The sequence below is a fragment of the Arthrobacter sp. Soil761 genome, from assembly GCF_001428325.1.
GTDB lineage: Bacteria > Actinomycetota > Actinomycetes > Actinomycetales > Micrococcaceae > Arthrobacter.
Map to the genome: position 1 here is coordinate 338,570 of NZ_LMSF01000001.1, position 56,861 is coordinate 395,430.

A 56,861-nucleotide genomic window follows, 5' to 3' on the forward strand; every position below is an offset into this window, starting at 1 on the left:
GCACGCACGAAGCGCCCCACGGCCTGGGCGAAGAACAGCGGCGTGGACGTCGAGGTGGCGTATACGCCGACCGACAGCCGGGGCACGTCAACGCCTTCGGAGACCATGCGCACGGCCACCATCCAGCGCTTTTCGCCGGCGGAGAATTCCTCGATCTTGCTGGAGGCCTTGGCGTCGTCGGACAGGATGACGGTGGGCGACTCGCCGGTGATCTTCTTCAGCTGGCCGGCGTAGGCCCGGGCGTCCTCGTGGTCGGTGGCGATGACCAGGCCGCCGGCGTCCGGGACGGTGCGCCGGACTTCGCTGAGCCTTTTGTCCGCGCCGGCCAGGACCGCTGGGATCCACTCCCCCGCGGGATTGAGCGCGGTCCGCCAGGCGTGGCTGGTGATGTCCTTGGTCACCGCTGCCTCGCCGAGGGACGCCGCCATTTCCTCGCCCGCGCTGGTGCGCCAGCGCATCTGGCCGGAGTAGGCCATGAACATCACGGGCCGGACCACGTGGTCCCGGAGCGCGTTGCCGTAGCCGTAGGTGTAGTCGGCCTTGGAGCGCCGGATCCCGTCCCGGTCCTCGGCGTACTCCACGAACGGGATGGGCGAGGTGTCGGAGCGGAACGGCGTACCGGTCAGCGACAGGCGGCGCACGGCGGGATCGAATGCCTCGCGCAGGCCGTCGCCCCAGGACAGGGCTTCGCCGCCGTGGTGGATCTCGTCCAGGATCACCAGGGTCCGGGCAGCTTCAGTCTTGGCCCGGTGCAGCAGCGGTTTGCTGGCCACCTGGGCATAGGTGACGGCGACGCCGATGAAGCCGCGGCCGTGCTGGCCGTCGGAGTTCTTGAAGTTGGGGTCGATGGCGATCCCCACCTTGGCGGCAGCATCCGCCCACTGGCGCTTCAGGTGGTCCGTGGGCGCAACGATGGTCACCCGGTTAACGGCGCCGGAATCGATGAGCGTGGAGGCGATGCGCAGCGCGAAGGTGGTTTTACCGGCGCCCGGGGTTGCCACCGCAAGGAAGTCGCGGGGACTGTTCTTCAGGTAAAGGTCAAGGGCTTCCTGCTGCCAGGCACGGAGTTTCGGGGCGGTTCCCCAGGCTGCGCGTTCCGGATACGCCGGAGGCAGGGTGGGACCGCCAAAGAGCGTCTCCGTCACTACTTGTTGCTGCCCGAGTCCCCTCCGGGACCCTTGCCGCCGTCATTGCCCGGCCGGAGGCCCTCGTAGACCTCCTTGCACATGGGGCAGACCGGGAACTTCTGCGGATCCCGTCCCGGCGTCCAGACCTTGCCGCACAGGGCGATGACGGGCTCCCCGGTCAGCGCGGACTCCATGATCTTTTCCTTCCGCACATAGTGCGAAAAGCGCTCCCGGTCCCCGGGTTCCACTTCCTGGCGCAGTTCCTCGCGCTCAATGGTGGCCGTGGACGATCCAGCCCCGGAAAGCTCGCGCATCGGGTCGTTGTCGAGAGGGTCCGTCATGCTAGTCATGGCATCCATCTTAGCCGCTCCCCCGGCCCGGCGTTCGACGGCGGCACGCCCGCGCGGAGGCCCCGCACCGGCCGCCGTCGTACTTTTTCATCGCCGGCGGCAACGCGCGTAAGGCGGCTAGAGTCCCTGCCACGAAGGCTTGTTTTCATAGGTGTGGCGGTAGAAATCTGCCAGTTTGAGGCCGGAAGCGGCGGCCTCGTCCAGCAGGACGGTGGCGTGTGGATGGAACTGCAGGACGGATGCGGGGCAAATGGCAGCCACAGGTCCCTCCACGAAGTCGCGGACGGCCCGGGCCTTTTGCGCCCCCGTGGCCACCAGGATCACATGTTTGGCCTCCATGATGGTGCCCAGTCCCTGGGTGATGACATGGTGCGGTACCTCCGCAAGGTTGTTGAAGAACCTGGCGTTGTCGCGGCGGGTCTGTTCGATCAGGCTCTTGATCCTGGTCCGGGAGGCAAAGGAGGAGCCCGGTTCGTTAAAACCGATATGTCCGTCGGTGCCCACGCCCAGCAGCTGCAGGTCCACGCCGCCCGCCGCGGTGATGGCTTGCTCGTAAGCGTCGCAGGCGGCGGGGATGTCGGATGCAGTTCCATCGGGGCCGTGGACGTTCCCGGGCGCAATGTTCACGCGGCTGGTGAATTCCCGCCGGACCACCTCGCGGTAGGACTCGGGGTGGCCCGCGGGCAGGCCCACGTATTCATCCAGGGCAAAGCCGGAGGCGCGGCTGAAGTCCAGGCCCTGTCCATGCCGGGCCGCCAGTTCGTCATAGACAGGCAAGGGAGAGGACCCCGTGGCCAGGCCAAGGACTGCGCCGGGCTTGCGCCTGATCAGTTTCTCTATGGCGTCCGCCGCGAGTTTGGCGATCTGCCGGCTGCCGCCAAGGATCACGATTTCCATGTTGTTCCTTTCCGGGAACTGTCAGCGGTTGACGGTAACCTGCGCCAGGAGCTCCGGCCCCCGCGCCTCGAGCCACTTGCCGCCCAGCCGCATACCGGCCAGGAAAAGGACCATGCCCAAAACGGTCCCCACGGCGAGGGTGAGCCAGCCGAACAGGACGTTGCCGGTGACAGCCTGTGCCACCAGCAGCGCTGCCTCGGGCAGGACCAGGACCATCAGGACCAGCATTCCAACGAACTGAACGGCAAGGGTTTGGCCCACGTTGCCCGGTGGCTTCTTGAACGGACTGTCGCCCGGAAGCGGCACGGTCACCGTGTAGCGGGCCGACACCACCGAGGACAGCCCCAGGCCGGTGAAGAGGATCCCCAGGCTGAACCCCAGCTGGCCGGGCAGCGCGGCCCAGTTGCGGGTGAATGCCGCGTAGCCCACCGAGAACACCAGCACCACGGGCAGGGCGAAGGTCAGGCAGGCCAGGGCCCGGCCCAGCCGGTCAGCCACCCCGCGGACCCCGGTGGCCAGGTGCAGCGCAAACGCCGTGTTGTCGTACGAGACGTCCGCGGAGATGGACCAGGCCAGGATGAAGGCCGACACCGGGGCAAGGAAGGCAAGGCTGCCATAGCTGCCGGTCTGGGCCCCCTGGACACCCAGCACCACCGGAAGCAGCGGGATCACCACCAACGATCCCGAATACCGCGGGTCCCGGATCCAGTAGGTGAGCGACCTGGCCATCACCGCGCCCGCCGGGGTGGCCGGCAGCACGCCGAACAGGCCCAGCCGGCCGCCCTTGCGCTTCCCGGCACCGGCGTACGGCGGGGTGACCAGCGCCCGCTCGAGCAGGAGCTTCCAGCACCAGGCCAGGGCGCCGAGGACCGCCACCGAAACCAGCAGTTTCACCGCCGCCTGCCCGGGCCGGCCTGATGCGATGTCGCCACCGAGGGACCACGGTGCCCCGAGCGGCGTCCAGGACAACGTCCCGGCGAACCCGGGCAGGAATCCGGTGGAAGCGGAGATGCCACGGCCAACCCCTGCCACGATGGGGCCCAGCAGGACAAGCGGCACCATGAAGGCGATGGCGCTGATGTCCTTGAAGCGCCGCGAGGCAGCCAGGCTTGCCGTGGCGGTGGTGACCACCTTGGCCAGCACCACGCAGGTCATGACACCCAGGCATGCGCCAAGGAGGGCGGCAAGCGCGGGGAGCACGCCGCGGGACCAGGTCACCACCGTGGACAGGGCCACGAGCGTGGTGGCCAACCCCGGGATGCCGATCAGTCCGCCAAGGGCGAGGCCGGTGAGCATCTGCTTCATGGGAATGGCAAAGGTGGTGAAGGGCGCCGGATCGAGCGTCATGTCCGTGGCGGATGCCACCACCGGAATGATGCCCCAGCCAAGCACGGCGGCGGAGCCGCCAAGGACGATTGTGGTGTGCGCGGCGGCGGGGCCGGCGTTGCGCAGGAGGACAAGGGCGATGATCAGTGTTGCCACAACCCCCAGCGCGTAGAGCCCCGCAATGGCCATGCCCACCAGCTGCCAGGGGCTGCGGCGCAGTCCGTTGCGCAGCAGCGTGAGCTTGAGCCTCAGAAGGTGCGCAACCATTCCAGCCCTTCCGTGTGGCTGTGGCCTCCGACCAACTGCACGAAACGGTCCTCCAGCGAGGCGCCGGCCCGCACCTCGTCCACGGTTCCTGCGGCCAGCAGCCTGCCCCGGGCCACCACGGCGACGTGGTCGCACATGCGCTGGACCAGGTCCATCACATGGCTGGAGACGATGACCGTTCCACCGGAGGCGACGTACCGGTCCAGGATGGACCGGATGTTCGCCGCCGACACCGGGTCAACGGCTTCGAAGGGCTCGTCCAGGACCAGCAGCCTCGGGGCGTGGATCAAGGCCGAGGCCAGGGCGATCTTCTTTGTCATGCCGGCGGAATAGTCCACCACCAGCGTCCCGGCGTCCTGGGCCAGGTCCATTGCCGCCAGCAGCTCCCCTACCCGGGCGGCCACCACGGCTTTGTCCATGCCGCGCAGCAGCCCGGCGTACGTGATCAGCTGCTCCCCGGTGAGCCGGTCGAAGAGCCGGACGCCGTCGGGCAGGATCCCCATCAGCCGCTTGGCTTCCAGCGGGTGCCGCCACACATCCACCCCGTGCACCACCGCCGTGCCGAAATCGGGACGCAGGAGGCCGGTGGCCATGGACAGCGTGGTGGTCTTGCCCGCACCGTTGGGCCCCACGATCCCGAAAAACGAACCCGCCGGGACCTCCAGGCTGATGCCGTCCACCGCGATCTTCCCGCCGAACCTTTTGGCCAGCCCGCGGATGGACAGGGCCGCCACGGGCCCCGTATTCGGCGCCGGGGACGGTATCGGAGCAGTCATGCTGCCAGCCTAGTCCGCGGACCGGGGCTTCGGGGGTGCGAAACTAGCCCCATGGGTATTGCGTTGGGCCTGCTGGTGATCGTTGCTGTGGTGTGCGCCGGCAGCGCCGTGGGCCGCAGGTTCAATATCCCGGTTCCGCTGCTGCTGGTCCTGGCCGGGGTGGCGGGATCGTTCCTGCCATTCATTCCGCCCGTCGAGCTGAACCCCGAACTGGTGTTGGTCGGCCTGCTGCCGCCGCTGCTGTACGCGGCCGCGTTCCGCACGTCGCTGTTCGACTTCAAGAGCAACCGCCGCTCCATCGGATTGCTGTCCGTTGGCTACGTCATCTTCGGCACCGTGGGAGTCGGGTTGGTGGTGTGGTGGCTGTTCCCGGAAATCCCGCTGGCCGCAGCCATTGCGCTTGGCGCGGTGGTGGCGCCGCCTGACGCGGTGGCGGCTACGGCCATTGCACGGAAGGTGGGGATGCCCCGCCGGATCGTGAACATCCTGGAAGGCGAGTCACTGGTCAACGACGCCACGGCACTGGTGTGCCTGCGTGCTGCGGTGGCGGCCATCGCGGGCTCCGTCTCCGCCCTGGATGTGGCGGGTGGATTTGTGGTGGCGGCCGGCGGCGGCCTGGCGGTGGGACTGGCCGCAGCGTACCTCCTCACCGAAGTCAGGAAGCGGATCAGCAACGTTGCCATCAACACCTCAACATCTCTGATGGCACCCTTCGTTGCGTTCCTCCCCGCCGAGGCGATCCACGCGTCCGGGGTGCTCGCCGTCGTCGTAACCGGCCTGGTGATGGGCACCAAGGCGCCGTCCATGCCCAACGGCGCCGCGCGGCAAAGCGCCCGGAGCAACTGGGACACCGTCCAGTTCCTGCTGGAGAACGCCGTGTTCCTCCTGATCGGCCTGCAGGTGCGGAGCATCATCGACAGCGTCCAGGACGATTCGCTGGGTGCCGGCCGGGTGTGGCTTGGCTGTGCCGTGATCCTGCTGGCGGTGCTGGTGCTGCGGCCCGTCTGGGTTTTTCCGGCCACGTACCTGCCCCGGCTGATCCCTTCCGTGCAGCGGAAAGACCCCGCGCCGCCCTGGCAGTTCCCGGCCATTGTGTCCTGGGCAGGCATGCGCGGCGTGGTTACCCTTGCCGCCGTCCTGACGCTGCCGGACGACCTGGAGCACCGCAACGTACTGGTCCTGGCGGCCATGGTGGTGGTGGCAGGCACCCTGGTGCTGCAGGGATTCACGCTGCCGGCCCTGGTCCGGGTCCTGGGGCTGCCGGGACCGGACAGGCGCGAGGACGCGCTGAACCAGGCCGCGCTGATGCAGCTGGCCACCGCGGCGGGAATGGAGCGGCTGGAGCAGCTGCGGCGCGAGAACGACCCGCCCGAGGTCATGGATATGCTCCGGCGCCGGACCCAGGAGCGGGGACTCGCGGCCTGGGAGCGCCTGGGCAGGCCGGCCGCGGAGTCGGCCACCCCCAGCCAGCGTTACGCCCAATTGCGGATGGCCATGCTGGAGGCTGAGCGGGACAAGGTGCTGGAGCTTCGGCGTGGCGGGGACTTCGCGCATGAAGTCCTCAGTGAGGTCCTGGAACGGCTGGATGTGGAGGAGTCCATGCTTGATGCCTCCCTCAACGAACCCGACGCCGCCACAGAGGGCGGCGGCGAAGGACTTGCCCAGCCGGGCGGCGTGTGCGACCACCTGACCGCCGCCATGCCGTCGCCGGTTCCGGCGAACCCCACCTGTGCCGGGTGCGAACGGGAAGGGACCACACCGGTACACCTGCGAATGTGCCTGGCCTGCGGAAACATTGGCTGCTGCGATTCCTCGGCGGGACGGCACGCCAGCCGCCATTTCAAGGAAGCCGGCCACCCGGTCATGCGCAGCATTGAACCCGGTGAGGACTGGCGCTGGTGCTACGTGGATGACCTGCTCGGCTGAAGCAGGCCGGGTACTTAGTTCGGGGGCACTTTCCGGAGCCTGATCGGACCCCTGGCCGTACCCGGATCAACGACGGAACCGCCTTGGGTGATGTGGACCTGCCCTGCGTCCACCAGGCGGCGTGCGGCGGCCCGGGCGGGTTCCATGAGCCGGCGCCAGTCATCTCCGCCCACGGCCCTGGCAGCATCAGAGGGGCAGATGGTGGCCGTGTCCGCACGGGATGCCAACAGTTCCAGGATCTTCGCTTCCAGCTGCCGGTCAACCTTGGTTTGCGGCCCCGTTCCGCCAGGATGCGCCATGCCGGACGCCACGGTCAGAAGGCACGCCGCGGGATGGCCCGCTCGTACTGGGGCGGCCAGGCAATGTCGTAACCCAGTTCGAAGGCGGCCCGCAGCCACCAGTGGGGGTCGCGCAGCGCCGCGCGCGCAGTGAAGACGCCGTCGGCCTGGCCGGTGGCAACGGCGTGCTCCGCCTGCCCGGGCGTGGTCACCAGCCCCACCGTGCCGGTGGCGACTCCTGCCTCCTCGCGGATGGCTGCGGAGAATCCGGTTTGATAGCCCAGGCCCGGCTTGATCTGCTGGTGCGCCACGGCCCCGCCGCTGGAGACATCCACCAGGTCCACGCCGCGGGCGGCCGCCTCGCGGGCCAGCCGCACCGACGCCGCCTGGTCCACGCCGCCCGGCGCCCAGTCTGTGGCAGAGATCCGGAGCAGCAGGGGCATGGAATCGGGAATGACAGCGCGGACGGCGTCCACCACGGCCAGCATGAGCCGGTTCCGACCGGTTTCGTCCCCGCCCCAGTCGTCGTCACGCTGGTTGATCAGCGGGCTCTGGAACTGGTGCAGGAGGTAGCCGTGCGCCCCGTGGATCTCCATCGTGTCAAAGCCGGCGTCCACCGCACGCACGGCGGCAGCGGCAAAATCGGCAATGACGCCGTGGATCTGTTCCACGGTCATGGCGGCAGGCGCCGCATAGCCCTCGAATGCGGTGGTGGACGGGCCCACGGTGTCCCAGCCGCCGTCGGACGCCGGAACGCTCCCGTGCTTGCCCGAAAACGGCCAGTACGTTGACGCCTTGCGGCCGGCGTGGGCCAGCTGCACGCCGATCCTGGTGCCGGCGGTACCGTGCCGGTGGACAAAGGAGATAATCCGCTGCCAGGCCGCCGCCTGGTCGTCGTTGTAGAGGCCGGCGTCGCGGGGACTGATCCGGCCGGCGGCGTTTACTGCCGCGGCCTCCGTGAGGATCATCGCGGCGCCGCCCGTGGCAAACCCGCCAAGGTGCACCAGGTGCCAGTCGTTCGGAACGCCCGGGGCGTCGTCGGGATCGCAGCTGTACTGGCACATGGGCGATACCCAGCCACGGTGCTGCAGCTCCATGGACCGCAGCGTCAGCGGCTGGAACAGGGCCGGCACTAGAACAGCACCCGGGCAAGCGCCTGCCGCGACTTTGCTACCCGCTCATCACCCGCGCCCACGATGTCGAACAGCTCCAGCAGCCGTACCCGTGCGGTCTCCCGCTCCGGGCCGAAGTTCCTGCCGATGAACGCCACCAGCCGGTTCAGTGCATCCTCGACGTGGCCGCCGGCCACGTCGAGGTCCGCCACGCCGAGCTGTGCCGCCAGGTTGTCCGGCTCATCCGCGGCCTGCGCACGCAGCGCCTCGCTGTCCTGGGCCGACAACGACTGCAGCCGGTCCATCAGTTCCACCTGCGCCAGGCCGGCCTTGGCCTCATGGTCGGCCGGCATCTCCTTGAGCGCCTGGCGGTAGGCCGCAGCTGCGGCGGCGTAGTCGCCGGCCTCAATGGCGTCAAAGGCGGCCTGGTGCAGCGGCGGCAGCGGCGCGGGCTCCTGTTCCCCGCCCGCTTCCCCGCCAAGGCTTCCGGTGACCCCGTTCGCTGCAGCCACCTTGAGGAGTTCGTCGAAGAGGCTGCGCACCTGCTCTTCTTCCGCGCTGCCCTGGAAGAGCGGCACCGGCTGCCCCTTCAAGACGGCGACCGCGGTGGGAACGGCCTGCACCTGGAAGGCCTGGGCCAGCTGCGGGAAGGCCTCGATGTCTGCTGCGCCAAGGACCAGGCGTCCACCGTACGAGGCAACCACGCGCTCAAGGGTCTCGAGCATCCTGCCGGATTCGGGCGAGTACGGGGCCCACAGGGCGAACACCACGGGGACCTGGGCGGACAGTTCCACCAGCTGCTGGAAGTTTGCCTCGGTGACGTTGATCTTGAGTTCGGGGCCGCCGGCGGGTGCGTCCGGCTGGTCGCCCCGGGGCGCTGTTGCAGGGCCGGACGGGGCGGCAGGCCCGGACGGGGCGGCCGGGCGCTTCAGCGAGGAAAGGTCGACGGCGCCGCGCAGGTTAACCGGGTTGGCAGCGGCAGGAGGGACTGGGCGGGAAGCTGGCGAACTCATGTTTCCCACTCTAGCCACTCCGGCCGCTGCCGGTGGTAATACAGCCAGGCCCTACTTGAAGGTGGCTCCGACCAGGCCGCGGGTTGCGGCGACGAGCTTCATCGGGTCCGTGGATCCTGCCGGCGGCACATAGACCGCCATGGATTCCGCGAAGCTCAGCACCATGCCGGTGGTGGTTTCCTTGCCGCCGGCCAGGGCTGCCGCATCGTCGCCGATGCTCAGCTTGTCACCGGCCGCCTTGGGGGTGCCCTCGAAGCCAAAGTTGATCCGGCCCAGGACCAGGGCCCCGCCGTCCGAGGTGCGGAACACCACGGTGCTTTCGGGGACCACCTTGTGAGTGAAGGAGAAGTTGCCGTTTTCGCCTGCCTTCGCCACCTCAGCCTGGTAGGACAGGGTATCGGCGATATACGGCGAGGACTGGCCCTCGACCAGCTTGTCCTTGAACGGCGAGTCCGCCGACGTGAGCCTGTCGGCCAGGCCGGACATTGCTTCCTCGCCGCTGTAGAGCAGCCCGCTCTTGTCCGCTGCGGAAAGCGTCTCGGTACCGCCGCGGCTGATGTTCGGGAAGGTGGTGCCCGGCTGCAGCGGCGTGGTTTCCATGAGCTTGTAGTTTTCCCGCGGCGACTGCTGGACCAGGGTCAGGATCTGCGGAACGACGTTGCCTTCGCCCTGGGTCACGGCCAGCACCGAGCGGGGCCAGTCACGATCGCTGGTAACGACGGTGGTCAGCAGCTTGGTGGAACGTACGGGCATGCGCGGCTCGTAAGTGCCCACCTGGGAGCGGATCTTGTAGTTCTGGGTACGGACTTCCAGTTCCGGTCCACCCACGCGGTCCGCCAACTTGGCCGCATCCTTGGCGGCGTCGCCGGCGTCGGTGGCGCTGGAGACCTGCTCCAGGATCCGGCGGAACTGGGCGTCCAGCAGGACCGGCGATCCCGCGGCTTGCTTCGCCGTGGATGAGGCGCTGCCGGACGGCAGCGGGCTTGGACTGGCGGCCTGGGCAGCAGTGGCGGATCCGGCCAGCAGGGCGGCAACCACGCCGGCCGCCACCATGGTGGCCTTGGAAGAGGAGGACGACGACGGGGCCTGGCCCTGCGTTTCGGCGTTCCGTGCACGGGCGCGGCGGGCGTAGCCGCTGTCACCGCCCTCGCCGTCCTTCCGGCGGGCTGAAAGCAGTCCCAGGACAATTCCGCCCACGATCAGCAGGCTGCCCAGGACCATCAGCGGGACCGCCCAGGGGGTGGACGTGTCGTTGGGGAAGGTCATGGAGACAGAAGCCGGGGCGGCCTTGGTGCCGTCGGAAGCGAGGAGCAGGCTCCAGTCACCGTCGGCGGGCGGGGTCCAGGTGTATTCAAGCTCGCCGCTGGCATTCTCATTGGAAACCCAGAGGTCGGAACCGGCCGGGTTGGGGGCGGTCCCTTCGCCGTCGGCGTGCTCAACCACGAGTGACTTTTCGTCTTCGGTGACGCCGGTGATGGTGTTGTGGGCCGTCTGGCCCACCCAGGCGCTCACGTCATCGGGCCGTCCCGTGGCCAGCATGAAGTTGCCGTCGCCCTGGACGGTGATCTTGACGGTTCCGTCATGCAGGGTGCGCAGCTTCTGGTCGATGACCGTCAACGGCGCGCCGGCGGCATCCGCCGGCACGGACGCTGTGAACGTCTCGGATGGAGCCCAGATGGTTCTCTGGCCGATGCCGGCCAAAAGTGTCAGGAGGCCGAGCAGCACAAGTGCGGCTGCAGTCTTTAAACGCAAGGGAAACACCTATCATCAGCGGGGGTTTGCCTTCAATAGTAACCTTTTTGTTACCAGGAGCCCCTTTTTGCCCGTTCCGGCCCCTCTTCCGAAGACCTCCGGGCGGTGGCTTCGGCTCCCGGTGACAAGCCTGCTGATAGTGTTTGCGATGATCATCACATTGGCCCGCGCACACGGAGCCACGCACGGAACAGGCCCCCAAAACCAGTGACTGACAAGACGGACCCATCCTCGGCGGCAACTGGAAATCCCGGGGATTCCAGGGGCCCTGTCCCTGCGACGGTGCCTCCCCTGGGAATGGCAGCGGCAGCCCACCGCAGGGGCACGGCAGCGGCTGCACTCGGCCAGGTGGTCCGCAGGCTCCGCCAGCCCTTGCCCGGAGCACAGCCCAGGCTTCGGTTCGAAATGCCCCCGGAATACACCGGGCAGGTTCCCCAGACGGACCACGGCGGTGACGAGGAACCCCAGTTCGGCCACCCCGGGCCGCGCATGTCCCCCCAGCATCCCCTGTACATGGGCTTCATGGGGACAGTGGGCGTGGGACTGGCGCTGCTGGTCTACTGGATCGGTTCCCACACCACGCAGCTGCTGCTGTGGATCGTGGCGGCGCTGTTCATCGCCCTGGGACTTGAACCCGTGGTGGGCTGGCTCGAAAACAGGAAGATCCCCCGGCCCGCCGGCATCCTTGTCTCCGTGGCTGTCCTCATGGGCGCCGTCGTCGGGTTTTTCGCCACTCTTATCCCCACCATTGTTGAACAGGTGTCGGAGATCGTGCGGCAGGCGCCGGACTGGGTGCGCAGCTTCATGGACTCGGACTTCTTCCGCAGCCTCGATGACCAGTTCGGCGTGCGGGACCGCATCACCGAGGAACTGGACAAGTTCGTCAATGACCCGGCGGCCATGGGCGGCATTTTCGGCGGCGTGGTGGGATTCGGATCCACCGTGGCCAACGGGCTCTTCGGCACCCTCATTGTCCTGGTGCTGAGCCTGTACTTCCTGGCAGCGCTGCCGGCGATGAAGAAGTGGGGCTACAGGCTGGCCCCCCGCTCCCGCCGCAAACGGGTGGCCGCCCTCTCCGAGGAGATCACCCGGTCAGTGGGAAACTACGTCATCGGCCAGGCATGCGTGGCCCTCCTCAACGCCACTTTCGCCTTCGTGGTGATGTCCATCGTGGGCATCCCCTTTGCCCTGCTGCTGGCGTTCGTGGTGGTCCTGCTCGCTTTCATCCCGCTGGTGGGCGGCATGATCGCAGGCATTGTGGTGATCCTTGTATCCCTCACCCAGGGCTGGCAGGCGGCCGCCATCTACGCCATCTGCTATTTCGCGTACCTGCAGTTCGAGGCCTACTTCATCTCGCCGCGCATCATGCAGAAGGCAGTTGCCGTGCCCGGTGCCGTGGCGGTGATCTCCGTGATTGCCGGCGGAAGCCTGCTGGGCGTGCTCGGTGCGCTGATCGCCATCCCCACTGCCGCAGCGGTCCTGCTGCTGCTCCGGGAAATCTATATCGTCCGGCAGGACCAGCACTGACCCGCTGGCCCCCGCACGTCGTTCCCTGCGGGGCCGCTTAGGCGCCGGCCGTCGCCGCCGGCCCTTCCCATTCCTGCGGCAGCGGTGCTGCGGCGGCATCTGGACTGACAAGCGCCACGATGTCGTTCAGGACCCGTGCGGCGTACTTCTCCCCCACCCACAGATGCTTGGCCCCGGCCACGCCCACTACGCGGGCCTGCGGCACCAGGCTGAACCTTGCGGTTGCCTCGGCAGGCTGGAGGAAGTCGTCGTGCTCCGGCACCAGGACGGTGAGGGGCTTGCCGGATTCGGCCCACAGCTGCAGGTGCTTGTCCGTGGCGCGGTGCAGCGGAGGCGACAGCAGCACCGCCCCCTCGATCTGTGGGGCCACCGGCTCCACGGCGCCGTACATCAGCGCAAGTTCGGTCCCGAACGACCAGCCCACCAGCCAGCGGTTGGGCAGGCCCCGCTCAACGGCGAAGCGCACGGCTGCCTCGACGTCGTGCCGCTCCCCTATCCCTTCCTCGAACGCGCCGCTGCTGGCACCCCGGGGGGAGGCCGTACCCCGGGTATTGAAGCGCAGCACCGCGATGCCCGCCAGCGCCGGCAGCCGGTAGGAGGCCTTGCGGTACACATGGGAATCCATGAAGCCACCGTGCGTCGGCAGCGGGTGGAGCGTGATCAGCGTTGCCTTGACGGGGCCGGATTCCGGCAGTGCCAGCTCGCCCACCAGCGTGTGGCCGTCCTCCGTCTGCAGCTCGATGTTCTCTCGACGGGCGGGCAGGACGGTGGAGGCACGGATGGGGACAGGGCCCCCGGCCTGGGTGAAGTGGTACGACGCCGGATCAAAAGTCATGACTGCCAGCTTAGCGACAGCGGGCGGCGTCAGCGGTACCGGTAGCTGCGCGTCATCCAGCAGTTGGTGTGCCAGTGCCGCCGCTCGGCCAGCCCGGCGGCGGCACCAAAGAGGTGGTCGTCCTTCCAGACCACCAGGTGTGCGACGCCGGGCAGCACGGCGGTGGAGCATTCCGGGCAGATGTAGGTCTTCTCAGCATTCCTGGCGGTCATGGTCCGTACCATCCACTCGCCGTCCGGGGCGCTCTCGCGGCGGGCGATACCGGCCCGTGCCCGTTCCAGGTCCAGTTCGGGAATGTCCCCGCTCCTCTTTCCTCCTGCGCCCCTGCCGGAAGCGGAACCCTTGCCGGAAACAGGACGGCGGGGACGGTTGGAACGCGGCATGTATCCATTCTGCCCCAGGCCGCCCACTCCCCTGTCCCGCTCCTTGCCGCCGCTTCCGATGCACCCGGCGCCCCGCCGTCGGACATGGCCTGCGGAGCCCACGCGATAGTCTGTACGGCGTGCGACTTGTCATAGCCCATTGCTCCGTTGATTACGTTGGCCGGCTCAAAGCCCATCTCCCCCTCGCCACCCGGCTCCTGCTGGTCAAGGCGGACGGCTCCGTGCTGGTCCATTCCGACGGCGGTTCCTACAAGCCGCTGAACTGGATGAGCCCGCCTGCCACGCTGCGGGTTTCTTCCCCCGACGAAGTGGACCTCGAACTTGGCGTGGTGGAGCAGTGGACGGTGCAGTCGGCCAAGACCGATGACCGGCTCATCATCAATATCCACGAAAAGATCAGCGAGTCCTCCCACGACCTGGGCGTGGATCCAGGACTGATCAAGGACGGGGTGGAGGCGGACCTGCAGCGGCTGCTCGCCGAGCAGATCGAGACGCTTGGACAGGGCTACTCCCTCATCAGGCGCGAGTACTTCACCGCCATTGGGCCCGTGGACATCCTGGCGCGCGACGCGGACGGCGCCACCGTGGCCATTGAGCTCAAGCGCCGGGGCGACATTGACGGCGTGGAGCAACTGACCCGGTACCTGGAGCTGCTCAACCGCGACCCTTTGCTGGCACCGGTCCGGGGAATCTTTGCGGCCCAGCAGATCAAGCCGCAGGCCAAGGTGCTGGCAAACGACCGCGGGATCGACTGCATAACGCTGGACTACGACGCCATGCGCGGAGTGGACGACAGCGAATCCCGCCTCTTCTAGTTTTTGCCTTTGTTGCTTTAGGCACTTAATTGCCCGGCATTCGGTGCAGGCTTCAGCGACATCTCTTTTTTACCTAAATTTTGTCCTTTTTGTCCTCCGGCCCGTTGACCTGCGGGAACGGGCATGAAATTCTTATCTCAGTCTTTGTGTAGGTGTTTTTCATGCTCGCAAGACATGTTGCGAGCGCGAAGCTCCTGCAGCGCCGGACCTCCCATCGGGGAAAGGCAATCAGGATTCTTCTCGCGGAGTGACCAAGGTCGGCACGAGGTGTGCCGGTCTTAAAAAGTTCCACAATGAGGAGAAATAAATGGCACAGGGAACCGTCAAGTGGTTCAACGCTGAAAAGGGCTTCGGCTTCATCACCCCGGATGACTCCGATGGCGATGTCTTCGTTCACTACTCCGAAATCCAGACCGGCGGCTTCAAGACCCTCGACGAGAACCAGCGCGTTCAGTTCGAAATCGGCCAGGGCGCCAAGGGTCCCCAGGCTACCGGCGTAACGCTGGTCTAGTACCGCCCGGCCGCTTCCCGCGGCTGTCAGCGAATCAAATGGTCCCCGGCAGGATTGCCGGGGACCATTTTTTATGCCGGCGTTGCTGCCGCCTCAGGTCACCAGTTTGCGCACCAGCCGGGCGCCCTGCGCCAGGGAAAGACCGGGGAGGTAGGCGCGGGTCAAGGCCCTGCCGATGGCGGGCAGGTGCAACGGATCCTGGTAGTACAGGTAAAGCGCCCGGTACTCCGGCTTGAACCGGGACTTGAAGGCCGCCAGGGAGCGGAAGCCGTAGACCGGCTCAAGCGCGTGGCCCACCAGGTCCAGGATCCTGACCAGGTTCTGCGCGCCCTCATCGGGGGCGCCCTCCTGTTGCCCTGCGTCCTCGCCCCCGCCGGGGCCCCCGGCGCCTGTTCCCTCAGCGCCCGTTCCCCCGGCGCCTGTTCCCTCCGCGCCTGTTCCTGTTCCCCGCTCCGGCTGGGCATCGGGACGGCTGGCCAGCGGCGAACCCGACAGGGAGATCACGTCCACGGAATCCCGCAACTCCAGTACGGCGGAGGCAATCAGGAATTCCATCACCCCCGGAAATCCTTCACTGCCGCGGCGCATGACATCCAGGGTCCTGCTTACCAGCCGCCCGCCGTCGTACACGGGCAGCCAGCTGGTCACGCCGTGGACCACGCCGTGGCCGTCCACGGCCAGGCAGCACAGGACCTCCTCGTCGTCGAGCTCGTCCACTCCCCCCAGCGTGAAGCCCATTTCCGGAACGGACTTGCCGGCCGCCCATTCCTCGGACACTTCGTTCAGCCTTAGCCGGAGCGTTGCGGGCAGCGAATGGTAGGAGCCCCAGACGGCATGGACGCCCAGCTTCGCGGCGCGGTTCAGGGCGGTCCTGACGTTCTGCCATTCCTTGCCTTTGAACTCAAGCTCGTTCAGCGCCAGCCGGGTCTCCTGGGCCACGGCCACGCGGGAGAAGCCGCGTTCCCTCAGTACCGGCCACATGGTGTCGTCGCAGGAATACAGCGCCGGTATCAGGGCCTGGCTGCGGCAGTAGTCCAGGAAGCCTTCGGTGACCCGCTGCTCGGCCTTGCGGTCACCGAATGCACCGCCCAGGGTCAGGGCCACGGTCCCATGCTGCTGGAAGGCCATGCCGCCTGCGCCGTCCGGGCTGAACCAGTACGTGTTGGGCTCCCACAGTGCCATCCAGGACAAGGGTCCGCCGCCCTGGTGGAGCAGTTCCCGGGCGCGGCTGCGGTCCTGCCGTCCGAAGTGGAGGCCGTGGTGCCGGCCCACCAGCACCCACAACACCGCCGCCAGGGCCACGAGCCAGAACACCGGTCCCGAGTAGGCGAACAGCAGTGCTTCGGCGCTGTCGCGTTCCGGGAAGACCCGGCGGAAATTCTGCGGAATGGGCACCGGGACGTACTGCCGGGCCAACTCGGCGAAAAGGCCCAGCAAGCCGCCGTCACGGGACAGTCCGCCGGACCAGAACCAGGCCACGGTATATGAGCTGGCCAGCACCAGCCAGGTTCCGCAGACCACCGCGGCGAGCGTCCGCCGGGCGCCCGGACGCGTCTGCACGCGGAACTGCCGCCGGTTCAGCCACAGGACCACTGCCAGCAGCAGCGGAACCACCACGAGCGGCAGCACATGTGCGAAGGCCGAGGACAGCGGCGTTGCATGCGTGCCCTGCAGGCGTGAGGGAACAAGGGCGAACAGTGCCAGGTAGACCGCGGCGAGGGCGGTGACAGCCAACTGGATGGCCAGCGCGATGTTCAGGGCCAGCCGGCGGCCCCGGCGCATGCCGTCCGCGCAGATCAGCAGCAGGAGGACCGGCACCACGGCCAGCGCCAGGCCGAACGGGCCGGCAAACCCTGCCCTGCCCGTTTCCAGGCAAGTGGCGTCAACGGTGGCGCCGCAGTTGAAGATCAGTTGGTTCAGCGTGGGCATCGGGCTCAGGACGACGTCCCGGAGCAAAGCCAGCGGGCCGGTTGGCGCACGCGTGATTCCGGTCAGGATGGGACCCACCGCGAACACGGCAACGGTCAGGGCCAGGAGGTTCCTGGTTTCCCGGCCCGTTGACCGGTGACGGTGAAGCCGCCCCTGGTCCCCCTGGATCCACCAGCCTGCAAGGAGGCCAAGAAGGGCGCCGATGAGGCCAATGACGGTTTCGGCGTGCCCCACGTACAGGACCAGCAGCAGGGAAATGGACAGCACCACGGTGCGGAGCCGGCGCTGCCACAGCAGCGTGATCCGGGCACTGGCCGCAAGCCCGGCAACAAGCACCGGGGCATACGGACCGATGAGCCTGTCATCCACCATCCGGTCCAGCCAGCCGTCGCCCACATACACGGCCAGCTGGGTTACCAGGAGGAACACCGTGACGGCCGCGAATTGCCCGCCAAAGAACAGTCCGACGGCGGCCCGCCGGCCAAGCTTGCGCTCCGCCAGGCCCAGCAGCAGCACGATCATCAGCGACGCGGCGAGGTAGGCGAGCGGGTTGGTGGCGAAGAAGGCGCTGGTGAACAGCGTCCACCACTGCCCGCTGCGCAGGCCGGGGCCGCTGACCGAGGCCAGGCCCAGGAGCTGCTCAGGCGGCCCGTCAAGGAAGCTTCCGGTCAGGGCAGCGGCCGCAAGGAAGGCAACCAGCACGCCCAGGGTGAAGGGCATGGATTTCAGCGTGAGCAGCGCCTGCTGGACTGCCGGACGTCCGACGGCGGCCCACATCAGGGCGGCCGTGCGTTCCGGTTTCCTGGTGCTCACCACTGCAGCCCCCACTGGCTGCCAAGGAACTGCAGCGCATCCGCGAACCGCTTGGAGGACGTATCCCAGGAGTGGCCCGTGTGCTCCACCTCGTGTGCCTGCACGGTGAAGCCGGCGGCCTCTGCCGCAGCCGCCAGCGTGTGGAGGTTCCCCACGAACTCGGGATCGTTCTGGCCTGCAGTAAGGTACATGCCGCTGGACTCAAACCGTTGGTGTTTCATGATCTCCAGTGGAGTCTGCTTGGTGAATTCATCTGGGTTTCCGGGAAATGCTGCGTCTATGGTCTTCTGCCGCTCCTTGGCAATGGCAGGTTCGGCCTCGCTGGAGAAGGCGAGCACGTCGGCGTAGACGTCGGGATGCCGGGTTCCCATCTGCACGGCACACGTGCCGCCGAAGGAGAAGCCACCCACAGCCCAGTGGCTGTGGTTGGTATCCACCGCCAGGGTGGAACTGATCCACTGAGGTACATCCTGTGAGAGATAGGTGTCCGCGTTGGCAATGCGGCTGTCCATGCACATGGTGTTGGCGGACTGCGACCCGTTGGGATCCGGAATGACCACCACCGGGGACACTCCGCCGTGTGCCGCGGCAAAGGAATCCATGTGACCGCGGATTGCGCCGCCGGTGAGCCAGTCCGCCGGCCCGCCCGGCTGTCCGGCCACCAGAACCAGTACCGGCAATGCGGGCCGGTTCGCCGCAAAGTAGGCCGGCGGAAGGTAGATGTAGGCCTCACGCGTGTTCATCCCGGACTGCGTTCCAGGGATCGCGGACTTCCGCAGGACGCCCCCGTCCGGCAGCTCCCCTTCCGGCTTCCACCCCTGGAGGGGTACGCCGTCGGACGCGCCCGGACGGCGCATAAGGTCCTGTTCAAGGGCCGGTATCCGGGCCAGGGCCGTACCCAGCAGATCGCTCACGGTCCTGTTGAGGCCAAAGTACGCGTTGACTTGGATCGCCGAGAGCAGCACCACCAGCAGTGCGGCGAGGATCCCTCCCCCGCGTCCGCCCCAGCTGCTCCGGGGCAGCCGGAGCAGGCCCAGGAGAAGAGCCGCAACACCGGGCACAATCCACAGCAGGACGGGGTCCGGCAGGTCCTCGGGGAAGGTGGAGAAGATGTTGATGAGCGCCCAGTGCACCGTACCCACCAGCGCAAAGGCGGCTGCCGCGGCGGTGACGATGCGGACCGCCCACGCCCGGGCGCGGTGCCCCGGCGTCATGGAGGCGCGCCAGGGTGGCACCAGGAGATAGGCGGCGCCGCCCATTCCCAATACCAGGACGGTCCCATACAGTGGACCGTCCGTGAGCCGGATGTCTGAAAGCCAATCCACGTCGGCTAGCGCCAGGTCCCCACGCCTATCACCGGACCTGCCTCAAGCCAGGATGAAAGACCCGTATATGCGTCGAACTTCATGGCAAGGTGCAGGTCCTGCCCCTCATAACGGAGCTCAACGATCACCACGTCCGGTTGGACCTTGACGGCTTCCGCCTCCGTGGGTTTCCGGCGGCCCAGCAGCTCCAGCGAACTGCGCTTGAACGTGTATTTGGGACGCACGCTCAAGGAGATGAGCCTGAACCATTCAAGGTCGTTGTCCTGATAACGACAAACCCCCATCTGCCAGCTGTTTCCAGCAACGCAAATGGAGGCGTCCACCGTGCCGAGGGCACGCCGCAGGTTGAAGCGGCGCACCCCCGAAAGGCACAGTGCAATGATCAGCAATCCGAAGGCGATTGCCAGTGCGATGAACGGAATACCCGGTGCGTCCATCAAGGTCGTGCTAGCGGATCCCAGCGGTAGCCGAGCCGCCCAGCTGGGCGTTGTCAGCAACGATAACCACGCGGTTGTTGTCGACCGAGAAGAACCCGCCGTCGACGTCTACCGCAATACGGTCCCCGGACACCGGCTGGATGGCCAGTTCACCCTCGGCCAGGATCGCCAGCAGGGGCGAGTGGCCGGGCAGGATTCCGATTTCACCATCGCTGGTGCGGGCCTTGACCATCTTGGCCGCTCCGGACCACACGAAGTGGTCCGCTGCGACAATCTCAACCTCAAGCTCAGCCATATTACTTGGTCTGTTCCTGGATCTTGGCCCACTGGCGCTCGACGTCGTCGAGGCCGCCGACGTTGAAGAACGCCTGCTCCGCGACGTGGTCCAGCTCGCCGTCGCAGATGGCCGAGAAGCCTTCAACGGTGTCCTTGATGGAAACCGTGGAGCCCTCAACGCCGGTGAACTGCTTGGCGGTGTAGGTGTTCTGCGAGAGGAACTGCTGGATGCGGCGTGCACGGGAGACGACGATCTTGTCCTCTTCGGAGAGTTCATCGACACCGAGGATGGCGATGATGTCCTGGAGTTCCTTGTTCTTCTGCAGGATCTGCTTCACGCGGACTGCCGTGTTGTAGTGGTCCTTGCCGATGTACTGGGGATCCAGGATGCGGGACGTGGACGTCAGCGGGTCAACGGCCGGGTACAGACCACGGGAGGCGATTTCACGGGAAAGTTCCGTGGTCGCGTCGAGGTGTGCGAAGGTCGTGGCCGGAGCCGGGTCGGTGTAGTCATCTGCGGGGACGTAGATGGCCTGCATCGAGGTGATGGAGTGGCCCTTCGTGGAGGTGATGCGCTCCTGAAGGAGGCCCATCTCATCCGCCAGGTTGGGCTGGTAGCCCACGGCGGAAGGCATGCGGCCCAGCAGGGTCGATACCTCGGAGCCGGCCTGGGTGAAGCGGAAGATGTTGTCGATGAAGAGCAGCACGTCCTGGTTCTGCACATCGCGGAAGTACTCCGCCATGGTCAGCGCGGACAGGGCCACACGCAGACGCGTTCCCGGCGGCTCGTCCATCTGGCCGAATACAAGGGCAGTGTCCTTGAGGACCCCTGCCTCTTCCATTTCAACCCAGAGGTCGTTGCCCTCACGGGTACGCTCGCCAACACCGGCGAAGACCGAGGTACCACCGAAGTTGCGGGCAACACGGGTGATCATTTCCTGGATCAGCACGGTCTTGCCCACACCGGCGCCGCCGAAGAGGCCGATCTTTCCACCCTTAATGTACGGGGTGAGGAGGTCGATGACCTTGATGCCGGTTTCCAGCATCTCGGTGGAACCTTCGAGGGAGGCGAAGCTGGGGGCCTTGCGGTGGATTGGCCAGCGCTCGGTGATCTCCAGTTCCGACTCGGCAACGTCCAGGGGCTGGCCCAGCACGTTGAAGATGTGTCCCTTGACGCCGTCACCGACGGGAACGGAGATCGGGGCGCCGGTGTCCACCACGGACGTGCCGCGGACGAGTCCATCGGTGGCCTGGAGGGAGATGGCGCGGACGAGGTTGTCACCCAGGTGCAGCGCAACTTCGAAGGTGATGGTCTTGGTTTCACCGTTGAGAGTGATCTCGGTGGTGAGGGCGTTGTAAATCGACGGGATTGCGTCAGCCGGGAATTCGACGTCGACAACCGGGCCGATTACGCGCGCAATACGGCCGGTTGCACCGGACGTTGCGGCTACGTGTTCGGTAGCAGTGGCAGTCATCTCTCTCACTTCATTCAGTAGATGGCGTGGGGTTAAGTCTATCTGTGGTGGTGCTGGTTACGCGGGAACCGAGGTGGTGGAGGCTAGGACGCAAGAGCGTCGGCACCGGCAACAATCTCGGAGAGTTCCTGCGTGATCTCGGCCTGGCGGGCCGTGTTGCGCAGACGCGTGTACTTCTTGATCAGGTCTGTCGCGTTGTCGCCTGCGGACTTCATCGCCCGCTGGCGGGCGGCGAGCTCGGAAGCTGCTGCCTGCAGCATGGCTGCGAAGATACGGGATTCGATGTAGCGCGGCAGCAGCGCGTCAAGAACCCGCTCGGCTTCCGGCTCAAACTCGTACAGCGGCAAGAGGTCCGATTCAGATGCAGCCTGTTCTTCCACAACTTCAAGCGGGAGCAGCCGGATGACCGTCGGCTCCTGGGTGACCATGGACTTGAAGCGGGTGTAGACGACGTGGATTTCCTCTACGCCGCCCTCTTCGAACTCCGTTGCGAATTCCGACAGCAGAGCTTCGCCGATCTCACGTGCGGTCGCGAACTCGGGCGCGTCGGTCCCCCCGGTCCAGACCCGCGCATACTCGCGGTTCCGGAAATCGAAGTAGGCCTGGGCCTTGCGTCCGACGACGTAGGTCTTGACTTCCTTGCCTTCTTCGTGAAGAAGCTCGACGAGGCCTTCCGCCTGCTTCAGCACGCTGGCAGAGTAAGAACCGGCCAGGCCGCGGTCCGAGGTGATTACCAGGACGGCGGCACGGCGGATCTGCTCCGGCTCGGTGGTCAGCGGGTGGTCGATCTCGCTCTGGCTGGCGACAGCAGAAACGGCGCGCGTAATCGCGTTCGCGTAAGGCAGTGAAGCTGCTACGCGCGCACGGGCCTTGCCGATGCGCGAGGTAGCGATCAGTTCCATCGCCTTGAAGATCTTGCGCATCGACGTGGTCGAGCTGATCTTCTGGCGGTAGACCCGGATCTGGGCTCCCATACTTATCCTTTCCTAGCGTTCCCTGCAGCGGGTGCGCCGGACCCGTGGGCCCGGCACACCCGGTCAGTGGAACTAGCGCTTCTGCCTGACGATTTTTTCCTGGTCAACCTGGGCCTCGTCGATGGGGGCGTGCTCTTCATGCCCGGCACCAACCAGCAGGTTGTCGCCCTCGCCGAAGAACCCCTTCTTGAAGTCGACAATCGAGGACTTCAGGGCCGCAACGGTGTCGTCGTCCAGCACGTTGGTCTGGGCCAGCGTGGTCAGGATCGAGGACTTGTGGCGCAGGTGCTCCAAGAACTCCGACTCAAAGCGGCTGATGTCTTCAACCGGAACGTCGTCCAGGTAGCCGTTGGTGCCGGCCCAGATGGACACAACCTGGTCCTCGACCGGGAACGGTGAGTACTGGCCCTGCTTCAGCAGTTCCATCAGGCGTGCACCACGGGTCAACTGCTGGCGGGATGCTGCGTCCAGGTCGGATGCGAACATCGCGAAGGCCTGCATATCGCGGTACTGGGCCAGATCCAGCTTCAAGGTGCCGGATACCTTCTTCATGGATTTCACCTGGGCGGCACCGCCAACGCGGGACACCGAGACACCCACGTCAACAGCGGGACGCTGGTTGGCGTTGAAGAGGTCCGACTGCAGGAAGATCTGGCCGTCGGTGATGGAGATGACGTTGGTCGGGATGTAGGCGGACACGTCGTTCGCCTTCGTCTCGATCAGCGGCAGGCCCGTCATGGAACCGGCACCGAGCTCGTCGGAAAGCTTGGCACAACGTTCCAGCAGGCGGGAGTGCAGGTAGAAGACGTCGCCCGGGTAGGCTTCGCGTCCCGGCGGACGGCGGAGCAGCAGCGACACGGCGCGGTAGGCTTCGGCCTGCTTGGACAGGTCATCGAACACGATGAGGACGTGCTTGCCACCGTACATCCAGTGCTGGCCAATGGCCGAGCCTGCATACGGTGCCAGGTACTTGAAGCCTGCGGGGTCCGAAGCGGGAGAAGCCACAATGGTGGTGTATTCCAGCGCACCGTTGTCCTCGAGCGTCTGGCGGATGGCGGCGATGGTGGACGCCTTCTGCCCGATCGCCACATAGATGCAGCGGACCTGCTTGGTCACATCGCCGGAAGCCCAGTTGGCCTTCTGGTTGATGATCGTGTCGATGGCAATGGCAGACTTGCCGGTCTGGCGGTCACCAATGATGAGCTGGCGCTGGCCGCGGCCGATCGGGATCATGGCGTCGATCGCCTTGAGGCCGGTCTGCATCGGCTCGTGCACCGATTTGCGCTGGGTCACGCCGGGAGCCTGGAGCTCCAGGGCGCGGGTGGTCTCGGCCTTGATCTCGCCGAGGTCGTCGATGGGCATGCCCAGCGGGTCGACAACGCGGCCCAGGAAGGCGTCGCCCACGGGAACGGACAGAACCTGTCCGGTGCGGTGTACTTCCTGGCCTTCTTCGATGCCGGTGAAGTCACCGAGGATGATGACGCCGATTTCGCGGACGTCGAGGTTCTGGGCAAGGCCCAGGGTGCCGTCCTCAAAGCGCAGCAGCTCGTTCGCCATGACCGAGGGAAGGCCCTCAACACGGGCGATGCCGTCACCAGCGGTGGTTACGCGGCCGACCTCTACGCGCTCTGCGTTTCCGGGTTCGTAGGACGCCGCGAACTCGTTCAGCGCATTACGGACGTCGTCGGCGTTGATGGTCAATTCGGCCATCTGCAGTCCCTGCTCTCCTGTTTGTGATCACCGCAAGCGGTGACCGGGGTTTCTATCAGTTAGGTTGTGCTTGTCCGGCTAGCCGGCCAGCTGGCGCTGCAGCTCGCCCAGCTTGGTGAGGACCGAAGCGTCAAGCACTTCGTCACCAACCTGGACGCGGATGCCGCCAATGAGTGCCGGGTCAACATTGAGGTTGACCTTCAGTTCCCGCCCGTACATGGCATTCAGGCCAGCCTGCAGGCGGGCAAGCTGCGTCTGCGTCAAAGGACGGGTCACGCTGACCGTCGCAATCCAGCGCTGCTGCCGCTTGGCCGCAAGCTCGGCGAACCGCTGCACCAGCCGGGTGGGCTTGATGCCGCGGGGCTGGGTTACAGCCTGGACAATGAGGACTTTCGCTTCCTCACTGGCGCCGGGCACAAGCTTCTCCGCAAGTACAACCTTGGCTGCACCGCTGGCCTGTGGTTCGGACAGAGCACGTTGTACCTCATGGCTGGAGGCAACAGCCTGGTTGAAGGAGAACAGGTCGTTCTCCAGCTCTTCCAGGCCAGTGATTCCGGAGGCAGAAACGGCCGACTTGTTTTCAGCAACGGAAATGACCACCGTTGCGGCAAGAGTCTCGAGTGCATCGCCGATATCACGGGCGTTTGCCCAGCGTGAGCTGGCCAGTCCGCCTGCAATGTCTGCAGCATCAGCGGAGACTTTCCCGCCAACCAGCTGCTTGACCAGCGCCGACTTTTCGTCACCGTTGCGGGACGGGTCAGTCAGGGCGCGGCGCAAGCCAGCCGAGCTGTCCACCATTCCCAGAATTCCGAAGAGTTCCTTTGCCAGCTGCAGCGACGCGGTGGGAAGCTTTGCTTCCAACTCTGCCAGCGCTGTTGCCAGCGATTCGCTCGATACGCCTGCCATTACTTAGCTGCACCTGCGTTCTGGGACTCCAGATCTGCCAGGAAGCGGTCCACAACCCGCGCTGCACGCTCATCATCGTTGAGCGATTCGCCCACGATGCGGCCTGCCAGGGTGGTGGCCAGGGTGCCTACCTCAGAGCGCAGGGACACAACGGCCGCCTGGCGCTCGGATTCGATCTGTGCGTGGGCCTGCGCGGTGATGCGGGCAGACTCTGCTGCCGCCTTCTCCTTGAGATCCGCGAGGATCTGGGCACCTTCGGCGCGGGCTTCCTCACGGATGCGGTTGGCTTCGGTGCGGGCGTCGGTCAGCTGCTGCTTGTACTCTTCGAGTGCAGCAGACGCCTCAGCCTGGGCCTTTTCAGCCTTGGCGATACCGCCTTCGATGGCCTCGGCACGCTCTGCGAAGGTCTTCTCGAACATCGGGACAACAAACTTGACCACGATGAAGAAGAGGATGGCAAAGCCCACGAAGACAACCAGCATTTCCCAGGCATTGGGAATAAGTGGGTTGACGTCGCCTTCAGCGGCGGCTGAGATGATCAGCTGATGCATATTTCACCCGTCCTTATCTACTCGGTTCTGAATGTTCGCTGAAGTTCTGAAGGTTTACTTGAGAACGAAAGCGAAGACCAGGCCCAGGATGGCGAGTGCTTCGGTCAGCGCCAGGCCAAGGAATGCGATCGGCTGCAGGACGCGCTGGGCTTCCGGCTGACGTGCAACGCCGTTGATGTAGGCAGCGAACACGAGACCCACACCGATACCACCGCCGATAGCCGAGAGGCCATAGCCGATGAGGTTGAGGGAGCCGTTGATGGAGCCTTCCATTTTTTTTCCTTTCAAGATGCCACTTTGTGTGGCAGGTTGTTTGGGTTGCTTCATCCCCGCGAGGGGAAGACTGTGGTGGGCCGGCGGAGCGTCGCTCCCGGCAGGGTGCCTAGTGGCTGTCGGCGTGAAGGGCGCCTTCGATGTAGATCGCGGTCAGCAGCGTGAAGACGTAGGCCTGCAGGACCATGATCAGGGCTTCGAGCATGTACATGGCGATGGCACCTGCCAGCACCAGGACGGACGTTCCCTTCAGCAGCACGTTCTCCTGCATGATGAGGTATTCGATGCCGGAACCGGCGATCATCACGATCAGGTGGCCGGCCAGCATGGTCGCGAACAGACGGAGGCTGTGCGTGACGGGCCGGACAACGAAGTTGGAGATGATTTCGATCGGGATGACGATCGGCAGGATGTACCACGGCACGCCCGAGGGGACGGTGGCCAGCTTGAAGTAGCGCAGGCCGTTCTTCTTTACGCCGATGGCGATCCAGGTGACATAGACCAGGCCGGCCAGCACGTACGCTCCACCCACGTGCGAGAACGTGGGGAGCTGGAACACCGGGATGGCGCCGTAGATGTTGTTGACCAGGATGAAGAAGAACAGGCTGAACAGCAGGGGGACGTACTTCATGAAGTCCCTGCCGCCGATGATGTCCTTGGCAATGCCGTTGCGGACAAAGCCGTAGGCGGCCTCTCCGGCGAACTGGAGCTTGCCGGGTACCAGCTGCTGCTTGCGTGCGGCGAGCACGAAGAAGACTGCGATAAAGACGACAGAGAGGAGGACCAGCAGCATCTGCTTGGAGAATCCTTCTGCGGCACCCCACGGCAGGATTGCCGGCAAATGCATTTCGTTAATACCAGGAGGAGTGAACTCTCCTGAATCTTGGGCCGGGAGCGCAAGCGCGATCAACGCGTTTCCTCTCTGCAGTGTCCATCATTGGGCGTTGGGCGGGGTCCGGCAGCCTGACAGCCTGCTGTTCCCCCTGTGAAATTATTTGGCACTATCTTTTCCGTCCTGGGACGGTGCGCTGGGAGCATGGCGCTCATCAGCAATTTTTCGGGAACTGGTGAGGCCGTGCATGTGGGAAAGGTAGAAACCTCCGACGGCTCCGAGCAGAGCGCCTGCGAGCACAATCCAGCGCGTTCCCCACAGATAATCCAGTCCCCACCCTATCAAACTCCAGACGATGATTCCGCCAATGATGTAGCTGAATACAGCCATTCCAGCGTTGTAGCCGCCATCGGTGGAGGCGTCGGAATCGGTTGCTGCGGAGCCGTTGGATCCGCGTTTGCCATGTGCGGCAGCCGCGGGCTTCTTCTGGTCACGCATGGGTTGCTCCCTTGTCATCTGGATCGTTGTAGATCTGGAGGCGGGCCCTGCTGAATCCGTGGATCTCAGCGGCCTGCCACAGGACGACCGCCACCACGGCGCCGATGATGAACCAACGGCCGTGGAGCCATTCAGGGGCGCCGATGACGAACAGGACGACCGCGAATCCAACTACCTTGATGAAATAGGTGGCTACGAACATCCCTATCGCGCCGGACGGGTTCCCGCGTCCCACGAAGTGGCCGATCAGCAGGCTGATGCCGAAGAACAGCATGACCAGCAGGCCACCGAGCACGCTGGAGACCGCGCCGCTTGCTCCGTTGAGGAGTCCGGCGGGAATGGCACACAGGACGAGCCCTGCACCGGCGGCGATCGAGCTGCGCTTAAGCAGGTTCAGCCACAGCGAGCGGGTGGGACCGGAGGCACCAACGTGTCCGTTGCCGGAGGCAGGTCCGGACTCGGCGTTGGAGGTCATTCGATCCCAATCGTCGGCACCACATGGCAAATGGCCAGGAGGCAGGGGGTGGAGTGGCAGCTTGGGCTGCCCTTAAATTCTACATGAGATAGAAATAATTCAGAACCGGCGTTACGCCGCAGTTTCCCCGTTGCCGCGGGAAAGGTATGGCCATGCGGTCACCAGTCCCATCACCAGGGTGGCGAAGATGTCGACGGCGAGAACGACCTGCCAGGGGAAGACGGCAAAGGCCAGGCCGCCGAAGGACAGCACGGCGGTCCAGAGATACATCAGGATCACGGCGGTGCGGTGGGAGTAGCCGATGTCCAGCAGTTTGTGGTGCAGATGCCCGCGGTCGGCGGACCAGGGCGAACGCCCGCGGGCCGTGCGGCGGACCACTGCGAGGCCCAGGTCCAGCAGCGGAAGGAAGAGCACGGCGAAGGGAAGCAGGATGGGAATCACGGTGGAAATACCGTTGGCACGGTCATACAGGCCTGAGGAGATCTGTCCTGTGGACACGACGCCGGCCGAGGCCATGAGCAGCCCGATCAGCATGGCGCCGGAATCGCCCATGAAGATCTTCGACGGAAAGAAATTGTGTGGCAGGAACCCCAGGCACCCGCCTACCAGGACGGCCGTAATGAGGGTTGCCAGGTCCGAGTAGTCCAGCAGCACAGCGTTCCGGTGCACCCAGTAGGCGGTGAAGAAGAACGCCGTTCCGCCGATGATGGCCACGCCTGCAGCAAGGCCGTCCAATCCGTCAATGAAGTTGAAGGCATTCATGGTGGTGACGATGAGTCCCGCCGTCAGCACCACGCGGAGTGTCCCGTCCTGGAGGTAGATGGGGTCGGGCACCCACGGGACGATGGTCATTTGGACACCCCAGATGGCCACGGTGAGTCCGGCGGCGCTTTGACCGATCAGCTTCACCCACCAGCGGATGTCCAGCAGGTCGTCCGCCACGCCCACCAGGACGATCACCGCTGCACCGGCGAGGACCCCCCAGGGGGAGAAATTGTTCCGGTAGATGTCCTTGACGAAAAAGGACTGGCTGGCGAGGACCAGTGCCACCATGACACCGAGGAAGATCGCCACGCCGCCAAGCCTGGAAACGGGGGTGGAATGCATGTCACGGCTGCGGATGGGCAGGTGCAGTTCAAGCCGGTGCCCCACGATGCGGGCGCCCCACGTGGCAGCGTAGGACACAATGGCAGCCACCAGTCCCATGAGCATGTACATGATCATGGGACTGGAGCCGTTTCAGGATTGGTGGTGTCGAAGCCGCTCGGCTGCCCTGGCAGCCGGTCCGTGGTCGGTGGGCTCACTGGCCGGGAATCTGTTCTTCGATAAATGAAACTTCTCCGTCGCCGAGCGCGCAGCAGGCAGTGTTCGGTGCCGTACAGGGCTGTATTACAGTGGACTCTAGTCAAAGATACTAGTGCCACCGGCACCATGGCTCCGCGCCACACGGGCGCATATCAGGCGGGGAACTCCCTGGCGGCCATGCTGAAAGGACCTCCATGACCCCCCGCATTGCGGTTGCCGCCGTGACGTTCGACCGGCCCAAGGAACTGTCTGTGCTGCTGGATTCGATCAACGCGCAGAGCCTGCGCGTGGACACCATTTGCCTGGTGGACAGTGGCACCACGCCTGCACGGGAGGTGGCCGAAAAGCACCGCAATGTGGACTACGTCCGGTCCGAAGCCAACCTCGGGGGCGCGGGCGGATTTGCGCTGGCCGCCCTCAAGGCAGTCGCCAGCGGTGCCCGCTGGATTTGGATGATGGACGACGACGCCGAGCCGGCTGATCCCGAATGCCTGGCCACGCTGCTGCGCGAGGCCGAGGCGCGCGACCTGGAGACTGTGGTTCCCCTTGTCACGGCGCCGGGCCATCCCGACCGGCTGTCCTTTTTCTTCCGCCTGGACGGCAAGGTGACGCACGACCGGGCAGAGGTGGAGAAGCTCGGTTTCCTTCCGGACGACGGCCACTTCTTCAACGGCGCGCTGATCCGCTCGGACGTGTTCTTCAAAGTGGGCTTGCCGGATATGCGGCTGTTCATCCGCGGCGACGAGGTCGATTTCACCATCCGGCTCCGCAAGGCCGGCATACGTTTTGGGACGGTCACCACCACGGCCATCACGCATCCGCACGCCTTCACGGAAACGCAGCATGTCTACGGCGCCCGCTGGCATGTCATCGTCCCCGACTCCGCCTTCAAGCGCTATTACTACTACCGGAACCGCGGTTACCTCATCCGCCGGTACTTCCGGGTGCGCTCTTTTGTGGCCGACGCCGGCGGGTACCTGGGCTACTTCCTGCAGCGCCGCGACCTGCCGGGCTTTGTGGCCTGGGCGCGCGCCTTTGGCACGGGTCTGCGGGGCAAGGGCTTTGGCCCCCTGGAGGACCAGAAGTTCTAGCCAGCGCCCCTCTCCCGGTTTCAGACCAGCCGCGGCCGGTTCAGGCCCTGGTCCGCAGCCGGCGCGCGGCCAGGAGCCACAGCAGCACCCACGGCTCGCCCAGGACCCGGTACGCCACGCGGCGGGGATGCAGGAGCAGGCGCCAGGCCCACTCCAGCCCCATCCTGCCAAGCCACCGCGGCGCCAGCTTCTGGACCCCGGCCAACTGCTCGATGGCGCCGCCCACGGCACAGTAGACGGCCGGGGGCATGTCGCGCAGCCGCCGCTGCAGCACGTCCTCCTGCAGCGGCATTCCCAGGCCAAGCAGGACCATCTGGGGCTGTTCACGGTGCAGCCATGCGACAGCGGCTTCCTCCAGGGCAGGACCCCAGCCTTCGCCGGGCAGGCCGGACACGCGGGCGCCCGGAACGATCGCCTTCAGCCGGCTGACAGCTCCGGCGTTCGCGTCCGGACCGGCGCCGATCACGGCGATCCGTTCCAGCCCCCGGACCTGGTCCAGGGCCGGCAGCCAGTCGGTGGAGCCCAGCCGGTAGTCCATGACCGGACCGTCGGCGTTGCCGGTCCTCCCCCAGAGCCACAGCACCGGCGCCCCGTCCAGGAGCACCACATCGCTTTCCTCGTAGAGGCGGCGGAACCCGGCGTCGGACAAGGCCAGCGTGACGCTGTGCAGGTTGTGGCCCAGGACGGTGCGCGTGGAACCTTCCGCCACGTAGCTGCTCAGTTCCGCAACGAGTTCAGGCACCCGCAGCGGAGTGGCATGGACGTCCAGGACGGGAATGCGTTGGCGCTCCAGCGTCATCAAGGCTGCGGGTCTCCGGCCGGCGTGGCGGGTTCCGCTGCTGTACCCGTGACCGCGGAGGAGCCGGACGCAGCAGGCGCGGACCCGGCGTCGTTCCCGTCCTCCCCTGCCGCGGGCTGCGCCGGTGCCGCTTCCTTCTCCGCCATAGGGATTTCACCCAGGCCAAGGACGCCCGGGACGTGCTCGCGCAACCGGTCCAGGCTCACTGCCCCGTTGCGCACCACGCGCAGGATGGGGCCGGTGGCATCCACGATGGTTGACGGCACGCCGGCTTCGCCTTCCAGTGGGCGCGGGCCGCCCTCCAGGTAAACCTCCACCGAGTCCGCCAGCTGTTCCCGCGCCGCTGCGGCAGTCTGCGCAGGGGCCTGGCCGGTGCGGTTGGCAGAGGAAACGGCCAGCGGGCCCGTCAGGGTCAGCAGTTCCAGGGCGACCTCGTCGGCGGGCATCCGGAGCGCCACCGTTCCCTTGGTTTCGCCCAGGTCCCAGTCAAGGGACGGCTGGGCGTGCAGGATCAGGGTCAGGCCGCCGGGCCAGAAGGCTTCTGCCAGCTTGCGGGCTTCGGCCGAAACCTCGGTGGCCAGGCCGTCCAGGGCGTTGATGCGGGGAATCAGGACAGGCGGGGGCATGGTGCGGCTGCGCCCCTTGGAAACCAGCAGCATGGTGACGGCCTGCGGCGAGAACGCGTCTGCGCCGATGCCGTAGACGGTGTCCGTGGGCAGCACGACGCACTTCTTTTCTCTGATGGCGCGCTGGGCATGTTCCAGGCCGCGTGCCCGTTCGTCGTCAATGGTGCAGTCATAAGTAGTGGTCACTGGCCCATTCTTTCATTCCGTATGGCCTGGTCCGCGAGCACGGCACTTGTGGCGCGCTCCTTGCCGTTGAGGTCCAGGTGCGTCGTGATGGCTGTCCAGGATCCGGTCCTGGCAAGCATGGCGGCTATCCAGCCGGACTGGACTTCCGCGTGTTCCATGACGAAGTAGCCGCCGGGACGCAGCAGCCGGGCAGCGGAGGCGGCCGCCGCCGTCGGAAGTTCCATGCCGTCGGCTCCCCCGCCGTACAACGCCTCGGGCGGGTCGTGCAGGGCCACTTCCGGTTCGTTGGGGATGGCCTCGGCGGGGATGTAGGGCGGGTTGGAAACCACGACGTCGACTGTCCCGTTGAGTTCCGGAAAGGCGTCGCGCAGGTCCCCCAGGACCAGGTTGACGCCCAACGGTGCCAGGTTCTTGGCCGCCCAGGAGTGCGCAAACGGGCTGAATTCGACGGCGTGGACCTCGGCGCCCGGTACCTCGTGCGCAATGGATCCGGCAATGGCGCCGGAACCGGTCCCCAGGTCCACGATCCGGGGCCGTTGCATGTCCTTGACGTGGTCGATGGCCAGCTGGACCACGGATTCGGTCTCCGGCCTCGGGATGAACACCCCGGGCCCCACGGCCAGTTCAAGGTAGCGGAAGTGGGCGACGCCGGTGATGTGCTGCAGCGGAGTCCTGCCGGCGCGTTCGGCCACGAGGGCTTCGTAGCCTTCCGGTGCCGGCGCATCGCCGAGCATCATGGCGCGAAGCCGGCCGAGCCCTACGTTCAGCAGGTGGTCCGCAAGCAGCTCCGCGTCCACGCGCGGGCTGGGAACGCCGGCGTCCCGCAGGATGGCGGTGGCCTCGCTGACGGCATCAGCGAGCGACTGGCCTGGCCCGAATGTCATGTCCTGTATTTCGTGTCCTGATGGTGCGCCGGGCGGACTAGTCGCCGATGGCGTCCAGCCGCGCCTGCTCGTCCATCTCGATGGCGGACTGGATGACCGGCTCCAGGTCCCCGTTCATGACCTGGTCAAGGTTGTAGGCCTTGTAGCCGGTGCGGTGGTCCGCGATCCGGTTTTCCGGGTAGTTGTAGGTGCGGATGCGCTCCGAACGGTCCATGGTGCGGATCTGCGACTTCCGCTGGGCCGAGTTCTCGGCGTCGATCTGCTCCTGCTGGTGCGCCAGGATGCGTGCCCGCAGGACGCGCATGCCGGCCTCGCGGTTCTGCAGCTGTGATTTCTCGTTCTGCATGGCCACCACAATGCCGGTGGGAAGGTGCGTGATGCGGACGGCGGAGTCGGTGGTGTTGACGGACTGCCCGCCGGGGCCCGAGGAACGGTAGACGTCGATCTTGAGGTCGTTGGGGCTGATCTCGAGTTCTTCGGGCTCGTCAACCTCGGGCAGGACCAGCACGCCGGCAGCGGAGGTGTGGATGCGGCCCTGGGATTCGGTGACGGGCACGCGCTGGACGCGGTGCACGCCACCTTCGAACTTCAGCCGTGCGTACACGCCCTCGGCGGGGTCGTTGGAGTTGCCCTTGACCGCCACCTGGACGTCCTTGTACCCGCCGAGGTCCGATTCGGTGGCGGAGATGATTTCGGTCTTCCAGCCGCGCGACTCGGCGTACCGGGTGTACATGCGCAGCAGGTCGCCGGCGAACAGCGCGGCCTCGTCGCCGCCTTCACCGCCCTTGACCTCAAGGATCACGTTGCGGGCATCGTCAGGATCCCGGGGAATCAGCAGGCGGCGCAGCTTGGCCGCGGCAGTCTCCATCGCGGCTTCGAGTTCAGGCACCTCGGCGGCGAACTCGGGGTCCTCGGACGCCATCTCCTTGGCGGCGGCAAGGTCATCACGGATGCCTTCCCACTTGTGGTAGGCCTCGACAATGCCATTGAGCTGAGCCGACCGCCGCCCCAGTTTCCGGGCAAGCCGCTGGTCAGCATAGACAGCAGGATCCCCCAGCTGCGCCTGGATGGCATCATGCTCATCAAGCAGGCCCTGTACGGACTCAAACATTTAAAACCTCTTTCGACTTGTACAAGTCTAGTTTCGCCGGGTGGCTGGTAGGACACGCCAAAGGGCGGGGCCCGCAGATTATGCGACGGCCCCGCCCCTGACTCAGCTACTTGTCGTTATCCGACTTCGCACCAAGCGTCGTCTTCTGGACCTGCATGAGGAACTCGACGTTGCTCTGGGTTTCCCGGATCTTGTTGGTGAGCAGTTCAAGGCTCTGCTGGGTCTCGAGTCCGGAGAGGACGCGGCGCAGCTTCCACATGATCTTGACTTCCTCGGGGGAAAGCAGGTTTTCCTCGCGGCGGGTGCCGGACGCGTTGACGTCCACGGCGGGGAAGATGCGCTTGTCGGCCAGCTGGCGGGACAGGCGGAGCTCCATGTTGCCGGTGCCCTTGAACTCTTCGAAGATGACCTCGTCCATCTTGGATCCGGTCTCCACGAGGGCGGTGGCCAGGATGGTCAGCGAGCCGCCGTTTTCGATATTGCGGGCGGCACCGAAGAAGCGCTTGGGCGGGTAGAGGGCTGCGGAGTCCACACCACCGGACAGGATGCGGCCGGAGGCCGGTGCTGCCAGGTTGTAGGCGCGGCCCAGGCGGGTCATGGAGTCCAGGAGGACCACCACGTCCATGCCCATCTCCACGAGGCGCTTGGCGCGTTCGATGGAGAGTTCGGCCACGGTGGTGTGGTCGTCGGCGGGACGGTCGAAGGTGGAGGCGATGACCTCACCCTTGACGGTGCGCTGCATGTCCGTGACTTCTTCGGGACGTTCGTCCACCAGCACCATCATGAGGTGGACCTCAGGGTTGTTGGTGGTGATGGCGTTGGCGATGGACTGCAGGATGAGCGTCTTGCCGGCCTTGGGCGGCGAAACGATCAGGCCGCGCTGGCCCTTGCCGATCGGGGCCACCAGGTCAATGACCCGGGGGCCGATCTTCTTGGGGTCCGTCTCGAGGCGCAGGCGCTCGGAGGGGTACAGCGGGACGAGCTTGGCGAATTCGACGCGGTCCTTGAGTTCCTCAGGCGTCTTGCCATTGACAGAAGTGACGCGGACAAGGGCGTTGAACTTCTGGCGGGCGGACTGCTGGCTGCGGTCCTCGCCGTCACGCGGTGCACGGATGGCGCCGACCACGGCGTCGCCCTTGCGCAGGTTGTACTTCTTGACCTGGGCGAGGGAGACGTAGACGTCGTTCGGGCCCGGCAGGTAGCCGGAGGTGCGGATGAACGCGTAGTTCTCCAGGACGTCCAGGATGCCGGCGACGGGCAGCAGCACGTCGTCTTCGGTGATTTCGACGTCGTCCACGTCCGGGCCCTGGTTGCGGCCACGGCGGCGGTCGTTGCGGTCGCGGAAGCGGTCGTTGCGGGAGTTGTCCCGGTCCTGGCCACCGGAGCGGTCGTTGCGGTCGTTCCGGTCGCGGCGGTTACGGCGGTTGCGGCGGCTTCCGCCGTCGCTGTCATCGTTGTCGCGGTTGTCCCGGGCACCTTCACGCTGGGCACCTTCACGCTGGCCGGCGTCGCGGCTGCCGCTGTTGTCACGGCCGCCGTCCGAGTCGCGGGAGGTGTTGTCACGGCCGCGGGTGCGGCCGGCTTCACGGCGTTCGGTGCGCTGGCCGGCGTCGCCTGCTTCGGTTGCGGGGGCTTCGGTGCGCTGCTCGGTTGAACGCTGCTCCGTTGAACGCTGCTCGGTTGAACGCTGTTCCGTGGCGGGCTGTTCTGCCGGGGTTTCGGCCGGGGCTTCCTGGACAGCGGCAGCGGCTTCGCTGCGGCGGCGGTTGCGGGTGCGCGGCTGGCGGCGCTCAGGGGCGCCTTCAGTGGCCTCCGCAGTTTCCGCAGGGGCGGCCGACGGCGCCTCGACGGTGGTACCGGCAGGTGCGGCGGGGGTTTCCACAAGGGGAGCTTCGGTTGCCGGGGAAACCACGCCGTCACTGACGGCGCGGCGGCTGCGGCCGCGTCCACGGGCACGGGTGCCTTCCGCGGCGGGAGCTTCGGCGGCCGGGGCCTCCGGAGCGGAAGCCGGTGCAGCTGCGGCCGGGGCCACGGCGGATTCCGTAGCCTTTGCCGCAGCCTTTGCGGGGGCCTTGGCAGTGAGTGTTCCGGCACGGTGGGCGGAAATGGCCGAGACCAGGTCCCCCTTGCGCATGCGGGATCCACCCGAGATACCGAGCTGGCTGGCGAGAGCCTGCAGCTGGGCGAGCTTCAGGCCGGCAAGGCCGCTGCTCTTGGCGGTTGCGGCCGGTGATTCGGCAGCAGAAGTTGAGTGTTCCACAGCTGGCGACAGCTCAGTGGTTTCGGTCACGAAGGATCCTTCCCCCTCGACGGCGTCCAGACTGGGAGCTGGGCGCGATGATTTGATCTGGGCTGCAGTTCAGATCTGCAGCCGGGATTTCGGCCTTGCCGGTTGGATTTCGGCCAGCAGGGCCGGATACTGATTCACCTTGCACTGCGCCCATGGCGCAGCGCCGGACTGACGGTTCAGGGGCAGTTGAATGCTGCAGATTCCTGCGACAGACCAAGCAGGCGGCACCGGAATACATTCACAGTCGTAGATCAAATAGCAACTGAATGCAGGAGCAGATCAGATAGGCGGAATTACCGCCGGTGCAGTTCAACCTTAGCACCTTCAACGTCCACTGCGAGCTTCAGGACGCGCCAGCCGATGTCCGGCGTGTTCTCCGCCGTGTAGGCCTTGATGAAGGCGAGGGCCTTGCCTGCCTGGTCTTCACCGTTTGCCAGCACCAGGACGGTGGGCCCGGCACCGGAAACCACGGCCGCGTAGCCCGCTTTTCGGAGTGCGCCGATCAACGCGGCACTGGGCCGCATGGCGTCCGCGCGGTAGCTCTGGTGCAGGTAGTCCTCGGTGCCCGGCAGCAGGAATTCGGGGTTCTGCGTCAGCGCGTGGATCAGCAGCGCCGCCCGGCCGGAGTTCATGGCGGCAGCGTGGTGTCCCACAGATGCCGGCAACAGGGCGCGGGCTGCCTCGGTGGAGAGTTCGTAGTCAGGTACCGCCACGATGGGGATGACGGACGTGGCCACCGTGGCACTGGTGCTGCTGTACTGCTCACTGTCCTGCCATGACAGCGCCAGGCCGCCGAAGATGGCGGGTGCCACGTTGTCCGGATGGCCCTCCAGTTCACTGGTGAGCTGGAGGATCCAATCCTTTCCGCGCTGGTCCCCGGCCGGCACCATGGCATTTGCAGCCGAAACTGCGGCCACCACCGCTGACGCGGATGAGCCCAGCCCCCGGCCGTGCGGGTTGACGTTGTCCGCAACCACCCGCAGTCCGCCGTGCCGGTAGCCCAGCCGCTCGAAGGCCGCGTCCATGGCGCGGACCACCAGGTGGCTGGCATCCCGCGGCAAAGTGTCCGCGCCCTCGCCGCGGAGCTCAAACACGAGTTCATCCGTGTCGAGGCTTTCCACGGTGAGGGTGTCATGCAGGGCCAGAGCGAGCCCCAGGCTGTCGTAGCCCGGACCGAGGTTGGCGCTGGTGGCGGGCACCCGGACGCTGACGCGCTGCCCGGGCTCGATCAGGTGCAGTCCGACAGTGGCCTGCGAGGTGGTGTCCAAGGCTATTTTTCTTCCAGTCCCAGCTCAGCGGCGACAGTAACCACGTCATTCGGTACCTTGACGGGCTGGACTTCGCTGCCGTCTTCCGTGCGCAGGGCCCACTGGGGGTCCTTCAGGCCGTGCCCGGTGACGGTGATGACGATGGTCTTGCCGCTGGGAACCTCGCCGGCGGCGTGCTTCTTGAGCAGGCCCGCCACGCCGGCAGCGGAGCCGGGCTCCACGAACACGCCTTCCCTGGCCGACAGCCAGCGGTGGGCGTTCAGGATTTCCTCGTCGGTGACGGCATCGATGAGTCCACCGGATTCGTCACGTGCCCCTACGGCCCCGTCCCAGGAAGCGGGGTTTCCGATGCGGATGGCCGTGGCGATGGTGTCCGGCTCGGTGATCGGGTGGCCCGCCACGAACGGTGCTGCCCCGGCTGCCTGGAAGCCCCACATGGCGGGCGTCCTGGTGGCGACGGCGGGCAGGGTGCCGGCCGTGTCGGATTCGAAGGGGGCTGAATACTCCTTGTAGCCCTTCCAGTATGCCGTGATGTTGCCGGCATTGCCCACGGGCAGGACGTGGATGTCCGGTGCGTCGCCCAGGGCATCGACCACTTCGAAGGCGCCGGTCTTCTGGCCCTGGATGCGGGCAGGGTTGACGGAGTTGACCAGGAAGACGGGGTACGACTCCCCCAGCTTGCGGGCGATGTCCAGGCAGTTGTCGAAGTTGCCGTCCACCTGCAGGAGGGTGGCGCCATGGGCGATCGCCTGGCTCAGCTTGCCCATGGAGATCTTGCCCTCGGGCACCAGGACGGCGCACTTCAGGCCGGCGGCGGTTGCGTAGGCGGCGGCTGAAGCGGACGTGTTGCCGGTGGACGCACACACAACGGCCTTCGCACCGGAGGCTACCGCCGCGGTCATGGCCATGGTCATGCCCCGGTCCTTGAAGGACCCGGTGGGGTTCATCCCCTCCACTTTCAGGTAGACCTCGGAACCGGTGAGTTCTGAGAGCTTCTGCGCGTGGACCAGCGGGGTGCCGCCCTCCCCCAGGGTGATCACCCGGGTGGACTCCGTCACGGGCAGACGGTCAGCGTATTCGCGGATGACGCCGCGCCATTGGTGAGCCACTTAGACTCCTTCTACCCGCAGAACGGATGTAACTGAATTGATGACGTCCAGGCCCTTTACGGCCTGGACGGTGGCTGCAAGGGCAGCCTCTGATGCGCGGTGGGTGACAATCCGCAGTTCGGCCGACTCCACGTTGGATTCCGCATCCCGGTGGATGGTCTGCCGCATGATTTCGATGGAGACGCCGTGCTCGGCGAACAGCTGGGCGATCCGGGCAAGCACGCCGGGCTGGTCTGCAACATCCAGGCCGATGTAGTAGCTGGTGGTGGCCGCTTCGATGGGCAGCGCCGGGACGTGGCCGGTGGTGGTTTCCGTGCGCTGGGGTCCGCCCAGGACCAGCCGGCGGGCGGCCGACACGAGATCGCCCATAACGGCAGACGCCGTGGGGGTTCCCCCGGCGCCCTGGCCATAGAACATCAGCTCGCCGGCGTTTTCCGCTTCGATGAACACGGCGTTGAAGGCACCGCGGACCGCGGCCAGCGGATGTTCGCGCGGCAGGAGGGTGGGGTGGACACGGACGGACACGCCTTCCTCACCATTGGCGTCGGTCAGCTTCTCCGCGATGGCCAGCAGCTTGATCACGAAGCCGGCGTCCTTCGCCGCGGCGATGTCGGCAGCGCTGACGTTGGTGATTCCCTCGCAGTGGACGTTCTCCAGGGCGAAGCGGGTGTGGAAGGAGAGCGAGGCCAGGATGGCGGCCTTGGCGGCGGCGTCGTGGCCTTCGACGTCGGCCGTGGGGTCGGCTTCCGCGTAGCCAAGGCGCTGGGCCTCGGCGAGGGCGTCCGCGAACTGGGCACCGGTGGAATCCATCTGGTCAAGGATGAAGTTGGTGGTGCCGTTGACGATGCCCAGCACCCGGGTGATCCGGTCGCCCGAGAGGCTGTCGCGGATGGGGCGGAGGATGGGAATGGCACCGGCCACGGCAGCTTCGTAGGAGAGCTGGACGTGGGCCTTGTCAGCCTCTTCGTAGAGGGTGGGGCCGTCCTGGGCCAGGAGCGCCTTGTTGCCCGTCACGACGCACGCGCCGTTGCGCAGCGCGGAGAGGATCAGGGTGCGGGCCGGTTCGATGCCGCCCATCAGTTCGATGACCAGGTCGGCGTCCTTGACCAGGGTGTCGGCGTCGGTGGTGAAGAGCTCCTGCGGCAGGTCAACGTCGCGCGGGGCGTTGACGTTGCGCACGGCGATGCCGCTGAGCTGCAGGCGGGCACCTGTCCGGGCGGCAAGGGCATCGGCGTCCTCAAGGAGGATCCGCGCAACCTGGGCCCCAACGTTGCCACAGCCCAGCAGGGCTACTTTCAGCGTTCGCATTTCCGTCATTCAGGCTCCCATGTCGCGGTTCAGCAGGTCTTCTTCGGTTTCCCCGCGGACAATCAGCCGGGAAGATCCGTCGCGCACCGCGACAACGCCCGGCCGGGCCAGATAGTTGTAGTTGCTCGAGAGGGCCCAGCAGTAGGCGCCGGTTCCCGGTACAGCAAGCAGATCACCGGCTGCCACGTCCTCGGGCAGATATACATCTCTAACAACTATGTCGCCGCTCTCGCAATGTTTGCCCACCACGCGGGACAGCTGCGGCGCCGCGCCGGACGTCCGCGAGGCCAGAACGGCCGAATAATCCGCGTCGTACAGCACTGGCCGGGCGTTATCGCTCATGCCACCGTCAACCGAAACATACCGGCGGGGATACGTAACGTTGTTGCCCGCGTCACCGTCCGCGGAAGCCGCAGGGGCATCCACGCGGACCGTCTTCACGGTGCCCACCTCGTAAAGGGTGAACGTGGTGCTGCCCACGATGGCGCGCCCGGGCTCGATGGAGATGCGGGGCGCGTCAATGCCCAGCTCGGCGCAGGTGGAACGCACGACGGCGGCCATCGCCGTGGCGATTTCAGCGGCGGGGCGCGGGGTGTCCACCGGGGTGTAGGCAATCCCGTATCCGCCCCCGAGGTCCAGTTCCGGCAGGGTGATGGAGTATTTTTCCTGCATGGCGGCCAGGAAGCGAAGGAGCTTCTCGGCGGCCAGCGCGAAACCGTCCGGTTCGAAGATCTGCGACCCAATGTGGCAGTGCAGGCCCAGCAGTTCGATGCCGGGATGGGCTGTGGCCGCCGCCACTGCTTCCTCGGCGGCCGAGATGCCGGCCTCGTCAGTGGTGTCGGCTGCCATGGAGAGGCCGAACTTCTGGTCCTCGTGGGCAGTGGCGATGAACTCGTGGGTGTGGGCGTGCACGCCGGGAGTCAGCCGAAGCATGACCTTGGCCTGTTCACCGCGGGCCTCGGCGATGGTGCCCACCCTGTGGAGTTCGGCCAGGCTGTCCACCACGATCCGGCCCAGTCCCATGTCCAGGGCCCGGTGGATTTCGCCGTCGGACTTGTTGTTGCCGTGCAGCGCGACGTCCGCGCCGGGAATTCCGGCCCGGTGGGCCACGGCGAGTTCGCCGCCCGAGGCGGTGTCCAGGCGCAGCCCTTCCTCTTCCACCCAGCGGACCACCGCGGTGCAGAGGAACGACTTTCCGGCGTAGTAGACGTCCACTCCCCCGCAAATATCGGCAAAGGCGTCGTTAAAGGCGTCGCTGAATGCCCTGGCCCGGGCACGGAAGTCGTTCTCGCTCATCACGAAAAGCGGGGTGCCGTACTGCCGCTGAAGCTCGCTGACGGGGATGCCGTCAATGCTGAGTTCGCCGTCCCCGTTGCGTGCCACGTCGCGGGCCCACATCGGTTCGTGGAGGGCATTGAGGTCGTCCGGAACCGTGAGCCACTCCGGGGCAAGCGGAGAAGCCTGGGCTGCTGTGTGCGTCACCGGGTCACATCCGTTCCGGCGCCGAAACGCCCAGCAGGTCGAGTCCGTTCGCCAGCACCTGGCTGGTGGCGTCGTTGAGCCACAGGCGGGTGCGGTTGAGGTCGGTCACGGGTTCGTCGCCCATGGGGGCAATGCGGCAGGCGTCGTACCAGCGGTGGTAGGCCCCGGCGATGGCCTCAAGGTGCCGTGCCACGCGGTGCGGTTCGCGCAGCTCTGCTGCCTTGGCCACGATGGACGGGTAGCTGCCCAGGTAGGACAGCAGCTCGTTTTCCGTGGCGTGGTCCAGCAGCGAGGCGTCGAACGCGGAACGGTCCACGCCCGCAGCCACGGCATTGCGTGCGGCGCCGCGCGAGCGGGCATGGGCGTACTGCACGTAGAACACCGGGTTCTCGTTGCTGTGCTTCTTCAACAGGTCCGGGTCAAGGGTCAGCGGAGAATCGGCCGGGAAGCGCGCCAGGGAGTATCGGACGGCGTCCTTGCCCAGCCAGGAGATCAGGTCCTTGAGTTCGATGATGTTGCCGGCCCGCTTGGACAGCTTGGCGCCGTTGACGGAGACGAGCTGACCGATCAGCACCTCGATGTTGACCTCGGGATCGTCGCCGGCCGCGGCCGCGATCGCCTTGAGCCGGTTGATGTAGCCGTGGTGGTCGGCGCCGAGCAGGTAGATCTTCTCGGTGAAGCCGCGGTCCTTCTTGGACAGGTAGTACGCCGCGTCGGCGGCGAAGTACGTCGGCTCGCCGTTCGCGCGGATCATCACCCGGTCCTTGTCGTCGCCGAAGTCCGTAGTGCGCAGCCAGACCGCGCCGCCGTCGTCGTAGACGTGGCCTTGTTCCCGCAGGCGGGCGACGGCGTCCGCGATGGCGCCGGCGTCGTGCAGCTCCTGCTCGGAGAAGAAGACGTCGAACTCGACGCCGAAGTCCGCCAGGGTGGCCTTGATGTCCTTCATCTGCGCTTCATAGGCGGCGGCGCGGATGACCGGCAGGGCCGCCACTTCAGTGAGCTCGCGGATGTCCGGGTGGGCAGTGAGCACTTCGTGGCCCAGGTCCGCGATGTACTGTCCCGGGTAGCCGCCGTCCGGCACGGGAAGGCCGTGCAGCCGGTTGTAGACGGAGGTGGCGAAGGTGTTCATCTGCGAGCCGGCGTCATTGATGTAGTACTCGGCCGTGACGTCGGCCCCGGACGCCCGCAGCACGCGGGCGATGGAATCGCCCAGGGCGGCCCAGCGGGTGTGCCCGATGTGCAGCGGCCCGGTGGGGTTTGCGGACACGAACTCCATGTTGACGGTGTGCCCGGCGAGCGCCGTGTTGGTGCCGTAGTCCCCGCCGGCCTCGACAATGACCTTTGCCAGGGCGCCGGCGGCCGCGGCGTCCACCGTGATGTTCAGGAAGCCAGGGCCGGCGATGTCGACGGCGGAGACGCCGTCGATGGTCTTCAACCGGCTGCTGAGGAGGGTGGCGAATTCGCGCGGGTTGGTACCCGCCTGCTTGGCGAGTTGGAGGGCAATGTTGGTGGCCCAGTCGCCGTGGTCCCGGTTCTTGGGCCGCTCCACGCGCACCTCAGCCGGAATGGCTGACGCCGCAAGGTCAATATCACCGGCGGCGACGGCGTCTTTGAGGCAGGCGGATATGGCGAGGGAAAGTTCTTCGGGAGTCACCCCTCTAGACTACCGGGGGCCAGTGACAGCAAAGAATTTGGCGGCCTGGGCCGCCCTTCCGGCTCCATGGACGGGTGGGCCCGGCTCCGCGGTGAACCATTCCGGCCCATCCGGCGTTGACTAGACCGTAACCACTGCCGCACGGGATTGCGCAAAGACGGCATTGCGCAAAGAGACCGGTACAGCCCCAACAGTGAAACGAGAGCCTTCATGAGACCCTCCACCCCTCAAAGCCCCGCCATATCCAGCGCCGCGCTCCGCAAGGGTATCTTCGCCGGCCTTGCAGGCCTGTCCCTCGCAGGAACCGTGGCCGGCTGTGCACCATCCACGGCGGACAGCACCCCGGGCGCTGCGGGAAGCCCGTCCACTCCTTCTGCGGGTTCTTCCGCCCTGGCCGGCAGCGGCGGCAATTACAGAGACGGCACCTACAGCGCGGACGGGAACTACGTGTCACCCAACGGCACGGAAACGGTGGGCGTTCAGCTGACGCTGGCGGCGGGAAAGGTCACGGACGTGCAGATCACCCAGCACCCGTCCAATCCGAACACCCGCAAGTTCCAGGGCCAGTTCGCCGGTGGCATCGCTGCCCAGGTGGTGGGCAGGAACATCGATGAACTGAACGTTTCCAAGGTTGCAGGCTCCTCCCTGACCAGCGGAGGCTTCAACCAGGCCGTGGACAAGATCAAGGCGGAGGCGCAGTAGGCGGTGTCCGTCACGGACTGGGATGACTTCCTGTTCCAGGGGATCGGAACCGGCTGGGACATCACCACTCCCCTGCCGTTGCCCGCGCCCCTGCGCGCACGCGTGCTTAACACGGTTGAGAAGTTCGACGCCGACTGGTCCCGTTTCCGGGCCGACTCGCTGGTGTCGGACCTGGCACGGGAGCCGGGGCGTTATCAGTTTCCGGACGAGGCTGCTCCGCTGGGCGAGCTTTACAGCCTGCTCTACCGGCTGACCGGCGGCGCCATGACGCCGCTGATTGGCGGCAGCCTGGAGCGCCTGGGGTATGACGCAGCGTATTCGCTCCGGCCGGCCGGTCCGCCGCTGCCTGCGCCGGCCTGGGAATCGGTGCTCACGTGGTCCGGAACCGTCCTGACGGCCAGCGCCCCCGTGCTGCTGGACATCGGCGCCGCAGGCAAGGGCCTGCTGGTGGACCTCCTGGCCGCGGACCTGGCGGCCGCCGGCATCGGCGCCTTCGTCATCGACGCCAGTGGCGACCTGCTGGCCCGCGGGGCAGGACCCGTCAGCGTGGCGCTTGAACACCCCTACAACCCTGCACAGGCGATTGGGACGATCCACCTGGACGGCCGCGCCCTGTGTGCGTCGGCTGCCAACCGCCGCGCCTGGGGGGACGGACTCCACCACGTCCTGGACGGGACCACCGGGCAGCCGGTGCGGACCGCCGTCGCCACCTGGGCCTTGGCGGGGACTGCCATGGTGGCCGACGCCCTCGCCACGGCCCTGTTCTTTGTTCCCGGCGCCGCGCTCCAGGAAAGCTTTGATTTTTCGTGGCTGACCGTCTTTTCCGACGGCAGCGCCGCCTACTCCGCCGAATTCGAAGGGATGCTGTTCTCATGAGTCCCGTGGAAACACCGCACGCCCCGGCTCCGTCCCTGGCCGGCCGGATGGGGACCGCCGTGGGCAGGTTCACCATGTACCGGGTTGTCCTAACAGTCCTGGCGGTCCTGGCCGCCTACAGCATCCTGCTCAACATCCTGGGCTGGCTGACGTTCGGTATCCCTGAAATGCTCGCGCACCTGGGGCTGTGCCTGGGCTTGACCTACGCCTCCAACCGGGCGCTGGCGGCGCTTTTCCGGGTCAACCCCCACACGGAGTCCTCCCTCATCACGGGGCTGCTGCTGTATTTCCTGTTCTGGCCGTCCCTGCAGCCGCTGGACCTGGCCGGGGTGGCGCTGGCATGCGTCCTGGCCTCCGCCTCCAAATATGCCTTGGCGTGGCGCGGCCGGCACATCTTCAATCCTGCCGCCGCCGGCGCCTTCGCCACCGGCCTCACCGGGCTGAATATCGCTACGTGGTGGGCGGCCACACCTGCCATGCTGTGGCTGCTGGTGCCGGGCGTGCTGCTGGTCCTGTACCGGACCCGCAAAGTGCTGATGGCATCCATGTTCACGCTGGTGGCCACCGCCATCATCACCCTTGAACTGCTTCGATCGGGCATGACGGCAGGCATGGGCATCTACCAGGCCCTGGCGCAGCGGCCGGTCCTGTTCTTCGTGGGATTCATGCTGACCGAGCCCCTGACCCTGCCGCCCCGCCGCAGGCACCAGCTGGCGCTGGCCGCCGTGGTGGGAGTGCTCTTCGCCGTCCCCTGGAACCTGGGCCTGTTCGCCAACTCGCCCGAGGCAGCCCTGCTGGCAGGCAACCTGCTGGCCTTCCTGGCAGGCCAGCGCGGGGCCGTGAAGCTCCGGTTCACCGGCACCCGGCAGCTGACGCCCGCCACCACCGAGTTCACGTTCAACCCGGCCCGGCCGGTGCGCTTCCTTCCGGGCCAGTACATGGAACTGGACCTGCCGCACGCCAGGCCGGACGGCAAGGGCCGACGCCGGGTGTTCAGCCTGACAAGCCCACCGCGGGAGCGGCTGGTGAAGTTCGCCGTGCGGACGGCCGGTCCCTTGTCTGCGGCAAAGGAGGCGCTGCTGGCCCTGCGGCCGGGCGACGAAGTGGCAGCCACGGCGGTGGGCGGCGACTTTATCCTGCCGCGCGATCCGCACCGGCCGGTGTTGCTCATCGCGGCGGGAATCGGCATCACGCCCTTCGTTTCATACCTGTCCTCCGGGGGGCTGCGGGAGCGGGACGCCGTGCTCCTGCTCCTGGCCCATAGCGCAGGGGAAGTCGCCTACGCGGAGGAACTCCGGGACGCCGGCATCCGGGTGCTGGTGCGGTTGGCGGACGGTTCCCGGCCGCCCTCCGGCCTGGCCTCCGCTGCCGCAAACACCGGCCCGGGAGCCCGGCTGGACGGAGGGGCCCTTGCGGCGCTCGTGCCGGACATCGCCGCCCGTGACGTCTATGTTTCGGGGTCCCCGGCAAGCGTTGCATCGCTCCGCCGGGCGGCGAAGAGCGCCGGTGCCCGCCGGGTCCGGACGGACTCCTTCGCCGGCTATTGAAACCGCTTCTTTGCCTGTCCTTTCCTGGCCGTGGTGTCGGTTTTCCCTTGCGGGCCACCTTCCTGCTAAGCTCTAGGACGTCCCGCCGGGAACGGCAGGGAATACGGATTGCCCTCGTAGCTCAGGGGATAGAGCGTCTGCCTCCGGAGCAGAAGGTCGTAGGTTCGAATCCTATCGAGGGCACAGAAAACCCCCGCCGCTTCACTGAAGCGGCGGGGGTTCTTTCGTTTTCCGGCCTTTCCTGCTGCGCTGCGGAAGCCGCAGGATCAGAAATGCAGGGCAACCTCGTCAAGCGTGGCCAGGGTCAGCACGGCTTCCTCGACAGTTTCATGGTCTTCCAGCTCACGCTCGATCCGGCGCAGGACCACCGCCACCTCATGTTCGGGATGGTCCCCCTGCAGGTCCACGGCCGCAACCAGGTACAGCTTGCGGGGACCGACGAATTCCAGGTGCAGGTACGTGAGCCGCGCGATCTCGGGGTGCGCCAGCACCCGTTGCGCCATGGACCGTTCAATGTCGGGGGTGACGCCCTGGCCCACCAGGAAGCGCCTGTTGCGGTCGATCAGGACGACGGCGACGACGGCCAGCAGCACGCCGACCGCGATCGAACCGATTGCATCGGGCAACGGCGATCCGGTGACCTGGTGCAGGAACACGCCCACGAAGGCTATGACAAGGCCGATCAGCGCGGCAGCGTCCTCGGCGAAGACGGCGCGCAGGGTGGGATCGGAGCTGATGAGCACCTGCTCCAGCGTGTGCCGGTCCAGCTCATGGGCCGCCTTCCTGGTCTGCCGGAAAGCCTGGACAAAGGAGATGCCTTCGAAGACGAAAGACACCGCCAGGACCACATAGGCCACCATGAAATCTGCGGCCGGCTCCGGCTCGATGATCTCCTGGATGCCATGCATGATGGACACCACCGCGCCGGCGGTAAAGAGTCCGAACGCGGCGAACATGGACCACACGTAGGCTTCACGGCCGTAGCCCATGGGATGGCTCTTGTCCCTGGGCCTGCCTGAACGGCGCTCGGCGAAGAACAGGAACACCTGGTTTCCTGTGTCCGCCCAGGAGTGGGCTGCCTCCGCTGCCATGGAGGCCGAGCCCGAAAGGACTGCGGCCACCGACTTCGCCACTGCCACGAGCGTATTGGCTACGAACGCGATGATGACCGTGAGGAGGGTGGAGCCGGGCTTGTTGCGCTTTTCGGTGTCAGCCATGCGCCTACCGTACCCATCCGGGCCTGCTGCAGCACCCGGAAGGCAACCGAATTCGCGGCGGCCGCCTGCAGTCAATTGTCGGAGGCTCCTCTTAGGCTGAAACCACCTAGCTGAGGGAGTACGCCATGCAAGTTCAGTTCTGTTCCATCGTTCCGCCCTACCTGTTGCGCCGGCTGGCCCAACAGGACGCACCGGGATTCTCTTCGGCGGCAAGCGCGGCCCGGAAGGCCCTTGGCCACATCGAATCATTCCAGGCAGCACGTGCACAGGCCGTCCCGGTCCTCCCGTCCGGGCTGCGCCAGGTCAAGCCGGGCCCGGTGGACCGCACCATCTACGATGCCGGCGGCGAAGAAACGCTCCCGGGCAGGCTGGTCCGGGAAGAAGGCGGGCGCGCCACCGGCGACGCCGCCACCGATGAAGCCTACGACGGCCTGGGTCACACGCACCGGCTGTATGCCGACGCCTTCGGCCGGGATTCGGTTGACGGACGCGGCATGAAGCTCGATGCCACGGTGCACTTCGGCAACCTGTACGACAACGCTTTCTGGAACGGCTCCCAGATGGTGTTCGGTGACGGCGACGGCGACGTCTTTGACCGGTTCACCAGGTCCCTCAGCGTTATCGGACACGAACTGGCGCACGGGGTCACCCAGTACTCGGCCGGGCTTGCGTACCGGAACCAGGCGGGCGCCCTTAATGAGTCGATGTCAGATGTCTTCGGCGCCCTCGTTGAGCAGTACGTCAAGAACCAGTCCGCCGCCCAGGCCAGCTGGCTGATCGGTGAAGGCCTCTTTACATCCAAGGTCCAGGGGCAGGCCCTTCGGTCCATGAAGGCGCCCGGAACGGCGTACGACGACGACGTGCTGGGCAAGGACCCGCAACCCGACTCCATGGACTCGTATGTCCGGACCAGCGCAGACAACGGCGGTGTCCACATCAACTCCGGCATCCCCAACCGCGCGTTCTACCTGGTGGCGGACGCCCTGGGCGGCAATGCCTGGGAGGCGCCCGGCCGCATCTGGTACGAGACCCTTACCAGCGGTTCGATGCCGCCGGCCGCAACCTTCACCGTCTTTGCCCGCGCCACGGCACGGGCCGCCGCAGACCTGTTCGGTTCGGGGTCCAAAGAGCATGACGCCGTAACGGGGGCGTGGGAAACTGTGAAGGTCAAGGTTTAACCACCCCGGCTGACCGTCACTGGCCGCCGGGCCACAGGGAAGCCCAGGGGCCAGGCCATGAAGATCAAGGTGGAACGGAGCGGCGGGATAGCTGCGGTTACGCGGGTGTGGACGGTCGATGCGCAATCGGACAGCGACCTCAGCCAATGGCAGCCCCTGGTCGAGGCCTGCCCGTGGGATTCGGTACCCAAGACGCCAAGGGCAGCTGCCGAGCAATTTGCGGAAGCCCAACCGGACAGGTTCATCTACTCGATCCGGGCAGGGCAACGCAGGGCAGCACTTCCCGAGCAGGCCGTCACCGGACCCTGGCGGATTCTTGTGGACAGCGCACGGGAAGCGGCCGAGGAACTCCGCGCCCAGGAACGCCGCGACGAGCCCGCCCCGGGCTAGTGCAAAGGGTGCTACCCCGCCACAGCCAGTTGGCCGCGGAAAGCGCGGCGGTATGACTGCGGGCTGGTGTCCAGGACCTTGGCGAAGTGGTGCCGCAGCAGGACAGGGTGCCCGAAGCCGGACTCCCTGGCGATTTCTTCGATGTTCAGGTCCGTGGACTCAAGGAGTTCCTGGGCCCGGAGCACCCGCTGTGAATTGAGCCAGGCGGCAGGCGTCGCTCCGGTCTCGGACCGGAAGCGCCGGGCGAACGTCCTGGCCGACAGGTGCACGCGTGCCGCCAGTTCGCTTACCGTGTGCTCGCGGTCCAGGTTCTCCACCATCCAGCGCAGCAGCTCCTCCATGGGAGCTGAGCCGCAGGCCGGCATTGGCCGGTCAATGAACTGCGCCTGGCCGCCGTCGCGGTGCGGAGGAACCACCATGTCCCTGGCGATCGCGGCAGCCACCTTGGCCCCGAGTTCGACCCGCACAAGGTGGAGGCAGGCATCGATCCCGGCGGCGGTCCCTGCGGACGTAATGATGTTGCAATCCTGCACGTAGAGTACGTTTTCGTCCACCTGCACGCCGGGATTTTCGGCAGCCAGTTGGCCGGAGTAGTGCCAGTGCGTGGTGCAGCGGCGCCCATCCAGCAAGCCGGCGCGGGCCAAGGCAAAAGCGCCCGAGCAGATGGACATCACCCAGGCCCCCCTTGCATCAGCAGCCCTCAGCGCCTCGACTACGGATTCATGCAACTCGTCGCCCCTCCCGTAGGGGGCCATGATGACCAGGTCCGCATCTTCGGTGGCTTCAAGTCCCAGGCCCACGTTGAGGGTCAGGCCTGACTTCAACCGGACGTCGCCAGGCTCCGGCGTGCAGACGCGGAAGTCGAAGGCCGGGACGCCGCTCCCCCGGCCGGATCTGTCGATGCCGAATACCTCGCAGGCAGTGCCGAACTCGAACATCGAGAAGTTGGGAACCACGATGACGGCCACTGATTTGAGCATGCTTCCATTGTGGCAGGAATTATGTCTTTTTGGGCATTTCTGCCACTTTTTCCCTGTTGCAGGATGGAGAAGCATGGAGGCATGGAAATCCTCATAAGCCTCCTCATCCTCCTGATCCTCCTCGTGGCCGCAGCAACCATTTCAGCGCTTTTGCGTGATGGCCGGGGGCACACGCCTCCTGCTGAATCCCACGAAGCCTGGTCCGCCCTGGACCTCCCAAGCATCAACTACACGCTCCGCGTTTTCTAGGGCAGAACCAAAGGCGCCGGACACCTGCCGGCAGTACAAACGGGAAGCCGGGGCTCCCGCAGTAGACTGTCTGCAGCCATGACTTTTCATATCTCCTATCCCGCCGAGCTGCCGGTTTCCGAGCGCCGCGAGGACTTGATGGCCGCGATCGCGGCCAACCAGGTGACCATCATCGCCGGCGAGACCGGCTCCGGAAAGACCACCCAGATCCCCAAGATGTGCCTGGAACTTGGCCTGGGCGAGAAGGGACTGATCGGCCACACGCAGCCCCGGCGGCTGGCAGCCCGGACCGTGGCCGAGCGCATTGCGGAAGAGCTTGGCGTGGACATCGGCCAGGAGGTGGGCTTCCAGGTCCGTTTCACCGGTGAGGTAAGCAAGGCAACCAAGGTCAAGCTGATGACCGACGGCATCCTGCTTGCCGAGATCCAGCGGGACAGACTGCTGCGCAGGTACAGCACCATCATCATTGACGAGGCACACGAACGAAGCCTCAACATCGACTTCATCCTGGGCTACCTCAAGCGGATCCTGCCGCAGCGGCCGGACCTGAAGGTGATCATCACCTCGGCCACCATCGACCCGGAACGGTTCGCCCACCACTTCGGGACCCCGGAACAACCCGCTCCCATCGTCGAAGTCTCCGGCCGGACCTATCCGGTGGAAATCCGCTACCGGCCGCTGTCCCAGCCCAAGGCCGACGACGACGACCCCTCGGACGATGAACTCGAGGAGGACCGCGATCCCCTGGATGCCGTCTGCGATGCGGTGGACGAGCTCGCGGCGGAGGCGCCCGGTGACATCCTGGTCTTCTTCTCCGGCGAGCGGGAGATCCGCGACGCCGCGGACGCACTCCAGGCCCGGATCCAGTCCAACCGAAGGCTGTCCAACACCGAGATCCTTCCCCTGTTCGCGCGCCTGAGCCTGCAGGAGCAGCACAAGGTGTTCCACCCCGGCAGCAAGCGCCGGATCGTGCTTGCCACCAACGTGGCGGAAACGTCACTCACGGTGCCGGGCATCAAGTACGTCATCGACACGGGCACGGCCCGCATCTCCCGGTATTCGCACCGCACCAAGGTCCAGCGCCTGCCCATCGAACGCGTCTCGCAGGCATCGGCCAACCAGCGCTCCGGCCGCTGCGGCCGGGTGTCTGACGGCATCGCCATCCGGCTCTACTCGGAGGAGGACTACGAGTCCCGGCCCCGGTTCACGGATCCGGAGATCCTGCGCACCAACCTCGCCGCCGTCATCCTCCAGATGACCGCCATGGGCGTGGCAAAGGGCCCCAAGGACGTTGAGGAGTTCCCCTTTGTCGAGCCGCCGGAAACGCGGGCCATCAACGATGGCGTTACCCTCCTTCGCGAGCTCGGCGCCCTGGCTCCCCCACGCCCGCAAGACAACGGCGGTAAGCCCGGGGCAGGCGGCGGCCTCACCGCCGTCGGACAGAAACTCGCCCAGCTGCCCGTCGATCCCCGCCTGGGCCGAATGATCGTGGAGGCCGGAAAACGCGGCTGCGTCCGCGAAGTCATGGTCCTGGCGGCCGCGCTGACCATTCAGGACCCCCGCGAACGGCCCACAGACAAGCAGCAGCTGGCCGCGGAAAAGCACAACCGCTTCCGGGACGAAAACTCGGACTTCACCGGCTACCTCAACCTCTGGAACTACCTGCAGGAGAAACAGCAGGAACTGTCCTCGTCGGCCTTCCGCCGGTTGTGCCGGGCCGAATTCATCAACTACCTGCGGGTTCGCGAGTGGCAGGACCTCTTCGCGCAGTTGCGCCAGCTTGCGCGGCCGCTGGGGATCGCCCTGGACAACAAGCGCCTGGCCGATCCCGTGGGCAACCATGACGGGATCCACATCAGCCTGCTGTCCGGGCTCCTGAGCCACATCGGAATCCTGGATGAGCGCAAGCGCGAGTATGCAGGTGCCCGCGGCAGCCGGTTCGCGATCTTCCCCGGATCCGCGCTGTTCAAGAAGTCCCCCACGTTCGTCATGGCAGCGGAGCTGGTGGAAACCAGCCGCCTGTGGGCCAGGGTGGCGGCCAAATTCGATCCCCTGTGGGCCGAGCAGGTGGCACCGGACCTGGTGAAGCGCACCTACAGTGAACCGCACTGGTCCACGCGGCAAGGCGCGGTCATGGCCTACGAAAAGGTCACCCTTTATGGCGTTCCCATCATTGCCCAGCGGCGGATTAACTACGGCAGGGTGGATCCGGTCGTGGCCCGGGAGCTGTTCATCCGGCATGCCCTGGTGGAGGGTGACTGGAAGACCCACCACAAGTTCTTCCACCGCAACCGGGCGCTCCTGCATGAGGTGGAGGAACTCGAGGCACGCATGCGCCGCCGCGACCTGTTGGTGGATGACGAGACGCTGTTCGAGTTCTATGACGCCAGGATCGGCCCCGACGTGGTTTCCGAACGGCACTTCGATAAATGGTGGAAGGATGCCCGCCGGGAGAACCCGGACCTCCTGGACTACGACAAATCGCTGCTCCTCAGTGACGACGCCGATGACCTGGATGAATCGGCCTACCCCAAGACCTGGTTGCACAAGGGCTTCGAGCTTCCGCTGACGTACGAGTTCCACCCCGTGGCTCCTGGTTCACCGCCCAACCCGTCCGACGGCGTCACGGCCGAAGTTCCCGTCCTGTTCCTCAACCAGCTGGACGATGCCCCGTTCCGCTGGCTGATCCCCGGCCAGCGCGTGGAGCTGGTGACCGCGTTGATCAAGTCGCTGCCCAAGCAGGTCCGCAAGAACTTCGTTCCTGCCCCCGATGTTGCCCGGCAGGCGGTGGCGGTCCTCGAAGCGGACTTCGATCCTGCCCGGGATGAGCTGGAGCCGTCGCTGGAACTCGCGCTGCGGCGGATTCGCGGCGCCATCATCCCGCCCGGTTCCTGGAACTGGGACGCCGTGCCTGCGCACCTGCGCGTGAGTTTCAAGGTGGTGGACAGCGGCGGCAAGGTGCTGGGCGAAGGAAAGGACCTGGCCGAACTGCAGGAGAGGCTGGCTCCTGCCACCCGGCGCGCGATTGCAGACTCGCTCGGCGCCACACCGGCCTCCACTGCGCCCGGCGCCGGCGGCAAGGCCCAGCAGCGCAGGAACGGCAAGGCGTCCGACGCCGGAGCAGCCACACGCCCGCAGGCTGCCGGGGTGCCGGGAACCTCCGCCGCGGCCGGGTTCGTGGAGCAGGAAGGCCTGACGGAATGGAGTTTCGGCACCATCGAACGCCAGGTGAGCAGCATGGTCAAAGGCCACACCGTCACCGGGTACCCGGCCCTGGTGGACCAGGGAACCTCAGTGTCGCTGCGGGTCTTCCAGACGCAGGAGGAACAGCTCGACGCGATGCGCGGCGGCGTGATCCGCCTGCTTGCCCTGCGGGTTCCGGCGCCGGACCGCTACGTCCTGGAGCACCTGAGCAACACGGAAAAGCTGACCTTCAGCCAGAACCCGCACGGCTCGGTATCCGCCCTCATCGCGGACTGCGCGCTGGCGGCCATCGACAAGCTCACGCCCGCGGACCTTCCCTGGGACCGGAAGGCCTTTGACCAGCTGTATGAGCTGGTGCGTGCCGAACTGATCGACACCGTCTTCACGGTCACCGCCGTGGTGGAGCGCATCCTGGCCAGCACCCGCCGGATCGAGAAGCAGCTCAAGGGCACCACCAGCCTGGCCCTGATCAGCGCGCTCAACGACGTCAAGAGCCAACTGGAACAACTGGTGTATCCCGGTTTTGTGGCACGCACGGGCTACGCACAGCTCAGCCAGATGCCCCGGTACCTGGCGGCCATCGAGAAGCGGCTGGAGCGGCTGCCCGGCAACGTCCAGCGCGACGCCCTTAACATGGCTGTCGTCCAGCGGCTTGAGGACGACTACGACGATGCCGTCTCGGCGCTGCTGCCGGGACGGCGGGCAGGACGCGAGTTAACCCAGGTGCGCTGGATGATCGAGGAACTTCGGGTAAGCCTGTTCGCCGTCGAGCTCGGCACCGCGTATTCAGTGTCTGAGAAGCGGATCCGCGCCGTGCTCAACAAAGCACTGGCCCCCGCCTAGCGGCGGCCAGCCACCAAGGAGAGGAATCCAATGAAGCTCACGCTTGCCCAGGGCCCGGCAGGGACAGAGATTGCAGGGCTCGGCCACGCCCAGCCCGCGCGCATCATGGACAACCATGAGCTCGAGGGCATGATGGACACCAACGACGAGTGGATCCGCCAGCGCACCGGCATCGTCACAAGGCACATCGCCGGCGAGGGCGAGACAGTGGTGGACCTCGCGGTTCCGGCGGCACGGATGGCCCTGGCCGATTCGGGCGTCGCGGCCGCGGACGTCGACCTCGTGGTGGTGGCCACCACCACGGCCGCCGAACGTTCCCCCAACACCGCGGGCCGGGTGGCCGAGGCGCTGGGCCTGGGACGGGACGGCCGGGGACCGGCCATCATGGACGTCAATACGGCCTGTTCGGGCTTTGAGTACGCCCTCGGCGTGGCCGACCAGGCCATCCGCAGCGGCAGCGCCTCCCACGCGATCGTCGTTGGCGCGGAAACCCTCTCAGCCGTGACCGACTGGACGGACCGCGCGACGGCGGTGCTCACCGCGGACGGCGCCGGCGCCGCCGTCGTGCGTCCGTCGGAGACGCCCCGCATTGGCCCGGTGGTGTGGGGGTCCGAGGGCGGCATGGCCGATGCTGTCCGGATCTCCCCGCCGTCGGGCAGGTTTTCGCAGAACGGCCGCGAGGTGCTGCGGTGGGCCCTGACCAAAGCGCCGGAGCGTGCCCGCGAGACGGTGGCCAGGGCGGGGCTGGCAATGGACGACATCCAGGTCCTTGCCGCGCACCAGGCCAACCTCCGCATCATCGAACCGCTGGCCGAGGCCCTGGGGCTGTCGGACCGGATTGTCATCACCGACGTCACCGAGTCCGGGAACACGTCCGCTGCCAGCGTGCCGCTGGGGCTGAGCAAATGGTGGCACTCCGGAAGGATCCCGGCGGACGTCCCCGCACTGCTTTTCGGCTTCGGCGGCGGCTTCACCCATGCGGGCATGGTGGCGATGACGCCGCGCCGGGACTGATCTCCCTGCCAGCCTTCCCCGCGTCCTACCTGCCGGGCACGAACTCCCCGTACCCGGCGGCCCGGAGGCCGTCGCGCAGTTTCTCCGCGTTGGCGTCGAGGACTGCGGGGTCCGGGTTCTGGTCCGCCGATCCGAAGTCGAAGTCGGCCATGCTTTGCGATGGCCACACGTGGACGTGCAGGTGGTTGATTTCGTAGCCCGCCACGATAAGGCCCGCCCGGCGTGCCCCGAAAATGTCCACCTGGACGGCACCGACGCGCCGTGCCACTTCCATGACCTTGGCCAGTGTTTCCGGCGACGCGTCCGTCCAGCGGTCCACTTCTTCGGTGGGAACCACCAGCGTGTGGCCGTCCGCGAGCGGGCCGGTGGTCAGGAACGCCGAAACGTCGTCCTCCCGCCACACAAACCGGCCGGGGATCTCACCCTTGATGATCTTCGTGAACAGTGTGCTCATGCGTCTGTCTCCTCAGCGGCTGCCTGCAGCGTGCCGGTATCCAGCACGAACCGGTACTTAACGTCTCCTGCGACCATCCGGTCGTAAGCTTCATTCAGCTGGGCAGCGGTCACCATCTCAATGTCGGCCACCACGCCGTGTTCAGCGCAGAAATCCAGCATCTCCTGGGTCTCGGCAATCCCGCCGATCAAGGACCCTGCATAGGCGATCCGGCGCCGGATCAGAGCACCCGGGTTGACCGGCGGCATCGCCTCGGAGGGCAGTCCCAGCTGGAACAATGCCCCGTCCACGCGCAGGGTGCGGAAGAAGGGGTTCAGGTCGTGCGGGGCGGCAACGGTATCGATGATGAGGTCCACCGTGCGGTCCGCGGCCGCCATCGCCTCCCCGTCCCGGGACAGGACAACCTCGTCCGCGCCAAGCTCCAGCGCGGCCGCCACCTTGGACTTTGACGTGGTGAATACCACCACCTTCGCCCCCATCGCCTTTGCAAGCTTGACGGCCATGTGGCCGAGCCCGCCCAGCCCGACGACGCCCACCACGTCCCCTTCCCCGACGTCGAAGTGCCGCAACGGGGAGAACGTGGTGACGCCGGCGCACAGCAGGGGCGCGACGGCGGCCGGGTCCAGCGACGCCGGGACACGCAGGACGTACCGGCGGTCCACCACGATGGACGAGGAATACCCGCCCTGGGTGATTGCGTCACCGTTCCGCCGGTCCTTGGCACCGTAAGTGCCGGTCATCCCGTTTTCGCAGTACTGCTCAAGGCCGTCAAGGCAACTGTCGCACTCGCGGCAGGAGTCCACCATGCAGCCCACGCCCACCCGGTCGCCTATGGCGAAGTCGGTAACGTCCGCGCCGATCCTGCTGACGGTTCCCACGATTTCGTGGCCGGGAACCAGGGGGTACGCCTGGCCGCCCCATTCTCCGCGGGTTGCGTGCACGTCGGAGTGGCAGAGCCCGCAGAACTCGATGGCGATCTCCACGTCGTCCGGCTTGGGCGCGCGCCGGGCCACGGTCAGCGGCACCAGTCCGCTCTCCCGGGAGACCGCACCCCAGGCGCCGGCAAGCGACCCGGCTTCAGCGGCGGGGGCAGCATCAGATACGGGATCCAGAGGGTTGGAGGGGTCGTTGGGTTGGGCTGGATCTATGGGTTTTGCTAGGGGCGGTGGTACCGGGCGTCCTGGTGTCATAGTGCGACGCTACCCCCGCCGCCTGCGGAGTTTCCAGCCGGCCTTCCGCCCTCCCGGGCCTCCGTTCCGCCGCCCCCGGGTTCCGGACCCACGGCCACCGGCAGCCCGGGCCGGTTGGACCACTCCGAAAAGGAGCCTGGGTACAGGGCTGCCGGAAACCCGGCGAGTTCCAGTGCAGCCACCTCGTGGGCGGCCGTGACGCCGGACCCGCAATAGACGGCCACCGGGAGGCCTGCCACCACGCCAAGGGATTCAAACCTCCGCCGCAGCTCTTCCCGCGGCAGGAACCGCCCGGCGTCGTCCACGTTCCCGGTGGTGGGGGCGCTCACCGCTCCCGGAATGTGTCCGGCACGGGGATCAACCGGTTCGACCTCGCCCCGGTACCTCTCCCCTGCCCTGGCATCGAACAGCAGCCCATCCCTCGGCCAGGCTGCGGCAGCACCGGCGTCGACCACTGGCATCTGCCCGCTGCCCAGCTCCACGTCGCCGCGCGCGGGATGGACCGGGCCCGGTTCGAGGGGCAGGCCGGCGGCAC

At 66.6% G+C, this 56,861-nt stretch carries 53 protein-coding genes and 1 tRNA gene (2 of these 54 running past the window's edge); 14 read left to right on the forward strand and 40 right to left on the reverse strand.

The features are described 5' to 3' along the window. The 5 genes from ASG79_RS01585 to ASG79_RS01605 all read right to left on the reverse strand — a co-directional run. A protein-coding gene (locus tag ASG79_RS01585; RefSeq protein ID WP_018768383.1) for a DEAD/DEAH box helicase crosses the window boundary here: on the reverse strand, positions 1-1,145 show its 5' portion. The gene continues 637 nt to the left of window position 1, outside the view; 1,145 of the gene's 1,782 nt are visible here — the first part of the coding sequence; its start codon is at positions 1,143-1,145; the stop codon falls past the left edge of the window. Further along, on the reverse strand, positions 1,145-1,486 hold the full coding sequence (locus tag ASG79_RS01590) for a DUF3039 domain-containing protein (RefSeq protein WP_026265633.1): 342 nt from the start codon (positions 1,484-1,486) through the stop codon (positions 1,145-1,147). Before ASG79_RS01590 ends, ASG79_RS01585 begins: the two co-directional genes overlap by 1 nt. A gap of 108 nt (positions 1,487-1,594) precedes the next feature. After that, a complete protein-coding gene (nagB, locus tag ASG79_RS01595; RefSeq protein ID WP_056387972.1) occupies positions 1,595-2,374 on the reverse strand; it encodes a glucosamine-6-phosphate deaminase in 780 nt (259 codons plus the stop codon). Positions 2,375-2,395: 21 nt separating this feature from the next. Further along, entirely contained in the window at positions 2,396-3,967 is a 1,572-nt protein-coding gene (locus ASG79_RS01600; RefSeq protein WP_056387973.1) for a hypothetical protein, read from the reverse strand. After that, positions 3,949-4,743, reverse strand: coding sequence for an ABC transporter ATP-binding protein (locus ASG79_RS01605; RefSeq protein ID WP_026265634.1), 795 nt, complete (start codon positions 4,741-4,743; stop codon positions 3,949-3,951). The genes ASG79_RS01600 and ASG79_RS01605 overlap by 19 nt, the downstream gene beginning before the upstream one ends. Before the next feature lie 51 nt (positions 4,744-4,794). Between ASG79_RS01605 and ASG79_RS01610 the strand changes: the two genes are divergently transcribed. Next, on the forward strand, positions 4,795-6,669 hold the full coding sequence (locus ASG79_RS01610; RefSeq protein WP_026265635.1) for a Na+/H+ antiporter: 1,875 nt from the start codon (positions 4,795-4,797) through the stop codon (positions 6,667-6,669). A 14-nt stretch (positions 6,670-6,683) separates the two neighbouring features. On the opposite strand, the gene ASG79_RS01615 is transcribed toward ASG79_RS01610, so the two are convergent. From ASG79_RS01615 to ASG79_RS01630, 4 genes are read right to left on the reverse strand one after another with little or no spacing between them, the layout of a single operon-like run. Further along, positions 6,684-6,968: a DUF3253 domain-containing protein gene (locus tag ASG79_RS01615; protein ID WP_056387975.1), complete on the reverse strand. Its 285-nt coding sequence runs from the start codon at positions 6,966-6,968 to the stop codon at positions 6,684-6,686. Positions 6,969-6,982: 14 nt separating this feature from the next. Beyond that, positions 6,983-8,080: an NADH:flavin oxidoreductase/NADH oxidase gene (locus tag ASG79_RS01620; protein ID WP_056387977.1), complete on the reverse strand. Its 1,098-nt coding sequence runs from the start codon at positions 8,078-8,080 to the stop codon at positions 6,983-6,985. Beyond that, positions 8,080-9,072 (reverse strand): tetratricopeptide repeat protein, encoded by a 993-nt coding sequence (locus ASG79_RS01625; RefSeq protein ID WP_056388183.1) that lies wholly within the window; start codon positions 9,070-9,072, stop codon positions 8,080-8,082. Before ASG79_RS01625 ends, ASG79_RS01620 begins: the two co-directional genes overlap by 1 nt. A 51-nt stretch (positions 9,073-9,123) precedes the next feature. Beyond that, entirely contained in the window at positions 9,124-10,797 is a 1,674-nt protein-coding gene (locus ASG79_RS01630; RefSeq protein WP_056387979.1) for a hypothetical protein, read from the reverse strand. 324 nt (positions 10,798-11,121) lie between these two features. Between ASG79_RS01630 and ASG79_RS01635 the strand changes: the two genes are divergently transcribed. Next, positions 11,122-12,351, forward strand: coding sequence for an AI-2E family transporter (locus tag ASG79_RS01635; RefSeq protein ID WP_235509704.1), 1,230 nt, complete (start codon positions 11,122-11,124; stop codon positions 12,349-12,351). A gap of 37 nt (positions 12,352-12,388) precedes the next feature. Here the strand turns inward: ASG79_RS01635 and ASG79_RS01640 are convergent, their stop codons facing one another. Beyond that, positions 12,389-13,186 carry an alpha/beta hydrolase gene (locus ASG79_RS01640; RefSeq protein WP_018768394.1) on the reverse strand — a complete coding sequence of 266 codons (798 nt, stop codon included), beginning with the start codon at positions 13,184-13,186 and terminating at the stop codon, positions 12,389-12,391. Positions 13,187-13,215: 29 nt separating this feature from the next. Further along, complete coding sequence (locus ASG79_RS01645) at positions 13,216-13,569, reverse strand: hypothetical protein (protein WP_026265638.1); 354 nt, start codon at positions 13,567-13,569, stop codon at positions 13,216-13,218. Between the two features lie 119 nt (positions 13,570-13,688). Here ASG79_RS01645 and nucS point away from each other — a divergent pair, with 119 nt between their 5' ends. Beyond that, a complete protein-coding gene (gene nucS / locus ASG79_RS01650; protein ID WP_018768396.1) occupies positions 13,689-14,384 on the forward strand; it encodes an endonuclease NucS in 696 nt (231 codons plus the stop codon). Positions 14,385-14,691: 307 nt separating this feature from the next. After that, the gene (locus tag ASG79_RS01655) at positions 14,692-14,895 is read left to right on the forward strand and encodes a cold-shock protein (RefSeq protein WP_011692441.1); all 204 of its coding nucleotides are present in this window, start codon (positions 14,692-14,694) and stop codon (positions 14,893-14,895) included. Positions 14,896-14,988: 93 nt separating this feature from the next. Here the strand turns inward: ASG79_RS01655 and ASG79_RS01660 are convergent, their stop codons facing one another. The 14 genes from ASG79_RS01660 to ASG79_RS01725 form a co-directional block, all read right to left on the reverse strand. Next, positions 14,989-17,601 carry a DUF2156 domain-containing protein gene (locus ASG79_RS01660; RefSeq protein ID WP_056388184.1) on the reverse strand — a complete coding sequence of 871 codons (2,613 nt, stop codon included), beginning with the start codon at positions 17,599-17,601 and terminating at the stop codon, positions 14,989-14,991. Positions 17,602-17,633: 32 nt separating this feature from the next. Then, positions 17,634-18,962, reverse strand: coding sequence for an alpha/beta hydrolase (locus tag ASG79_RS01665; protein WP_056387984.1), 1,329 nt, complete (start codon positions 18,960-18,962; stop codon positions 17,634-17,636). A 5-nt stretch (positions 18,963-18,967) separates the two neighbouring features. Then, positions 18,968-19,399, reverse strand: coding sequence for a DUF2550 domain-containing protein (locus tag ASG79_RS01670; protein WP_018768399.1), 432 nt, complete (start codon positions 19,397-19,399; stop codon positions 18,968-18,970). A gap of 10 nt (positions 19,400-19,409) precedes the next feature. Next, complete coding sequence (locus ASG79_RS01675; protein WP_018760117.1) at positions 19,410-19,694, reverse strand: F0F1 ATP synthase subunit epsilon; 285 nt, start codon at positions 19,692-19,694, stop codon at positions 19,410-19,412. A 1-nt stretch (position 19,695) separates the two neighbouring features. Then, positions 19,696-21,150, reverse strand: a complete 1,455-nt coding sequence (gene atpD, locus ASG79_RS01680; RefSeq protein WP_056387986.1) for a F0F1 ATP synthase subunit beta — start codon at positions 21,148-21,150, stop codon at positions 19,696-19,698. 83 nt (positions 21,151-21,233) lie between these two features. After that, positions 21,234-22,124 carry a F0F1 ATP synthase subunit gamma gene (locus tag ASG79_RS01685; RefSeq protein WP_056387988.1) on the reverse strand — a complete coding sequence of 297 codons (891 nt, stop codon included), beginning with the start codon at positions 22,122-22,124 and terminating at the stop codon, positions 21,234-21,236. Between the two features lie 72 nt (positions 22,125-22,196). Further along, positions 22,197-23,834, reverse strand: a complete 1,638-nt coding sequence (gene atpA, locus ASG79_RS01690) for a F0F1 ATP synthase subunit alpha (protein ID WP_056387990.1) — start codon at positions 23,832-23,834, stop codon at positions 22,197-22,199. 78 nt (positions 23,835-23,912) lie between these two features. Then, the gene (locus ASG79_RS01695) at positions 23,913-24,740 is read right to left on the reverse strand and encodes a F0F1 ATP synthase subunit delta (RefSeq protein WP_056387991.1); all 828 of its coding nucleotides are present in this window, start codon (positions 24,738-24,740) and stop codon (positions 23,913-23,915) included. Further along, the gene (locus ASG79_RS01700; protein WP_018768405.1) at positions 24,740-25,291 is read right to left on the reverse strand and encodes a F0F1 ATP synthase subunit B; all 552 of its coding nucleotides are present in this window, start codon (positions 25,289-25,291) and stop codon (positions 24,740-24,742) included. The genes ASG79_RS01695 and ASG79_RS01700 overlap by 1 nt, the downstream gene beginning before the upstream one ends. A gap of 54 nt (positions 25,292-25,345) precedes the next feature. Then, positions 25,346-25,564, reverse strand: a complete 219-nt coding sequence (gene atpE, locus ASG79_RS01705; RefSeq protein WP_003804776.1) for an ATP synthase F0 subunit C — start codon at positions 25,562-25,564, stop codon at positions 25,346-25,348. A gap of 109 nt (positions 25,565-25,673) precedes the next feature. Next, complete coding sequence (gene atpB, locus ASG79_RS01710; protein WP_026265641.1) at positions 25,674-26,474, reverse strand: F0F1 ATP synthase subunit A; 801 nt, start codon at positions 26,472-26,474, stop codon at positions 25,674-25,676. An 81-nt stretch (positions 26,475-26,555) separates the two neighbouring features. Further along, the gene (locus ASG79_RS01715) at positions 26,556-26,894 is read right to left on the reverse strand and encodes an AtpZ/AtpI family protein (RefSeq protein ID WP_018768407.1); all 339 of its coding nucleotides are present in this window, start codon (positions 26,892-26,894) and stop codon (positions 26,556-26,558) included. Further along, complete coding sequence (locus tag ASG79_RS01720) at positions 26,887-27,369, reverse strand: hypothetical protein (protein WP_056387992.1); 483 nt, start codon at positions 27,367-27,369, stop codon at positions 26,887-26,889. Before ASG79_RS01720 ends, ASG79_RS01715 begins: the two co-directional genes overlap by 8 nt. Positions 27,370-27,480: 111 nt before the next feature. Then, positions 27,481-28,593 (reverse strand): MraY family glycosyltransferase, encoded by a 1,113-nt coding sequence (locus ASG79_RS01725; protein ID WP_018768409.1) that lies wholly within the window; start codon positions 28,591-28,593, stop codon positions 27,481-27,483. Between the two features lie 275 nt (positions 28,594-28,868). Here ASG79_RS01725 and ASG79_RS01730 point away from each other — a divergent pair, with 275 nt between their 5' ends. Continuing rightward, positions 28,869-29,765 carry a glycosyltransferase gene (locus tag ASG79_RS01730; protein WP_056387994.1) on the forward strand — a complete coding sequence of 299 codons (897 nt, stop codon included), beginning with the start codon at positions 28,869-28,871 and terminating at the stop codon, positions 29,763-29,765. 40 nt (positions 29,766-29,805) lie between these two features. On the opposite strand, the gene ASG79_RS01735 is transcribed toward ASG79_RS01730, so the two are convergent. The 10 genes from ASG79_RS01735 to argS form a co-directional block, all read right to left on the reverse strand. Beyond that, positions 29,806-30,564: a WecB/TagA/CpsF family glycosyltransferase gene (locus ASG79_RS01735; protein ID WP_056387995.1), complete on the reverse strand. Its 759-nt coding sequence runs from the start codon at positions 30,562-30,564 to the stop codon at positions 29,806-29,808. Continuing rightward, a complete protein-coding gene (locus ASG79_RS01740) occupies positions 30,564-31,376 on the reverse strand; it encodes an L-threonylcarbamoyladenylate synthase (protein WP_056387997.1) in 813 nt (270 codons plus the stop codon). The genes ASG79_RS01735 and ASG79_RS01740 overlap by 1 nt, the downstream gene beginning before the upstream one ends. After that, positions 31,373-32,260 (reverse strand): peptide chain release factor N(5)-glutamine methyltransferase, encoded by an 888-nt coding sequence (prmC, locus tag ASG79_RS01745; protein WP_056387999.1) that lies wholly within the window; start codon positions 32,258-32,260, stop codon positions 31,373-31,375. Before prmC ends, ASG79_RS01740 begins: the two co-directional genes overlap by 4 nt. A gap of 37 nt (positions 32,261-32,297) precedes the next feature. Beyond that, positions 32,298-33,371 carry a peptide chain release factor 1 gene (gene prfA / locus ASG79_RS01750; RefSeq protein ID WP_018768414.1) on the reverse strand — a complete coding sequence of 358 codons (1,074 nt, stop codon included), beginning with the start codon at positions 33,369-33,371 and terminating at the stop codon, positions 32,298-32,300. Between the two features lie 106 nt (positions 33,372-33,477). After that, a complete protein-coding gene (gene rho / locus ASG79_RS01755) occupies positions 33,478-35,661 on the reverse strand; it encodes a transcription termination factor Rho (RefSeq protein WP_056388001.1) in 2,184 nt (727 codons plus the stop codon). Between the two features lie 293 nt (positions 35,662-35,954). After that, positions 35,955-36,929 carry a homoserine kinase gene (gene thrB, locus ASG79_RS01760; protein WP_018768416.1) on the reverse strand — a complete coding sequence of 325 codons (975 nt, stop codon included), beginning with the start codon at positions 36,927-36,929 and terminating at the stop codon, positions 35,955-35,957. Between the two features lie 2 nt (positions 36,930-36,931). Then, a complete protein-coding gene (gene thrC / locus ASG79_RS01765) occupies positions 36,932-38,038 on the reverse strand; it encodes a threonine synthase (RefSeq protein ID WP_018768417.1) in 1,107 nt (368 codons plus the stop codon). Beyond that, entirely contained in the window at positions 38,039-39,355 is a 1,317-nt protein-coding gene (locus tag ASG79_RS01770; RefSeq protein ID WP_018768418.1) for a homoserine dehydrogenase, read from the reverse strand. Continuing rightward, the gene (lysA, locus tag ASG79_RS01775; RefSeq protein WP_018768419.1) at positions 39,356-40,828 is read right to left on the reverse strand and encodes a diaminopimelate decarboxylase; all 1,473 of its coding nucleotides are present in this window, start codon (positions 40,826-40,828) and stop codon (positions 39,356-39,358) included. A gap of 4 nt (positions 40,829-40,832) precedes the next feature. Beyond that, a complete protein-coding gene (gene argS, locus ASG79_RS01780; protein WP_056388003.1) occupies positions 40,833-42,482 on the reverse strand; it encodes an arginine--tRNA ligase in 1,650 nt (549 codons plus the stop codon). A 210-nt stretch (positions 42,483-42,692) separates the two neighbouring features. Here argS and ASG79_RS01785 point away from each other — a divergent pair, with 210 nt between their 5' ends. The 4 genes from ASG79_RS01785 (at position 42,693) to ASG79_RS01800 (ending at position 45,790) form a co-directional block, all read left to right on the forward strand. After that, the gene (locus tag ASG79_RS01785; protein WP_051081309.1) at positions 42,693-43,184 is read left to right on the forward strand and encodes an FMN-binding protein; all 492 of its coding nucleotides are present in this window, start codon (positions 42,693-42,695) and stop codon (positions 43,182-43,184) included. Positions 43,185-43,187: 3 nt separating this feature from the next. Then, on the forward strand, positions 43,188-44,060 hold the full coding sequence (locus ASG79_RS01790) for an FAD:protein FMN transferase (RefSeq protein WP_056388006.1): 873 nt from the start codon (positions 43,188-43,190) through the stop codon (positions 44,058-44,060). After that, positions 44,057-45,607: an FAD-dependent oxidoreductase gene (locus tag ASG79_RS01795; protein WP_056388008.1), complete on the forward strand. Its 1,551-nt coding sequence runs from the start codon at positions 44,057-44,059 to the stop codon at positions 45,605-45,607. Before ASG79_RS01790 ends, ASG79_RS01795 begins: the two co-directional genes overlap by 4 nt. A 110-nt stretch (positions 45,608-45,717) precedes the next feature. After that, a tRNA-Arg gene (locus ASG79_RS01800) sits at positions 45,718-45,790 on the forward strand. Between the two features lie 83 nt (positions 45,791-45,873). On the opposite strand, the gene ASG79_RS01805 is transcribed toward ASG79_RS01800, so the two are convergent. Beyond that, on the reverse strand, positions 45,874-46,824 hold the full coding sequence (locus ASG79_RS01805) for a cation diffusion facilitator family transporter (RefSeq protein WP_056388010.1): 951 nt from the start codon (positions 46,822-46,824) through the stop codon (positions 45,874-45,876). Positions 46,825-46,949: 125 nt separating this feature from the next. On the opposite strand from ASG79_RS01805, the gene ASG79_RS01810 reads away from it, so the two are divergent. Together ASG79_RS01810 and ASG79_RS01815 are read left to right on the forward strand one after the other, a co-directional pair. Continuing rightward, positions 46,950-48,002, forward strand: coding sequence for a M4 family metallopeptidase (locus ASG79_RS01810; protein ID WP_056388012.1), 1,053 nt, complete (start codon positions 46,950-46,952; stop codon positions 48,000-48,002). 57 nt (positions 48,003-48,059) lie between these two features. Further along, positions 48,060-48,392, forward strand: coding sequence for a protealysin inhibitor emfourin (locus tag ASG79_RS01815; protein ID WP_056388014.1), 333 nt, complete (start codon positions 48,060-48,062; stop codon positions 48,390-48,392). Positions 48,393-48,403: 11 nt separating this feature from the next. Here ASG79_RS01815 and ASG79_RS01820 read toward each other — a convergent pair whose 3' ends face one another. Beyond that, complete coding sequence (locus ASG79_RS01820; RefSeq protein WP_056388016.1) at positions 48,404-49,372, reverse strand: GlxA family transcriptional regulator; 969 nt, start codon at positions 49,370-49,372, stop codon at positions 48,404-48,406. A gap of 81 nt (positions 49,373-49,453) precedes the next feature. Here ASG79_RS01820 and ASG79_RS23780 point away from each other — a divergent pair, with 81 nt between their 5' ends. The 3 genes from ASG79_RS23780 (at position 49,454) to ASG79_RS01830 (ending at position 54,682) form a co-directional block, all read left to right on the forward strand. Then, positions 49,454-49,621 (forward strand): hypothetical protein, encoded by a 168-nt coding sequence (locus ASG79_RS23780; RefSeq protein ID WP_166673023.1) that lies wholly within the window; start codon positions 49,454-49,456, stop codon positions 49,619-49,621. Positions 49,622-49,699: 78 nt separating this feature from the next. Next, positions 49,700-53,668: an ATP-dependent RNA helicase HrpA gene (gene hrpA / locus ASG79_RS01825; protein ID WP_056388017.1), complete on the forward strand. Its 3,969-nt coding sequence runs from the start codon at positions 49,700-49,702 to the stop codon at positions 53,666-53,668. 30 nt (positions 53,669-53,698) lie between these two features. Then, a complete protein-coding gene (locus ASG79_RS01830; RefSeq protein WP_056388018.1) occupies positions 53,699-54,682 on the forward strand; it encodes a beta-ketoacyl-ACP synthase III in 984 nt (327 codons plus the stop codon). A 25-nt stretch (positions 54,683-54,707) separates the two neighbouring features. Here the strand turns inward: ASG79_RS01830 and ASG79_RS01835 are convergent, their stop codons facing one another. The 3 genes in view from ASG79_RS01835 to ASG79_RS01845 are tightly spaced (each overlapping or abutting the next) and all read right to left on the reverse strand, a layout consistent with a single transcriptional unit that may run on beyond the window. Further along, positions 54,708-55,136 (reverse strand): HIT family protein, encoded by a 429-nt coding sequence (locus ASG79_RS01835; RefSeq protein WP_056388019.1) that lies wholly within the window; start codon positions 55,134-55,136, stop codon positions 54,708-54,710. Further along, a complete protein-coding gene (locus tag ASG79_RS01840) occupies positions 55,133-56,326 on the reverse strand; it encodes an NAD(P)-dependent alcohol dehydrogenase (protein ID WP_082581634.1) in 1,194 nt (397 codons plus the stop codon). The genes ASG79_RS01835 and ASG79_RS01840 overlap by 4 nt, the downstream gene beginning before the upstream one ends. Then, positions 56,323-56,861 carry the 3' portion of a sulfurtransferase gene (locus tag ASG79_RS01845; protein ID WP_056388021.1) on the reverse strand. It continues 376 nt past the right edge of the window, so only the last 539 of its 915 coding nucleotides appear in the window; the start codon falls outside the window, past its right edge — the gene reads right to left on this strand; the stop codon is at positions 56,323-56,325. The genes ASG79_RS01840 and ASG79_RS01845 overlap by 4 nt, the downstream gene beginning before the upstream one ends.

Bases quoted from the DNA above. Each gene is read 5' to 3' on its own strand.
- ASG79_RS01590 (WP_026265633.1), bottom strand. From the start codon at position 1,486: ATGGATGCCATGACTAGCATGACGGACCCTCTCGACAACGACCCGATG.
- nagB (WP_056387972.1), bottom strand. From the start codon at position 2,374: ATGGAAATCGTGATCCTTGGCGGCAGCCGGCAGATCGCCAAACTCGCG.
- ASG79_RS01600 (WP_056387973.1), bottom strand. From the start codon at position 3,967: ATGGTTGCGCACCTTCTGAGGCTCAAGCTCACGCTGCTGCGCAACGGA.
- ASG79_RS01605 (WP_026265634.1), bottom strand. From the start codon at position 4,743: ATGACTGCTCCGATACCGTCCCCGGCGCCGAATACGGGGCCCGTGGCG.
- ASG79_RS01610 (WP_026265635.1), top strand. From the start codon at position 4,795: ATGGGTATTGCGTTGGGCCTGCTGGTGATCGTTGCTGTGGTGTGCGCC.
- ASG79_RS01615 (WP_056387975.1), bottom strand. From the start codon at position 6,968: ATGGCGCATCCTGGCGGAACGGGGCCGCAAACCAAGGTTGACCGGCAG.
- ASG79_RS01625 (WP_056388183.1), bottom strand. From the start codon at position 9,072: ATGAGTTCGCCAGCTTCCCGCCCAGTCCCTCCTGCCGCTGCCAACCCG.
- ASG79_RS01635 (WP_235509704.1), top strand. From the start codon at position 11,122: ATGGCAGCGGCAGCCCACCGCAGGGGCACGGCAGCGGCTGCACTCGGC.
- ASG79_RS01640 (WP_018768394.1), bottom strand. From the start codon at position 13,186: ATGACTTTTGATCCGGCGTCGTACCACTTCACCCAGGCCGGGGGCCCT.
- ASG79_RS01645 (WP_026265638.1), bottom strand. From the start codon at position 13,569: ATGCCGCGTTCCAACCGTCCCCGCCGTCCTGTTTCCGGCAAGGGTTCC.
- ASG79_RS01655 (WP_011692441.1), top strand. From the start codon at position 14,692: ATGGCACAGGGAACCGTCAAGTGGTTCAACGCTGAAAAGGGCTTCGGC.
- ASG79_RS01660 (WP_056388184.1), bottom strand. From the start codon at position 17,601: ATGTGGGCCGCCGTCGGACGTCCGGCAGTCCAGCAGGCGCTGCTCACG.
- ASG79_RS01670 (WP_018768399.1), bottom strand. From the start codon at position 19,399: ATGGACGCACCGGGTATTCCGTTCATCGCACTGGCAATCGCCTTCGGA.
- ASG79_RS01675 (WP_018760117.1), bottom strand. From the start codon at position 19,694: ATGGCTGAGCTTGAGGTTGAGATTGTCGCAGCGGACCACTTCGTGTGG.
- atpD (WP_056387986.1), bottom strand. From the start codon at position 21,150: ATGACTGCCACTGCTACCGAACACGTAGCCGCAACGTCCGGTGCAACC.
- ASG79_RS01685 (WP_056387988.1), bottom strand. From the start codon at position 22,124: ATGGGAGCCCAGATCCGGGTCTACCGCCAGAAGATCAGCTCGACCACG.
- atpA (WP_056387990.1), bottom strand. From the start codon at position 23,834: ATGGCCGAATTGACCATCAACGCCGACGACGTCCGTAATGCGCTGAAC.
- ASG79_RS01695 (WP_056387991.1), bottom strand. From the start codon at position 24,740: ATGGCAGGCGTATCGAGCGAATCGCTGGCAACAGCGCTGGCAGAGTTG.
- ASG79_RS01700 (WP_018768405.1), bottom strand. From the start codon at position 25,291: ATGCATCAGCTGATCATCTCAGCCGCCGCTGAAGGCGACGTCAACCCA.
- atpE (WP_003804776.1), bottom strand. From the start codon at position 25,564: ATGGAAGGCTCCATCAACGGCTCCCTCAACCTCATCGGCTATGGCCTC.
- ASG79_RS01715 (WP_018768407.1), bottom strand. From the start codon at position 26,894: ATGCGTGACCAGAAGAAGCCCGCGGCTGCCGCACATGGCAAACGCGGA.
- ASG79_RS01720 (WP_056387992.1), bottom strand. From the start codon at position 27,369: ATGACCTCCAACGCCGAGTCCGGACCTGCCTCCGGCAACGGACACGTT.
- ASG79_RS01725 (WP_018768409.1), bottom strand. From the start codon at position 28,593: ATGATCATGTACATGCTCATGGGACTGGTGGCTGCCATTGTGTCCTAC.
- ASG79_RS01730 (WP_056387994.1), top strand. From the start codon at position 28,869: ATGACCCCCCGCATTGCGGTTGCCGCCGTGACGTTCGACCGGCCCAAG.
- ASG79_RS01735 (WP_056387995.1), bottom strand. From the start codon at position 30,564: ATGACGCTGGAGCGCCAACGCATTCCCGTCCTGGACGTCCATGCCACT.
- prmC (WP_056387999.1), bottom strand. From the start codon at position 32,260: ATGACATTCGGGCCAGGCCAGTCGCTCGCTGATGCCGTCAGCGAGGCC.
- prfA (WP_018768414.1), bottom strand. From the start codon at position 33,371: ATGTTTGAGTCCGTACAGGGCCTGCTTGATGAGCATGATGCCATCCAG.
- ASG79_RS01770 (WP_018768418.1), bottom strand. From the start codon at position 39,355: ATGACGGAAATGCGAACGCTGAAAGTAGCCCTGCTGGGCTGTGGCAAC.
- ASG79_RS01785 (WP_051081309.1), top strand. From the start codon at position 42,693: ATGAGACCCTCCACCCCTCAAAGCCCCGCCATATCCAGCGCCGCGCTC.
- ASG79_RS01795 (WP_056388008.1), top strand. From the start codon at position 44,057: ATGAGTCCCGTGGAAACACCGCACGCCCCGGCTCCGTCCCTGGCCGGC.
- ASG79_RS01805 (WP_056388010.1), bottom strand. From the start codon at position 46,824: ATGGCTGACACCGAAAAGCGCAACAAGCCCGGCTCCACCCTCCTCACG.
- ASG79_RS01810 (WP_056388012.1), top strand. From the start codon at position 46,950: ATGCAAGTTCAGTTCTGTTCCATCGTTCCGCCCTACCTGTTGCGCCGG.
- ASG79_RS01815 (WP_056388014.1), top strand. From the start codon at position 48,060: ATGAAGATCAAGGTGGAACGGAGCGGCGGGATAGCTGCGGTTACGCGG.
- ASG79_RS01820 (WP_056388016.1), bottom strand. From the start codon at position 49,372: ATGCTCAAATCAGTGGCCGTCATCGTGGTTCCCAACTTCTCGATGTTC.
- ASG79_RS23780 (WP_166673023.1), top strand. From the start codon at position 49,454: ATGGAAATCCTCATAAGCCTCCTCATCCTCCTGATCCTCCTCGTGGCC.
- hrpA (WP_056388017.1), top strand. From the start codon at position 49,700: ATGACTTTTCATATCTCCTATCCCGCCGAGCTGCCGGTTTCCGAGCGC.
- ASG79_RS01830 (WP_056388018.1), top strand. From the start codon at position 53,699: ATGAAGCTCACGCTTGCCCAGGGCCCGGCAGGGACAGAGATTGCAGGG.
- ASG79_RS01835 (WP_056388019.1), bottom strand. From the start codon at position 55,136: ATGAGCACACTGTTCACGAAGATCATCAAGGGTGAGATCCCCGGCCGG.
- ASG79_RS01840 (WP_082581634.1), bottom strand. From the start codon at position 56,326: ATGACACCAGGACGCCCGGTACCACCGCCCCTAGCAAAACCCATAGAT.